General features: G+C 72.7%; 53 protein-coding genes and 1 pseudogene (1 of these 54 cut by a window edge). 32 read left to right on the forward strand and 22 right to left on the reverse strand.

The genetic code is table 11. The features are described from left to right. From AB0E62_RS19165 to AB0E62_RS19185, 5 genes are all read right to left on the reverse strand, one after another. A partial coding sequence (locus AB0E62_RS19165) for an ATP-binding cassette domain-containing protein (protein ID WP_362194621.1) occupies window positions 1–488 on the reverse strand: 488 nt, incomplete at its 3' end. 26 nt (window positions 489–514) lie between these two features. Next, window positions 515–1,540, reverse strand: coding sequence for an ABC transporter ATP-binding protein (locus AB0E62_RS19170; RefSeq protein WP_362194624.1), 1,026 nt, complete (start codon window positions 1,538–1,540; stop codon window positions 515–517). A gap of 10 nt (window positions 1,541–1,550) precedes the next feature. After that, window positions 1,551–2,531, reverse strand: coding sequence for an ABC transporter permease (locus tag AB0E62_RS19175; RefSeq protein WP_362194627.1), 981 nt, complete (start codon window positions 2,529–2,531; stop codon window positions 1,551–1,553). 84 nt (window positions 2,532–2,615) lie between these two features. After that, entirely contained in the window at window positions 2,616–4,400 is a 1,785-nt protein-coding gene (locus AB0E62_RS19180; RefSeq protein WP_362194630.1) for an ABC transporter substrate-binding protein, read from the reverse strand. Between the two features lie 77 nt (window positions 4,401–4,477). Continuing rightward, a complete protein-coding gene (locus tag AB0E62_RS19185) occupies window positions 4,478–5,506 on the reverse strand; it encodes an ABC transporter permease (protein WP_362194632.1) in 1,029 nt (342 codons plus the stop codon). A gap of 464 nt (window positions 5,507–5,970) precedes the next feature. Between AB0E62_RS19185 and AB0E62_RS19190 the strand changes: the two genes are divergently transcribed. Genes AB0E62_RS19190 through AB0E62_RS19210 form a run of 5 tightly spaced genes read left to right on the forward strand, consistent with a single transcriptional unit; the run spans window position 5,971 to window position 11,524 of the window. After that, complete coding sequence (locus tag AB0E62_RS19190) at window positions 5,971–7,599, forward strand: ABC transporter substrate-binding protein (protein WP_362194635.1); 1,629 nt, start codon at window positions 5,971–5,973, stop codon at window positions 7,597–7,599. Between the two features lie 4 nt (window positions 7,600–7,603). Continuing rightward, window positions 7,604–8,524 (forward strand): ABC transporter permease, encoded by a 921-nt coding sequence (locus tag AB0E62_RS19195; protein WP_362194638.1) that lies wholly within the window; start codon window positions 7,604–7,606, stop codon window positions 8,522–8,524. Beyond that, window positions 8,517–9,491: an ABC transporter permease gene (locus AB0E62_RS19200; protein ID WP_362194641.1), complete on the forward strand. Its 975-nt coding sequence runs from the start codon at window positions 8,517–8,519 to the stop codon at window positions 9,489–9,491. The genes AB0E62_RS19195 and AB0E62_RS19200 overlap by 8 nt, the downstream gene beginning before the upstream one ends. Window positions 9,492–9,498: 7 nt before the next feature. Then, window positions 9,499–10,473, forward strand: coding sequence for an ABC transporter ATP-binding protein (locus AB0E62_RS19205; protein ID WP_362194644.1), 975 nt, complete (start codon window positions 9,499–9,501; stop codon window positions 10,471–10,473). After that, window positions 10,466–11,524: a dipeptide ABC transporter ATP-binding protein gene (locus tag AB0E62_RS19210; protein WP_362194647.1), complete on the forward strand. Its 1,059-nt coding sequence runs from the start codon at window positions 10,466–10,468 to the stop codon at window positions 11,522–11,524. Before AB0E62_RS19205 ends, AB0E62_RS19210 begins: the two co-directional genes overlap by 8 nt. A gap of 108 nt (window positions 11,525–11,632) precedes the next feature. Here AB0E62_RS19210 and AB0E62_RS19215 read toward each other — a convergent pair whose 3' ends face one another. Then, complete coding sequence (locus AB0E62_RS19215) at window positions 11,633–13,762, reverse strand: prolyl oligopeptidase family serine peptidase (protein WP_362194650.1); 2,130 nt, start codon at window positions 13,760–13,762, stop codon at window positions 11,633–11,635. Between the two features lie 170 nt (window positions 13,763–13,932). Between AB0E62_RS19215 and AB0E62_RS19220 the strand changes: the two genes are divergently transcribed. The 8 genes from AB0E62_RS19220 to AB0E62_RS19255 all read left to right on the forward strand — a co-directional run bounded on the left by AB0E62_RS19220 (window position 13,933) and on the right by AB0E62_RS19255 (window position 21,612). Continuing rightward, a complete protein-coding gene (locus tag AB0E62_RS19220; RefSeq protein WP_362194653.1) occupies window positions 13,933–14,127 on the forward strand; it encodes a hypothetical protein in 195 nt (64 codons plus the stop codon). Window positions 14,128–14,174: 47 nt separating this feature from the next. Further along, window positions 14,175–15,029 (forward strand): N-acetyl-1-D-myo-inositol-2-amino-2-deoxy-alpha-D-glucopyranoside deacetylase, encoded by an 855-nt coding sequence (gene mshB, locus AB0E62_RS19225; RefSeq protein ID WP_362194656.1) that lies wholly within the window; start codon window positions 14,175–14,177, stop codon window positions 15,027–15,029. Continuing rightward, window positions 15,026–15,442 carry a DUF6113 family protein gene (locus tag AB0E62_RS19230; protein WP_362194659.1) on the forward strand — a complete coding sequence of 139 codons (417 nt, stop codon included), beginning with the start codon at window positions 15,026–15,028 and terminating at the stop codon, window positions 15,440–15,442. Before mshB ends, AB0E62_RS19230 begins: the two co-directional genes overlap by 4 nt. A gap of 158 nt (window positions 15,443–15,600) precedes the next feature. Continuing rightward, window positions 15,601–17,997 (forward strand): hypothetical protein, encoded by a 2,397-nt coding sequence (locus tag AB0E62_RS19235; RefSeq protein ID WP_362194662.1) that lies wholly within the window; start codon window positions 15,601–15,603, stop codon window positions 17,995–17,997. Between the two features lie 144 nt (window positions 17,998–18,141). Then, window positions 18,142–19,071 carry an ABC transporter ATP-binding protein gene (locus AB0E62_RS19240; protein ID WP_362194665.1) on the forward strand — a complete coding sequence of 310 codons (930 nt, stop codon included), beginning with the start codon at window positions 18,142–18,144 and terminating at the stop codon, window positions 19,069–19,071. Next, window positions 19,068–19,808: an ABC transporter permease gene (locus tag AB0E62_RS19245; RefSeq protein WP_362194668.1), complete on the forward strand. Its 741-nt coding sequence runs from the start codon at window positions 19,068–19,070 to the stop codon at window positions 19,806–19,808. The genes AB0E62_RS19240 and AB0E62_RS19245 overlap by 4 nt, the downstream gene beginning before the upstream one ends. 32 nt (window positions 19,809–19,840) lie before the next feature. Continuing rightward, on the forward strand, window positions 19,841–21,001 hold the full coding sequence (locus AB0E62_RS19250; protein WP_362195152.1) for a histidine kinase: 1,161 nt from the start codon (window positions 19,841–19,843) through the stop codon (window positions 20,999–21,001). Further along, window positions 20,998–21,612 carry a response regulator transcription factor gene (locus AB0E62_RS19255; protein ID WP_362194671.1) on the forward strand — a complete coding sequence of 205 codons (615 nt, stop codon included), beginning with the start codon at window positions 20,998–21,000 and terminating at the stop codon, window positions 21,610–21,612. Before AB0E62_RS19250 ends, AB0E62_RS19255 begins: the two co-directional genes overlap by 4 nt. A 9-nt stretch (window positions 21,613–21,621) precedes the next feature. Here the strand turns inward: AB0E62_RS19255 and AB0E62_RS19260 are convergent, their stop codons facing one another. Both AB0E62_RS19260 and AB0E62_RS19265 read right to left on the reverse strand, forming a co-directional pair. Further along, window positions 21,622–22,488 carry a transglutaminase-like domain-containing protein gene (locus tag AB0E62_RS19260; RefSeq protein WP_362194674.1) on the reverse strand — a complete coding sequence of 289 codons (867 nt, stop codon included), beginning with the start codon at window positions 22,486–22,488 and terminating at the stop codon, window positions 21,622–21,624. Between the two features lie 952 nt (window positions 22,489–23,440). Beyond that, a pseudogene (locus AB0E62_RS19265) lies at window positions 23,441–24,436 on the reverse strand (GNAT family N-acetyltransferase); the annotation flags it as partial. A gap of 139 nt (window positions 24,437–24,575) precedes the next feature. Between AB0E62_RS19265 and fdxA the strand changes: the two are divergent. Together fdxA and AB0E62_RS19275 are read left to right on the forward strand one after the other, a co-directional pair. Then, window positions 24,576–24,893 (forward strand): ferredoxin, encoded by a 318-nt coding sequence (fdxA, locus tag AB0E62_RS19270; RefSeq protein ID WP_030614838.1) that lies wholly within the window; start codon window positions 24,576–24,578, stop codon window positions 24,891–24,893. A gap of 123 nt (window positions 24,894–25,016) precedes the next feature. Next, window positions 25,017–26,114, forward strand: a complete 1,098-nt coding sequence (locus AB0E62_RS19275) for a bifunctional succinyldiaminopimelate transaminase/glutamate-prephenate aminotransferase (protein WP_362194677.1) — start codon at window positions 25,017–25,019, stop codon at window positions 26,112–26,114. A 66-nt stretch (window positions 26,115–26,180) separates the two neighbouring features. Here the strand turns inward: AB0E62_RS19275 and AB0E62_RS19280 are convergent, their stop codons facing one another. Continuing rightward, entirely contained in the window at window positions 26,181–26,645 is a 465-nt protein-coding gene (locus AB0E62_RS19280; protein WP_362194680.1) for an ATP-binding protein, read from the reverse strand. A 312-nt stretch (window positions 26,646–26,957) separates the two neighbouring features. After that, on the reverse strand, window positions 26,958–27,950 hold the full coding sequence (locus tag AB0E62_RS19285; RefSeq protein ID WP_362194683.1) for a heavy metal transporter: 993 nt from the start codon (window positions 27,948–27,950) through the stop codon (window positions 26,958–26,960). Between the two features lie 94 nt (window positions 27,951–28,044). On the opposite strand from AB0E62_RS19285, the gene dapE reads away from it, so the two are divergent. The 3 genes from dapE (at window position 28,045) to AB0E62_RS19300 (ending at window position 30,352) form a co-directional block, all read left to right on the forward strand. After that, a complete protein-coding gene (gene dapE, locus AB0E62_RS19290; protein ID WP_362194686.1) occupies window positions 28,045–29,124 on the forward strand; it encodes a succinyl-diaminopimelate desuccinylase in 1,080 nt (359 codons plus the stop codon). Between the two features lie 104 nt (window positions 29,125–29,228). Continuing rightward, window positions 29,229–29,987, forward strand: a complete 759-nt coding sequence (locus AB0E62_RS19295) for a TIGR00730 family Rossman fold protein (RefSeq protein ID WP_362194689.1) — start codon at window positions 29,229–29,231, stop codon at window positions 29,985–29,987. Between the two features lie 113 nt (window positions 29,988–30,100). Beyond that, window positions 30,101–30,352, forward strand: a complete 252-nt coding sequence (locus AB0E62_RS19300; RefSeq protein ID WP_362194692.1) for a type II toxin-antitoxin system RelE/ParE family toxin — start codon at window positions 30,101–30,103, stop codon at window positions 30,350–30,352. A gap of 10 nt (window positions 30,353–30,362) precedes the next feature. On the opposite strand, the gene folP is transcribed toward AB0E62_RS19300, so the two are convergent. After that, a complete protein-coding gene (folP, locus tag AB0E62_RS19305; protein WP_362194695.1) occupies window positions 30,363–31,223 on the reverse strand; it encodes a dihydropteroate synthase in 861 nt (286 codons plus the stop codon). A gap of 136 nt (window positions 31,224–31,359) precedes the next feature. Here folP and AB0E62_RS19310 point away from each other — a divergent pair, with 136 nt between their 5' ends. Continuing rightward, window positions 31,360–31,731 carry a DivIVA domain-containing protein gene (locus AB0E62_RS19310; RefSeq protein ID WP_362194698.1) on the forward strand — a complete coding sequence of 124 codons (372 nt, stop codon included), beginning with the start codon at window positions 31,360–31,362 and terminating at the stop codon, window positions 31,729–31,731. Further along, complete coding sequence (locus AB0E62_RS19315; RefSeq protein WP_362194701.1) at window positions 31,728–32,315, forward strand: DNA-3-methyladenine glycosylase I; 588 nt, start codon at window positions 31,728–31,730, stop codon at window positions 32,313–32,315. Before AB0E62_RS19310 ends, AB0E62_RS19315 begins: the two co-directional genes overlap by 4 nt. 13 nt (window positions 32,316–32,328) lie before the next feature. Here the strand turns inward: AB0E62_RS19315 and AB0E62_RS19320 are convergent, their stop codons facing one another. Beyond that, complete coding sequence (locus AB0E62_RS19320) at window positions 32,329–33,132, reverse strand: enoyl-CoA hydratase-related protein (protein WP_362194704.1); 804 nt, start codon at window positions 33,130–33,132, stop codon at window positions 32,329–32,331. A gap of 376 nt (window positions 33,133–33,508) precedes the next feature. Between AB0E62_RS19320 and AB0E62_RS19325 the strand changes: the two genes are divergently transcribed. Next, a complete protein-coding gene (locus AB0E62_RS19325) occupies window positions 33,509–33,676 on the forward strand; it encodes a DUF3117 domain-containing protein (protein WP_018544333.1) in 168 nt (55 codons plus the stop codon). A 99-nt stretch (window positions 33,677–33,775) separates the two neighbouring features. Here AB0E62_RS19325 and AB0E62_RS19330 read toward each other — a convergent pair whose 3' ends face one another. Continuing rightward, entirely contained in the window at window positions 33,776–34,474 is a 699-nt protein-coding gene (locus AB0E62_RS19330; RefSeq protein ID WP_362195155.1) for an O-methyltransferase, read from the reverse strand. Window positions 34,475–34,708: 234 nt separating this feature from the next. Here AB0E62_RS19330 and sigE point away from each other — a divergent pair, with 234 nt between their 5' ends. The 5 genes from sigE (at window position 34,709) to AB0E62_RS19355 (ending at window position 39,932) form a co-directional block, all read left to right on the forward strand. Then, a complete protein-coding gene (gene sigE, locus AB0E62_RS19335) occupies window positions 34,709–35,422 on the forward strand; it encodes an RNA polymerase sigma factor SigE (protein ID WP_362194707.1) in 714 nt (237 codons plus the stop codon). Beyond that, the gene (locus AB0E62_RS19340; protein ID WP_362194710.1) at window positions 35,419–36,396 is read left to right on the forward strand and encodes a zf-HC2 domain-containing protein; all 978 of its coding nucleotides are present in this window, start codon (window positions 35,419–35,421) and stop codon (window positions 36,394–36,396) included. The genes sigE and AB0E62_RS19340 overlap by 4 nt, the downstream gene beginning before the upstream one ends. A gap of 127 nt (window positions 36,397–36,523) precedes the next feature. Continuing rightward, on the forward strand, window positions 36,524–38,509 hold the full coding sequence (locus AB0E62_RS19345) for a trypsin-like peptidase domain-containing protein (RefSeq protein WP_362194713.1): 1,986 nt from the start codon (window positions 36,524–36,526) through the stop codon (window positions 38,507–38,509). A gap of 84 nt (window positions 38,510–38,593) precedes the next feature. Next, window positions 38,594–39,031, forward strand: coding sequence for a sec-independent translocase (locus AB0E62_RS19350; RefSeq protein WP_362194716.1), 438 nt, complete (start codon window positions 38,594–38,596; stop codon window positions 39,029–39,031). A gap of 238 nt (window positions 39,032–39,269) precedes the next feature. Then, window positions 39,270–39,932: a hypothetical protein gene (locus tag AB0E62_RS19355; RefSeq protein WP_362194719.1), complete on the forward strand. Its 663-nt coding sequence runs from the start codon at window positions 39,270–39,272 to the stop codon at window positions 39,930–39,932. 73 nt (window positions 39,933–40,005) lie between these two features. On the opposite strand, the gene AB0E62_RS19360 is transcribed toward AB0E62_RS19355, so the two are convergent. The 3 genes from AB0E62_RS19360 to AB0E62_RS19370 are packed head-to-tail and all read right to left on the reverse strand — an operon-like array spanning window position 40,006 to window position 43,073. Further along, window positions 40,006–41,139, reverse strand: coding sequence for an Mrp/NBP35 family ATP-binding protein (locus tag AB0E62_RS19360; RefSeq protein ID WP_030787938.1), 1,134 nt, complete (start codon window positions 41,137–41,139; stop codon window positions 40,006–40,008). Window positions 41,140–41,182: 43 nt separating this feature from the next. Further along, window positions 41,183–41,794, reverse strand: coding sequence for a DUF1003 domain-containing protein (locus tag AB0E62_RS19365; protein WP_362194722.1), 612 nt, complete (start codon window positions 41,792–41,794; stop codon window positions 41,183–41,185). Then, window positions 41,784–43,073, reverse strand: coding sequence for a CBS domain-containing protein (locus tag AB0E62_RS19370; protein ID WP_362194725.1), 1,290 nt, complete (start codon window positions 43,071–43,073; stop codon window positions 41,784–41,786). The genes AB0E62_RS19365 and AB0E62_RS19370 overlap by 11 nt, the downstream gene beginning before the upstream one ends. Window positions 43,074–43,263: 190 nt before the next feature. Between AB0E62_RS19370 and AB0E62_RS19375 the strand changes: the two genes are divergently transcribed. Beyond that, entirely contained in the window at window positions 43,264–44,007 is a 744-nt protein-coding gene (locus AB0E62_RS19375) for a hypothetical protein (RefSeq protein WP_362194728.1), read from the forward strand. A gap of 91 nt (window positions 44,008–44,098) precedes the next feature. On the opposite strand, the gene AB0E62_RS19380 is transcribed toward AB0E62_RS19375, so the two are convergent. Both AB0E62_RS19380 and AB0E62_RS19385 read right to left on the reverse strand, forming a co-directional pair. Then, entirely contained in the window at window positions 44,099–44,614 is a 516-nt protein-coding gene (locus tag AB0E62_RS19380; protein ID WP_362194731.1) for a hypothetical protein, read from the reverse strand. A 33-nt stretch (window positions 44,615–44,647) separates the two neighbouring features. Further along, on the reverse strand, window positions 44,648–45,772 hold the full coding sequence (locus AB0E62_RS19385) for a magnesium and cobalt transport protein CorA (RefSeq protein WP_362194734.1): 1,125 nt from the start codon (window positions 45,770–45,772) through the stop codon (window positions 44,648–44,650). A 459-nt stretch (window positions 45,773–46,231) separates the two neighbouring features. Between AB0E62_RS19385 and AB0E62_RS19390 the strand changes: the two genes are divergently transcribed. Further along, entirely contained in the window at window positions 46,232–46,816 is a 585-nt protein-coding gene (locus AB0E62_RS19390; RefSeq protein ID WP_362194737.1) for a suppressor of fused domain protein, read from the forward strand. 54 nt (window positions 46,817–46,870) lie between these two features. Here the strand turns inward: AB0E62_RS19390 and AB0E62_RS19395 are convergent, their stop codons facing one another. Beyond that, window positions 46,871–48,094 carry an MFS transporter gene (locus AB0E62_RS19395; protein WP_362194740.1) on the reverse strand — a complete coding sequence of 408 codons (1,224 nt, stop codon included), beginning with the start codon at window positions 48,092–48,094 and terminating at the stop codon, window positions 46,871–46,873. A 166-nt stretch (window positions 48,095–48,260) separates the two neighbouring features. Here AB0E62_RS19395 and AB0E62_RS19400 point away from each other — a divergent pair, with 166 nt between their 5' ends. The 3 genes from AB0E62_RS19400 (at window position 48,261) to AB0E62_RS19410 (ending at window position 50,628) form a co-directional block, all read left to right on the forward strand. Next, window positions 48,261–48,902 (forward strand): DUF6758 family protein, encoded by a 642-nt coding sequence (locus AB0E62_RS19400; protein ID WP_362194743.1) that lies wholly within the window; start codon window positions 48,261–48,263, stop codon window positions 48,900–48,902. A gap of 189 nt (window positions 48,903–49,091) precedes the next feature. After that, window positions 49,092–49,949, forward strand: a complete 858-nt coding sequence (locus AB0E62_RS19405) for a PHP domain-containing protein (RefSeq protein WP_362194746.1) — start codon at window positions 49,092–49,094, stop codon at window positions 49,947–49,949. A 73-nt stretch (window positions 49,950–50,022) separates the two neighbouring features. Continuing rightward, the gene (locus AB0E62_RS19410; RefSeq protein WP_318201534.1) at window positions 50,023–50,628 is read left to right on the forward strand and encodes a MarC family protein; all 606 of its coding nucleotides are present in this window, start codon (window positions 50,023–50,025) and stop codon (window positions 50,626–50,628) included. 55 nt (window positions 50,629–50,683) lie between these two features. On the opposite strand, the gene AB0E62_RS19415 is transcribed toward AB0E62_RS19410, so the two are convergent. Continuing rightward, on the reverse strand, window positions 50,684–50,836 hold the full coding sequence (locus AB0E62_RS19415; RefSeq protein ID WP_167345759.1) for a hypothetical protein: 153 nt from the start codon (window positions 50,834–50,836) through the stop codon (window positions 50,684–50,686). Window positions 50,837–51,043: 207 nt separating this feature from the next. Here AB0E62_RS19415 and AB0E62_RS19420 point away from each other — a divergent pair, with 207 nt between their 5' ends. Continuing rightward, window positions 51,044–51,952, forward strand: a complete 909-nt coding sequence (locus AB0E62_RS19420) for an NYN domain-containing protein (RefSeq protein WP_362194750.1) — start codon at window positions 51,044–51,046, stop codon at window positions 51,950–51,952. Here AB0E62_RS19420 and AB0E62_RS19425 read toward each other — a convergent pair. Further along, window positions 51,949–52,839 carry an alpha/beta hydrolase gene (locus AB0E62_RS19425; RefSeq protein WP_362194753.1) on the reverse strand — a complete coding sequence of 297 codons (891 nt, stop codon included), beginning with the start codon at window positions 52,837–52,839 and terminating at the stop codon, window positions 51,949–51,951. The genes AB0E62_RS19420 and AB0E62_RS19425 overlap by 4 nt on opposite strands. A gap of 165 nt (window positions 52,840–53,004) precedes the next feature. Continuing rightward, window positions 53,005–55,768, reverse strand: the 3' portion of a protein-coding gene (locus tag AB0E62_RS19430) for a DEAD/DEAH box helicase (protein ID WP_362194756.1). Its footprint extends 56 nt past the window's final position; 2,764 of the gene's 2,820 nt are visible here — the last part of the coding sequence; its start codon lies beyond the right edge, outside the window — the gene reads right to left on this strand; its stop codon occupies window positions 53,005–53,007.

Below are 55,768 nucleotides of genomic sequence, written 5' to 3' on the forward strand. Positions count from 1 at the left end.
TGGCCGCCGGAGAACTCGTGCGGGAACCGGTTGTAGTGCTCCGGGTTCAGGCCGACGATCTCCAGGAGTTCCCGGACCCGCTTCTCCCGGCCGCCTTCCGGGTTGATGCCGTTGATCTCCATCGGTCCGGAGATGATCTTCCCGACCGTCTGCCGCGGGTTCAGCGAGGCGTAGGGGTCCTGGAAGATCATCTGGATCTCGGAGCGGATCGGCGCCAGGTCCCTGCGGCCGGCGTGCGTGATGTCCTGGCCCCGGTAGGTGATCTTGCCGCCGGTCGGTTCCAGCAGGCGGGTGATCAGCCGGCCGGTGGTCGACTTGCCGCAGCCGGACTCGCCGACCAGGCCCAGGCTCTCGCCCTCGGCGACCTGGAAGTCCAGCCCGTCGACGGCCTGGACGGCGCCGACGGTCCGCTTGATGGGGAAGCCGCCCTTGATGGGGAAGTGCTTGGTGAGCCCGGAGACGTCCAGGAGGGGGGTGGTGCTGCTCATGGTGGTGAAGTCCCGTCTGAAGACCGTCAGTGGGTGCGGGCCGCGGCGTAGTCGGAGAACAACTCGTTCTTCTGCTCCGGCGTCAGATGGCAGGCGGCGGCCCGCCCGTCCACGAACTCCAGCGCGGGCCGCTCACTGGAGCACCGTCCGCCGGCCACCTTGTCGGCGAACGCGCACCGGGGGTGGAAGCGGCAGCCGGACGGCGGGTTGAGCAGGGAGGGCGGCGAGCCGGGGATCGGCGACAGCGGCACGTCGACCGGCCCGTCCAGGCTCGGCATGGAACCGAGCAGCCCCAGCGTGTAGGGGTGCCGCGGGGTCCGGAGCACCTCCTCCTTGGTGCCGCGCTCCACGCACCGGCCGCCGTACATCACCAGCACGTCGTCCGCGATGTCCGCGATGACGCCGAGGTCGTGGGTGATGAAGATGATGGCGGTGCCGAACTCCTGCTGGAGGTCCTTGAGCAGGTCCATGATCTGGGCCTGGACCGTCACGTCGAGGGCCGTGGTCGGCTCGTCGGCGATCAGCAGCTCGGGGTCGCACACCAGCGCCATGGCGATCATCGCGCGCTGGCGCATGCCGCCGGAGAACTGGTGCGGGTAGTCGTCCACCCGGACGTCGGGCTGCGGGATGCCGACCCGGCGGAGCATCTCGACCGAGCGCTCCCGGGCCTCCTTCTTGGAGCAGCCGGTGTGCTTGCGGTACGTCTCGCCGATCTGCGCGCCGATGGTGTGGTACGGCGACAGCGAGGCCAGCGCGTCCTGGAAGATCATCGACATCTTGTTGCCGCGGAGCCGCTCCAGCTCCTTCTCGGTGGCGGTGACCAGCTCCTTGCCGTCGAGCAGGATCTCGCCGTCGAGGGCGGTGTGGCGGGGGTCGTGCAGGCCCAGGATCGCCATGTTGGTGACGGACTTGCCGGAGCCGGACTCGCCGACGATGCCGAGGGTCTTGCCCTTCTCCAGGTCGAAGGAGAGCCCGTCGACGGCCTTGACGACGCCGTCCTCGGTGGAGAAGTGCACCTTGAGGTCGCGGACGGAGAGGAAGGGGGTGCTCATGGGTCTCTCCTTAAGCGAGGCGCACGCGCGGGTCGATCAGGGCGTACACGGCGTCCACGATGATGTTGAAGACGACGATCGCCGCGGCGGCGACCAGGATGACGCCGAGCAGCACCGGCAGGTCGTTCGTCTCGACCGCCTTCACCGAGAGGCTGCCGAGGCCCTGGAGGCTGAAGGTCTTCTCGGTGATGATGGCGCCGCCGAGCAGCACACCGAGGTCCAGACCGAAGATGGTGATGATCGGGCCCATGGCGCCGCGCCAGGCGAACCGGAAGAACACCGTGCGGCCGGACAGGCCTTTGGCGCGGGCGGTGCGCACGTAGTCCTGGGTGAGCGTCTCCACCATCTGGGAGCGCGTCATACGGGTGTAGTTCGCCGTGAAGATCAGCGACAGCACCAGCCAGGGGACCAGCAGGCCGGAGAACCACTTGCCCGGGTTGTCGGTGAACGGCGTGTAGCTGGCCCGGTCCAGCAGATGGAGCTGGTCCACCAGGAGGTAGGTGGCGAAGACACCGATGACGTAGATCTGCATCGAGGACGCGATCAGCGAGGCCGAGCTGGCGATCTTGTCCAGCGGCTTGCCCTGCTTGACGGCGGCCAGCATGCCGGTGCCGACGCCGAAGATCAGGAAGACCACGGCGGCACCCAGGGACAGGGAGATCGTGGTGGGGAAGCGGTCCAGGATGGTGTCCAGCACCGGCTCGCGGTTCTGGAACGAGAAGCCCAGGCAGGGCGCGTCACAGTGCCCGTACGAGGTGTACTCCCGCCCCACGAACAGGCCCTTGAGCCATTCCCAGTACTGCACGGGAAGCGGATCTGAGATCCCCAGGTTCTTCTTCACCAACTCCAGGGTCTCCGGGGTGCAGACCTTGCCGCAGGCGATGCGGGCGGGGTCGCGCGGAGCGGCGTAGAACAGGACGAACACCAGGGCGCTGATGATCAGCAGAATCACCGCGGCGCCGAGGATCCGGCGGACGAGGAAGCGGAACATGGCAGTTGGGATTTCCTGACGGATGCCGTAGGGGGGAGAGACGGCGGGGCGGCACCGGGGCCGCCCCGCCTAGGGGGCCGTACGTCAGGCCTTGACGAAGGTCTTGTACAGCAGGGTGGCGGAGAAGTTCGGGTCGAACTGGGCGCCGCCGACCTTGTTTCCGTAGACGTAGAAGCGACGCTGGTACGTCTCGGGAATCATCGGGGCCACCTCCTCCATGATCCGCTTGTCGAGCGCGGCCCAGGCCTTGCCGGCCTCTTCCTGGTCCGGGATGACGGCGTTCTTCTTGATGCCCTCGTTGATCCAGTCGACGTTCGTCTGCGAGACGTTGTTCTTGCCGTTGCCGATGGCCTCGCCGTCCAGCAGCGGCTGGATCATCGTGAAGGCGGTCGGCCAGTCGGGGGACCAGCCGCCCCACATCACGTCGTAGCTGTTGTCGATCTGCTGGACCTGGTCGTAGTACGCCGTGGACTCGAGCGGCTTGATGACCGGGGTGAAGCCGGCCGCCTTCAGGGCGTTCTCGATGACGACCTTGGTCTTGTCGTAGGTCGGGTCCTTCGGGAAGGCGTACACGATCTTCTGGCCGAGCGCGCCGGCCTCCTTCAGCAGCTTCTTCGCGGCCTCCGGGTCGCCCTGCGGCTTCTTCAGCTTGCCGTACACATCGGTCTTCTGGTAGCCGATGATGTCGGGGCTGAGGACCGAGGTGGCGAAGTCGCCGGCCGACGGGCCGCCGTAGATCTGCCGGATCTGGTTCAGCGGCCAGGCGTGGATGAGGGCCTGGCGCACCTTCAGGTTGGTGACGCGCTTGGTGTTGATCCAGTAGAAGTAGGTGCCGGTGAGCAGGCCGTTGAAGGTGCGCTTCTTCAGGTCCGGGTCGGTGAGGACCTTCTGGATGCGCTCGGCCGGGACGCCCTTGTAGATGGAGACACCGTAGGCGTCGTTGCCCTGGGAGGCGATGAGGCGGTCGACGCCGTCCAGCGTCTCGATGCCGAAGTGGAACTCGAAGCTGTCCGGGTAGGCGTTGCGGATCGCGTCGGTCTTCGGGTCCCAGTGCTTGTTGCGGACCAGCACCATCGACTTGTCGGTGCTGTGCGCCTTGATCATGTACGGACCGGAGGCGACGGGCTTCTTGTCGTACTTCTCCTTGGTGTCCAGCTTGACCGGCACCGGGGCGTAGGAGTGCATCGCCAGGGTGAAGTTGAAGTCCGGCTTGGACTCGGCGAGCTTGAAGGTGATCGTCCGCTTCGCCTTGTCGATGACGATCGAGTCGAGGTGCTTGCCGCCGTACGGACCCTCGTAGGCATCACGCCACTTGCCGGACTTGCCGGTCAGCGCCCGCTGGACGTAGTCGGCGCCCTCGGTGACGAACGGCGCCCAGGCGCGCTCGAAGCCGTGGCGGACGTCCTCGAGCGTCAGCTCGCTGCCGTCCTCCCACTTCAGACCCTCCTTCAGCGTGAAGGTCCAGGTCTTGTTGTCGGCGGAGGCGGTGCCGGTGTCGGTGGCCAGGTCGCCGACCAGCTTCTGCTTGCCGGAGGCGTCGATCTTGTAGCCGGTCAGGCAACGGTGCAGCACGTTCGCGACCGTGGAGTTGTACGCGTAGTAGATGCGCTGCGGGTCCAGGTGCGAGAAGTCGTCCGGGGCCAGGCCGTAGATCGTCCCGCCCTGCTTCGCGCCGGGGATCTCCGGGGCCGGGCCGGTGGAGTCGGCCTTGGTGCCGACGGTGACCTTGGCACCGGTGTACTCGGTGGCGCCGCCGCTCGGGGTGCTGCCGCCGCCGCCCGCGTCACCGCTGCTGCACGCGGACAGCACCGTCGAGCTCGCGGCCGCGACCGAGGTGGCGATCAGGAAGTTTCTGCGGGAAAAGGACATGGCTGGCCTGTTCTGCTGGAGGAACGAAGTGGTGCTGGACCCCGGCCGGGCCCCGTCGCCGTGGCCGGGGATGGAGCTCAGCGCTTGGTCTTGGGGTCCAGGGCGTCGCGGACCGAGTCACCGAGGAGGTTGAAGGCGACCACGAAGATCACCATCGTCAGGCCCGGGAAGAGCATGAACGTGATGTCGTCCTGGTACACCTTGGCGCCGTTCTGGATCATCACGCCCCAGTCGGGGGTGGGATCCGACAGACCGACGCCGAGGAAGGCGAGGCCCGCTTCCGCCGTGACGTACATGGGCAGCAGGAGCGTTGCCTGGATGAGGATCGGCGTCCACAGGTTCGGCAGCAGTTCCTTGAAGATGATGCGCGCCGGCGACGCGCCGGTGACCTTGGCCGCCTCCACGAACTCCCGCTCACGCAGGGCGAGCACCTCGCCGCGCAGCAGTCGGGCGATGGAGGCCCAGCCGAAGGCCGTCATCACGAGGATGAGGCTGGTGACGGTCAGCCAGACCGGGGTGTTCTCCTCCGGCGAGACGAAGATCGCCAGCACCACGGGCCAGAAGGCGATGAAGAAGAGGGTCTGCGGGAACGCCAGCAGGATGTCGATCACCCGGCCGACGAAGTAGTCCGTCTTGCCGCCGAGGTAACCGGCGGTGATGCCGATGACGACACCCAGCAGGGTCGTCAGCAGGGCGGCCACGGTCGCGATCAGCAGCGAGTTGCGGATGCCGTACAGCAGGAACGTGAAGACGTCCCGTCCGAGCTGCGGCTCGATGCCGAACCAGAAGTCGGAGCTGATGCCGCCGTTGGGCTTGACCGGGTAGTTGAACTCGTTCAGCAGGCCCGGGATGTTCATGCCGTAGGTGGTGTACGGGTCCTTGCCGTACAGCTTGGCTATGAGCGGGGCGAGGATGCCGACGACGAAGAAGAGGATCACCACGAAGGCGGATATGACGCCCGTCCGGTCCCGCTTGAAGCGGATCCAGGCCAGCCGTCCCGGAGAGCGGCTTTCGGTGCCCTTGGGGGTGCCGGGCTTCGCCGATGCGGCGCTGTCTTCGTCGGTCACCTCGAGAGAGGTGGCCGGGGAAGGGGTTGCGGGGGTCATGATGCTCCGTGCCTTGTGGGTCAAGGCTCCGCAGGGCGCTCCCCTACGGGCTACGCCGGACTTTTTCAACGCAATTCATTCAAGGTCAATAAATTCTCGGCCGCCTTGGTTTTCTCTTTACCTTCTTTACTCTTCCTTGATCGTTCCGTAGCTACGCGGGTAGCGCGCCGTAATCAATCCGTGCTTCACATCGGACCAATCTCGCAAAACAGGCAAGGCGTTCGATATGCGGACGGTGGAGTGTCGACATGCGTACATCACCCCGTCCCAATCCAACGTTTCGGCATCGTTACGCGTAGATCTATTGCGCTCGACGGTCAAGATCATCAGTGGGCGGGCGGGAGGTGCCTGCAATCGGATGACCCGTCCCCCTAAAGGCCGTCTTTTCGGGCAGTACGCGACAGCCGCGCGCGGTATGTGTCCCAGCGACCCGTACTCGGTCCCCGCTCACGAGGAGGCACGCCATGCGGCGCAGCACGCACGCCCGATGGGCCGCCGGCCTGGCGGCGCCGGCCCTGCTGCTCGCCGCCACGGGCTGCGGGGGCGCGGGCGCCGGCGGCAACGGCGGCGCGGTGCTCAGCTCCTCCTGGGCCGACCCGCAGAACCCGCTGGAGCCGGCCAACACCAACGAGGTGCAGGGCGGCAAGGTCCTCGACATGATCTTCCGGGGTCTGAAGCGGTACGACCCGAGGACGGGCGAGGCCCGCGACTGGCTGGCCCGGTCCATCGAGACCAGGGACTCGCGGAACTTCACCGTGCGCCTGAAGGACGGCTGGACCTTCTCCAACGGCGAGAAAGTGACCGCCCGCTCCTTCGTGGACGCCTGGAACTACGGGGCGAGCCTGCGCAACCACCAGAAGAACGCCTACTTCTTCGGTTACATCGACGGCTACGACGACGTCCACCCCGCACACGGCCGGCAGCGCGCCGACACCCTGCGCGGGCTGAGGGTGGTGGACGACCACACCTTCACCGTCCGGCTCAACCAGACGTTCTCCGGCTTCCCCGACACCCTCGGGTACGCGGCCTTCGCCCCGCTGCCCCGCGCCTTCTTCACCGACCACGCGGCCTGGGTGCGCAGACCGGTCGGCAACGGGCCGTACACCATCGAGTCCTATACAAAGGGCGCGCAGATGTACCTGAAGAAGCGGGACGGCTACCCCGGCCCGGACAAGGCGCGCAACGACGGCGTGACGCTGCTCGTCTACACCGACAGCAACACCGCCTACACCGACCTCCTGGCCGGCAACCTCGACCTCGCCGACGACATCCCCGCCGCCCAGCTGAAGAACGTGCACGGCGACCTGGGCGACCGCTACCTCAACACCCCCGCGGGCATCCTCCAGACCCTCGCCTTCCCCTACTACGACAAGGCGTGGAGCAGACCCGGCGCGGAGAAGGTCCGCACCGGGCTGTCCATGGCGATCGACCGCCGGCAGATCACCGGCACCCTCTTCCGCGGGACCCGCACCCCGGCCACCGACTGGACCTCCCCGGTGCTCGGCGCGGCCGGCGGCTACAGGAAGGGACTGTGCGGCAGCGCGTGCGCCTACGACCCCGGCCGGGCGCGCAAACTGATCGAGGAGGGCGGCGGGATCCCCGGCGGCCGGCTCACCGTCACCTACAACGCGGACTCCGGCTCGCACCGGCAGTGGGTCGACGCGGTGTGCAACTCCATCAACAACGCGCTCGGCGACGACCGGGCCTGCGTCGGCAACCCGGTCGGCACCTTCGCCGACTTCCGCAACCAGCTCGGCGGGCACCGGATGACCGGCCCGTTCCGGGCGGGCTGGCAGATGGACTACCCGCTCATCCAGAACTTCCTCCAGCCCCTCTATTACACGGGCGCCTCCTCCAACGACGGCGCCTGGTCCGACGAGCGGTTCGACCGGCTGGTCGACCGGGCCAACGCCGAGAGGGACCCCGCCCGGGCCGTCGCCCTGTTCCAGCGCGCCGAGGAGGTCGTCCGGGACCAGATGGCCGCCATCCCGCTGTGGTACCAGAACGGCAACGCCGGCTACTCCGAACGGCTGTCCCACGTGGCGCTCAACCCGTTCAGCGTCCCGGTCTACAACGAGATCAGGGTCGGCTGAGCCCATGGGACGCCATGTCCTGCGCCGGCTGCTCCAGATGATCCCGGTGTTCGTCGGGGCCACGCTGCTGATCTTCCTGATGGTGAACGTGATGGGCGATCCCGTCGCCGGACTGTGCGGGGAACGGGCCTGCGACCCGGCGACCGCCGCCCAGCTCCGACGGGAGTTCGGCCTCGACCAGCCGGTGTGGCGGCAGTACCTCGCCTACATGGGGAAGGTCTTCACCGGCGACTTCGGCACGGCGTTCAACGGACAGCCGGTCACCGAGCTGATGGCGACCGCCTTCCCGGTCACCGTCCGGCTCACCGTCGTGGCCGTCCTGTTCGAGGTCGTCGTCGGCGTCACGCTGGGCGTGGTCACCGGCCTCAGGCGCGGCCGGCCCGTGGACACCGGGGTGCTGCTGGCCACCCTGGTGGTGATCTCCGTGCCGACCTTCGTCACCGGCCTGCTGCTGCAACTGCTGTTCGGCATCAAGTGGCAGTGGATCAGGCCCTCGGTCCGCAGTGGCGGCTTCGACGAGCTGATCGTCCCCGGACTGGTCCTCGCCTCCGTCTCGCTCGCCTACGTCACCCGGCTGACCCGCACCTCCCTCGCGGAGAACCGGCGCTCCGACCACGTGCGCACCGCCGTCGCCAAGGGCCTGCCCCGCCGCCGGATCGTCACCCGGCACCTGCTGCGCAACTCGCTCATCCCCGTGGTCACCTTCATCGGCACCGACATCGGCGCGCTGATGGGCGGCGCCATCGTCACCGAGCGGATCTTCAACATCCACGGCGTCGGCTACCAGCTCTACCAGGGCATCCTGCGTCAGAACAGCCAGACCGTCGTCGGCTTCGTGACGGTGCTGGTCCTCGTCTTCCTGGTGGCCAACCTGCTCGTCGACCTGCTGTACGCCGTACTCGATCCGAGGATCCGCCATGCCTGAACAGCCCTACGAGCCCGAGGGCGCCATCGCCGGCACCGGGATGGGCGGCGCGATGGACCTCGGCGCGAGCGAGGCCGTCACCCTGGAGGGAACACCGGGCGGGCCGGGGGGAGGGGCCGGCCGGTCCCGCTCGCTGTGGTCCGACGCCTGGCGGGACCTGCGCCGCAACCCCGTCTTCCTGCTGTCGGCGCTCGTCATCTGCTTCCTGGTGCTGATCTCCCTGTGGCCCTCGCTGATCGCCCCCGGCTCCCCCCTCAGCTGCGACCTGGCCAGATCCCAGGACGGCCCGGCCCCGGGCGCCCCCTTCGGCTACGACGGCCAGGGCTGCAACGTCTACACGCGCACCGTCCACGGCGCCCGTACGTCCGTCACGGTCGGGCTGTGCGCCACGCTCGGGGTGGCGCTGCTCGGGTCGGTGCTCGGCGGGCTCGCCGGTTACTTCGGCGGGATCTGGGACGCGCTGCTCTCCCGGCTCACCGACATCTTCTTCGCCATCCCGGTCGTCCTCGGCGGCCTGGTGCTGCTCTCCGTGGTCACCTCCACCACGGTCTGGCCGGTCGTCGGGTTCATGGTGTTGCTGGGCTGGCCGCAGATCTCCCGGATCGCGCGCGGCTCGGTCATCACCGTCAAACAGAACGACTACGTCCAGGCCGCCCGCGCCCTCGGCGCCTCCCACACCCGCATCCTGCTCCGGCACATCGCCCCGAACGCGGTGGCGCCCGTCATCGTCGTCGCCACCATCGCGCTCGGCACCTACATCGCCCTGGAGGCCACCTTGTCGTACCTCGGCGTCGGCCTGAGACCGCCCAGCGTCTCCTGGGGCATCGACATCTCCGCCGCCTCCCCCTTCGTCCGCAACGCCCCGCACGCCCTGCTGTGGCCCTCGGGCGCCCTGGCCGTCACGGTGCTGGCCTTCATCATGCTCGGCGACGCGGTCCGCGACGCCCTCGACCCGAAGCTGAGGTGAGGACGCCGTGCTGCTCGACGTGCGGGACCTGCGGGTGGAGTTCCGGACCCGCGACGGCGTCTCCCGGGCCGTCAACGGGGTCGGCTACCGCGTGGACGCGGGGGAGACCCTGGCCGTGCTCGGCGAGTCCGGGTCCGGCAAGTCCGTCACCGCGCAGGCCGTGATGGGCATCCTCGACACCCCGCCCGGCCGGATCACCGGCGGCCGGATCCTGTTCCAGGGCCGGGACCTGCTCACGCTGAACGAGAAGGAGCGGCGCGGGATCCGGGGCGCCGAGATGGCGATGATCTTCCAGGACGCGCTGTCGGCCCTCAACCCGGTGCTCACCGTGGGCGACCAGCTCGGCGAGATGTTCGTCGTGCACCGGGGGATGTCCCGCGGGGACGCCCGGGCCCGGGCGGTGGAGCTGATGGAGCGGGTGCGCATCCCGGCGGCGGCCCAGCGGGTGCGGGACTATCCGCACCAGTTCTCCGGCGGCATGCGCCAGCGCATCATGATCGCGATGGCGCTGGCCCTGAGTCCGGCCCTCGTCATCGCCGACGAGCCCACCACCGCCCTGGACGTCACGGTCCAGGCCCAGGTCATGGACCTGCTCGCGGAGCTGCGCCGCGAGTACCGGATGGGGCTGATCCTGATCACCCACGACCTGGGCGTCGTCGCGGACGTCGCGGACCGGATCGCGGTGATGTACGCCGGGCGGGTCGTCGAGTCCGCGCCCGTGCACGACCTCTACCGGGCCCCCGCCCACCCCTACACCCGCGGGCTGCTGGACTCCGTTCCCCGCCTGGACCGCAAGGGCCGGGAGCTGTACGCCATCAAGGGCCTGCCGCCGAACCTCACCCGCGTCCCGCCCGGCTGCTCCTTCCACCCGCGCTGCCCGATGGCCCAGGACGTGTGCCGCACCGACGAACCCCCGCTGTACGAGGTGCCCGGCGGCCGGCGCAGCGCCTGCCACTTCTGGAGGGAGTGCCTGCGTGGCTGAGCCGATCCTGGAGGTGTCCGGACTGGTCAAGCACTACTCCCTGACCCGGGGCGTGCTGCTGCGCCGGCAGGCCGGCGCGGTGAAGGCGGTGGACGGCGTCGACTTCACGCTGGGCCGGGGCGAGACCCTCGGCCTGGTCGGCGAGTCTGGGTGCGGCAAGTCGACGGTGGCCCGGCTGCTGTGCCGGCTGGAGCGCCCGACGGCCGGCACCGTCCGGTTCCGGGGCGAGGACATCACCGGGCTGTCCGGCCGGGCGCTGAAGGCCGTGCGCCGTTCCGTGCAGATGATCTTCCAGGACCCCTACACCTCGCTCAACCCCCGGATGACGGTCGGGGACATCGTCGGGGAGCCGTTCGAGATCCATCCCGAGGCGGCCCCGAAGGGCGACCGGCGCCGCCGGGTGCGGGAGCTGCTGGACGTGGTCGGCCTGGACCCGGAGTACGCGGGCCGCTACCCCCACCAGTTCTCCGGCGGGCAGCGCCAGCGCATCGGCATCGCCCGGGCGCTGGCGCTGCGCCCCGAGGTCGTCGTCGCCGACGAGCCGGTGTCCGCGCTGGACGTGTCGGTCCAGGCCCAGGTGGTCAACCTGCTGGCCCGGCTCCAGCGGGAGTTCGGCCTCTCCTACGTCTTCATCGCGCACGACCTGTCGGTGGTGCGGCACATCTCGGACCGGGTCGGGGTGATGTACCTGGGCCGGATCGTGGAGAGCGGCCCGGACGAGGCGATCTACGACCATCCGACCCACCCCTACACCCAGGCCCTGCTCTCCGCGGTGCCGGTGCCCGACCCCGCGGCCCGCGACCGGCGCGAGCGGATCATCCTCACCGGGGACGTGCCCTCGCCGACGGCCATCCCCTCCGGCTGCCGCTTCCGCACCCGCTGCTGGAAGGCGCGCGAGCGGTGTGCGCGGGAGGTCCCGGCGCTCGCGGTGCCGGACGCCTTCCGGGACGGCGCCGGGCCCGCGGCGCATCCGTCGGCCTGTCACTTCGCCGAGGAGAGGCCGGTCGTCCCCGTCGCACCGCCCCCGGGCAACGGGAACGGGCCGGGGTGACATGGCGCCCCGGCCCGTTTACGGCACCCGCACGGCCGTACGCGATTCAGGCTGCCGTGTCCGTATATCGGTACCGCTTCCGCGAAGTTGCCGACGTGTTAAGGGTGTTCACAGGAGCTTCGCCGGGGGCAGGGAGCGCCGCAGGAAGTCCAGCTGGAGGCGGAGCAGGTTCTCCGCGACCGTCTCCTGCGGTGTCATGTGGGTGACCCCGGACAGCGGCAGCACCTCGTGCGGCCGGCCGGCGGCCAGCAGGGCGGAGGACAGCCGCAGCGAGTGGGCGACCACCACGTTGTCGTCCGCGAGTCCGTGGATCACCATCATCGGGCGGTGCGGCCCGGCCGGGTCGACCAGACCCGCGTCGTCGATCACCGAGTTGCGGCGGTAGACCTCCGGCTGCTCGCCGGGGTCGCCGAGGTAGCGCTCCTGGTAGTGGGTGTCGTACAGCCTCAGGTCGGTGACGGGCGCGCCGACCACCGCCGCGTGGAAGACGTCCGGGCGGCGCAGCACCGCCAGCGCCGCCAGGTAGCCGCCGAAGGACCAGCCCCGGATGGCCACCCGGTCCAGGTCCAGCGGGTACCGCTCGGCGAGCGCGTGCAGCGCGTCGACCTGGTCCTGGAGCACCACGGCCGCCACGTCGTCCCGGATCGACTTCTCCCAGGCGGGTGAGCGGCCCGGGGTGCCCCGGCCGTCGGCGACGAGCACCGCGAAACCCTGGTCGGCGAACCACTGGGAGGTGAGGTGGGCGTTGTGCGCGGCCACCACCCGCTGGCCGTGCGGGCCGCCGTAGGGGTCCAGGAGGACCGGCAGGGGAGTGTCACCGGGGTAGTCCTGCGGCATAAGCACGGCGCACGGGATGCGGCGCGCGCCCCCTTCGGTGAGCGTCACCCGCACCGGGAGCCCCGGATCCGCGGCGTACGACCGGATCGTGACCGCCGGCTTCCCGTCGCGCAGCACCCGGGCCCGGGTGCCGGGCCGGTCCAGGGTCGCGGACACCAGGACGGTGACGCCCCCGCCGCGCACCGCGGAGTGCACACCGGGCTCCGTCGACACACGTTCCACACCCAACTCGTTCACTCTGTACACGTGAACTTCGCCAATTTCCGGCGCCTGGGCCTCCGTACCGGAAGAGGCGGAAACCAGTACGTCCCGCGAACCGACGTCCAGAACCGCACGGATGTGCAACTGCGCGCTGGTCAGCGGGCGTTCCCCGACCGTCAGCATCCGGGCGCCGCCCTCGTCCGCGATGCGGACAAGCTGCCCGGAGGGGCTCCAGCAGGGCACACCAGCGAAAAGTTCCAGCCAATCCGGATCGTCGTCGGCGTGCACCATCCGGGTGGCCCCGGAATCCGGGTCCACGGCCAGGAAAAGCTGGCTGCGCTGGTCCCGCGCCTGCACCAGCAACAGCGGCGCACCCGCCTCTGACCAGTGCACACGCGCCAGATACGGATAGCGCGCCCGGTCCCAGACCACCTCCGTACGGCTGCCGTCGAGCCGGTAGGCGAACAGCCGTACGTCCGCGTTCGGAGTGCCCGCGGCGGGGTACCGGATGTTGAGTGGCTCACGTTCCGGATGGGCCGGATCCGCGATCCACCACCGCCGCACCGGCGTGTCGTCCACGCGCGCCACGAGCAGCCGGTCCGAGGAGGGAGCCCACCAGAAGCCCCGCGTGCGTGCCATCTCCTCGGCCGCGACGAACTCCGCGAGACCGTAGGAGACCTCCGCCGACTCCGGTTCGGCCAGCGCCCGGTCGCCGTCGCCCTCGGCGCCCACCACCCGCAGCGCGCCCCGGGCGACGTAGGCGACATGCCGTCCGTCGGGGGACGGGCGGGGGTCGATCACCGGCCCCGCGACGGGCAGTTCACGAGCCGTCCCGGCCCGCAGCTCCGCCGTGAAAAGCCGCCCTGACAAGGCGAAGGACGCCAGCTCCACGGAAGTGTCGGTGGCATAACCGACGATGCCGGCACCACCCTCCCGGCTGCGCTCGCGGCGGGCCCGCTCCTCGGCGGACAGCTCCTCCCGGGCGCCCCGCAGCAGCGCCCCGGGATCGGCCGCGAGGCGCTCGGTGCCGTCCGGAAGGTCCAGCACCCACAGGGAGTTCGCCCGGTCGGTGCCCGAGCCGGAACGCAGGAACACGACACGCGAGCCGTCGGGCGCCACGGTGAACGAACGCGGCGCGCCGAGCGTGAACCGCTGGGTCCGGGCGTGCCGACGGGGGAAGGAGTCAGCCTCGGTCGTCATACCCCGACCATATTGGCCATGCGCCCCCTTGTGCGGCTGTGCGCCGAGCGATGCGCGCACACGGATAGTTATGATCACTACCGCTGAGTGGGTATGAACCTGCCGGCGACTGCATGGATCTGCTCAACTGATCTGGAACCCGTCCCTGGGATCTTTGGAGGTGAGCCGCCGTGGCACTCTCGATTTCGGCGGTGGTGCTGCTGGCGATCATCGTCTTCCTGCTGATCAGGAAGTCCGGACTGAAGGGCGGCCATGCCGTCGTCTGCATCCTGCTCGGCTTCTATCTCGCCTCCTCGACCATCGCGCCCACGATCAGAGACCTGACGACCAACGTCGCCGGCATGATCGGCAGCATCAAGTTCTGACGGCCGCCGTCGCCGGGGGCGGTGCGGTGACCTCGTAGGGTGGTGCCATGACGGAACTGCCCGCGCGGCGTCTGCTGCTGGTGCACGCGCACCCGGACGACGAGTCGATCAACAACGGCGCGACCATGGCCAGGTACGCGGCCGAGGGTGCGCACGTGACGCTGGTCACCTGCACCCTGGGCGAGCGCGGCGAGGTCATCCCGCCCGAGCTGCGGCATCTGACGGGCCCCGCGCTGGGCGCGCACCGGCGCGGCGAGCTGAGCGCGGCCCTCGCCGCGCTCGGCGTCACCGACGGCCGGCTGCTCGGCGGCGCCGGCCGCTACGGCGACTCCGGGATGACCGGCACCGCCGACAACGACGACCCCGGCTGCTTCTGGCAGGCCGACGTGGACGAGGCCGCCGGCCGCCTCGCCGACGTGATCCTCGAGATCCGCCCGCAGGTCCTCGTCACCTACGACGACCACGGCGGTTACGGCCACCCGGACCACGTCCAGGCCCACCGCGTCGCCATGCGCGCCGTCGACCTCGCGGCCGGACGCGGCCACCGGATCGCCAAGGTGTACTGGAACCGCGTCCCGCGCTCCGTCGCCGAGGCCGCCTTCGCCCGCCTCCGGGACGACCTGGACTCCCTGCCGTTCGACAAGAGCGCGGCGGTGGACGACGTACCGGGCGTGGTCGACGACGAGCGGATCACCACCGCCGTCGACGGCACCGCGCACGCCGCCGCCAAGGCCGCCGCGATGCGCGCCCACGCCACCCAGATCGAGGTCGCCGGACCGTACTTCGCGCTCTCCAACGCCCTCGCCCAGCCGCTGTTCACCACCGAGTACTACGAACTGGTGCGCGGCACGGCCGGACCCGGCGAGACCGACCTCTTCGCGGGCGTCGAGGAGGCGTCATGAGCGGCGGCGGACCGGGTTCGCCGCTCGCCCAGCCGCTGCGCCCGCCGTCCCCCGGCCGGGCCGCCGCCCTGACCGGCCTGTTCCTGCTCGGCGCGCTCACGGCCCTGGCCGGCGCCCTCGTCCAGGCCGCCTGGTTCCCCGGCGGGCTGCTGCTCGCCCTCGCCGGCGCCGCCGGGCTCTTCCTCGGCGGTTCCTACGCCACCCGCGGCCGCGGCGGGGCGGTCGCGCCGGCCGCGGGCTGGCTCGTCGCCGTCATCCTGCTCACCACCACCCGCCCGGAGGGCGACTTCCTGTTCGGCGCGGGCGGCGGTTCCTATCTCTTCCTGCTCGGCGGCATGGTCCTGGCTGTGATCTGTGCCACCGTTGGCGCCGGACGGCAACCCCGCGGCGGCCCCGCCCGACTTGGCAAGTGACGTACCACTTCGCCGTGCGGCGCACGTGCGAGTCCCGTGTGGGTTTCCCCAGCGGTCATGGGATGCGCGCCAGAAGTGGACAGTATGGTGGTGCGCGCCGCCGAGCCGCCCGAGCAGTCAGGTCGTAAGGGCGGCGGAGCCAACCGGGAGAACCTGCCTTGAGTCGTGAAACTGACACTCCGTCCTCCGGGCCCAACGGGCGCGGCGGAGCCGCATACCCCTCCGGCACACCGCCGTACGGGACCCCCCTGGCTTCCGACGACGGTATGGGCGCGGGCCGTTCGGGCTCGCGGCCGGACGAGAAGAAGACCGAGACCACGCTGACGACCCGGATCCGGATCAACATCCCCGGATCCCGGCCCATCCCGCCGGTCGTCGTGCGCAAGACCGTCGGGGACGGCGAGGGCACCGCGGAGGAGACGCCCGCCGCCGAGGAACGGCCCGCGGCGGACCGCGCGCCCGCCACCGGCCCCGCCGAGGCGCCGGCCGAGTCCGCCGGGCAGGCGGAGGACAAGACCAGCGACTGGTTCGCGCCCCGCAAGTCCGGTGCCCCGAAGGGCGGTCCGGGCGGTGGCGGCACCAACGGAGCCGGGATCCCGGGCGGTTCCGCCCCCGCGGCTCCCGCCCCCGGCGCGGCGGGCCACCGTAAGAGTGGTCCGGGTGCGCCCGGTCCGGGCGGTGCCACCGGCGCACGCCCCGGCGGCCGTCCCGGCGGTGTGGTCGGTGCCATGAGCGCGCCGGGCGGTTCCCGCACGGGCGGCTCCCGTTCCGGCGGCCGCAAGGGCGCGGGGACGAACGGCAAGGGCCTGCCCGGTGCCACCGGCGGCCCCGTCGCCCCGGGCCACGGCGGCGGCACCGGCTCCTTCGACGTGACCGAGGCGCTCACCGCGGGCCCGCTGGGCGGCGGCTCCCGCCCCGGCGCGCCGGGCTCCGGCACCCCCGGCCCCGGTGAGTCCCGCCGCGACGACCTGCCGTACTTCTCGGAGAACGCCCCGGCCCACGGCGGCCCGGACGGCTACGGCGCCGGTCCGGCCGGCGCGGGCGGTCCCGACGGCTACGGCGGCGCGACGGGCGGTGCGCCCCGCCAGGGCGGCGCCGACGGCTTCCCCGGCCACGGCGGCCCCGGCGGCGCCAGCGGCTTCGACGGGCCCGGCGGACACGGCGGACCCGGCGGCCCGCAGGGCCCGGCCGGTCCCACCGGCGGTCCGGTCACCGGCGACGGCACCCTCGTGCCCCCGCCCGGCCCGGGCGCCCCCGGCGGCCCCTTCGACGGCACCGCGGGCGCCGGTCACGGCCGGAACACCCCGCGCAGCGCCCTGACCGACCTCGACGGCCCCGGCGCGCCCCGTCCGGGCGCCCACCGGGCCGGCGGCGGGCTCAGCGACGACACCGCGATCCTCACCCCGCAGAAGCCGGCCCCCGAGCCGGGCACGCCCGGCTACCACTCACCGGCCGCCGGCAACGTCTCCGGACACACCGTCACCACCGGCATGCCGGCCGCCCCCGGCGCGGGCGCCCCGTTCGGCGCCCCCGGCGGGCCCGCGGCGCCCGCCGCGCCCAAGCCCGCGCCGGCCCCCGCCCCCAAGGCGGCGGCCAAGCCGAAGAAGAAGGGCCGCAGCAAGCTGGTGCTGCTCGGCGCCGCCGTGATCGTCGTCGCGGGCGGTGCCTACGGCGCCGGACTGCTGATGAACCACACCGACGTGCCCAAGGGCACCACCGTGCTCGGGGTCGACATCGGCGGCGGCACCCGCGACGACGCCGTCAAGAAGCTGGACGACGCCTTCGGCAAGCAGGTCCACAAGCCGCTGAAGCTCGCCGTCGGCGGCAAGACCGTCAGCCTCACCCCGGAGAACGCGGGCCTCCAGTTCGACTACCAGGCCACCGTCAGCCAGGCCGCGCGGAGCGACTACAACCCGGTCCACGTCGTCGGCTCCCTCTTCGGGCAGAAGCGTGTGGTCGCCCCGGTCATGCCGGTCGACGAGGAGAAGCTGCACGCCGCGCTCCAGCAGGCCGGCGGCGGTTCGGGCGCGGGCGCGGCCACCGACGGCACCATCGAGTTCAAGTCCGGCAAGGCCGTGCCCGTCTACGGCAAGGCGGGCAAGGCCGTCGACGCCGAACACTCCGCCCAGGCGGTCGAACAGGCCTTCCGGGCGCTGGTGGAGACGGGCAACGCCACCCCGGTCGCGGTGCCCACCACCACCCGGCAGCCGACGGTCTCCAACGCCGAGGTCGACCGGATGATGAAGGAGTTCGCCGAGCCCGCGATGTCCGGCCGGGTGACGGTCCAGGCGGACGCGGCCCACTCGGTGCCCTTCAGCCCGCAGAACTCGCTGTGGAAGTTCCTCCGGGTCACGGCCGTGAACGGCAAGCTGGTCGACAAGCCCGACCTGACCGCCCTCAAGGAGCTGTACGGGCAGGCCTTCGACGGGGTGCTCATCACCCGCGGCAACGGCAAGAAGACCGCCGTCACCCCCGAGGACGTCTACGCCGCGCTGCGTCCCGCGCTGATGAGCAGGACGAACCGGGTCGGGATCATCGACACGAACCCGAGCTAGTCACCGCGCCGGAAGCGAGGGGCGTCCCCACCGAGGGGGCGCCCCTCGCCGTACCCGTCACCCGCCGGGCATGACATCTGTCACCCGGCGGTCAGGACCCACGGCACTGCCGGACGCCCACCCCCCGCCGCCAGCATGGACCCCATGACGACGACAGCGGTACCGGCCACCACCGCCCCGGTGGCCGGGTTCGACCAGGTGACCAAGACGTACGGGAGCGTGCGGGCCGTGGACGGCCTCTCGCTGCGCCTGTACCCGGGCGAGACCGTCGCCCTCCTCGGCCCGAACGGGGCCGGCAAGTCCACCACCCTCGACCTGCTCCTCGGGCTGAAGCAGCCCGACAGCGGCTCGGTCGGCCTGTTCGGCACCACCCCGCGCGAGGCCATCGTGGCCGGCCGGGTCGGGGCCATGCTGCAGAGCGGCGGACTGACGGACGGGGTCACCGTCGCCGAACTGGTCAAGCTGGCCTGCTCGCTGCACCCGCGGCCGTACCCGGTCGCCGACGTGCTGGCGCGCGCGGGCCTCACCCAGATCGCCGACCGCAAGGCCGACAAGCTGTCTGGCGGGCAGGCCCAGCGGGTCCGGTTCGCCCTCGCCACCGCCGGCGACAGCGACCTGATCATCCTGGACGAGCCGACCACCGGCATGGACGTCTCCGCCCGCCAGGCCTTCTGGGCCACCATGCGCGAGCAGGCCGCCCAGGGCCGCACGGTGCTGTTCGCCACCCACTACCTCGAAGAGGCCGACGCCATCGCCGACCGCGTCCTGGTGCTGCACCGCGGCCGCCTCCTCGCCGACGGCACCGCCGCCGAGATCAAGGCCAGGGCGGGCGCCCGCCGCATCTCCTTCGACCTGGACGGAGGCATCGACGAGAGCGCCCTCGGAACCCTGCCGTCCGTCACCCGGATCGACGTCTCGGGCCGGACCGTACGCATCCGGTCCGCCGACGCCGACGCCACCGTCCACGCCCTGTACGGCCTCGGCCTCTACCCCCGCAACCTCGAAGTCGCCGGCCTCGGCCTGGAGCAGGCCTTCGTCGCCATCACCGCCGCCGAGGAGGCGAAGCAGCAGTGAACAGCCTGATCAAGATGGAACTCGTGCGCGCCCTGCGCAACCGCAAGTTCCTGTTCTTCACCGTGATCTACCCCTCGGCCCTGTTCCTGCTGATCGCGGGCAACGCCGACAGCCACACCGAGGTCGACGGCACGGGGCTGACCCTGCCGACGTACATGATGGTCTCCATGGCCTCCTTCGGCGCCCTGACCGCCACGCTCATGGGCAACAGCGAGCGCATCGCCAAGGAGCGCGAGAGCGGGTGGGTACGGCAGCTGCGGCTGACCCCGCTGCCCGGGCGCGGCTACGTCCTCGCCAAGACCGCCGGCGCGGCCGTGGTCAGCCTGCCGTCCATCGTCATCGTGTTCGCGGTCGCCGCCGCGGTGAAGGACGTACGCCTCGACGCCTGGCAGTGGCTCGCCCTGAGCGGTGCCGTCTGGGCCGGCAGCCTGGTCTTCGCCGCGCTCGGCGTCGCCCTCGGCTACCTGGCCACCGGCGACGCGGTCCGCCCCATCACCATGATCATCTACTTCGCGCTGTCCATGCTGGGCGGCCTGTGGATGCCCACCACCACCTTCCCGCAGTGGCTCCAGGACATCGCCCGCTGGCTGCCCACCCACGCGTACGCTGCCCTGGGGCGGGCCATCGAACAGAGCCAGGCCCCGCACGCCCAGGACATCGCCGTGCTCGTCGTCTCCTTCGTCCTGTTCGCGGGCGGCGCGGCCTGGCTGTACCGGAAGGACACGCTGAAGGCGTGAGCGGCACGACGACGGAAGACCGGCACACCGCGATGCCGCGACGCACCCCCGTGGGCCAGCCGCCCGCCAACCTGCGCGAACTGCTGATCAAGGGGCTGTGGATCACGGTCTGGCTGGTCTTCCTCAGCTCACCGGTGGAGGATCTGGTCGGCGGCGGCCGCTCCACCGCCGCCACCGTGGCGGGCTCGTGCGGCCTCGCCGTCTTCGTCGGGGTCTATCTGGCCCTGGTCTTCCGCACCATGGGCCGGCCCTTCTCCCGCCGTGTCGTGTTCGGCCTCGGCGGCGTGCTCAGCGTCCTCGCCCCCGTCCTGGCCTGGACCCTCGGCAGTGCCTGGCTGGGCCTGTTCGTCTACCTGGCGGTCGCCTTCGGCGCCACCTTGCCACTGCGCGCCGCCTACTGGGCCATCCCGGCCTCCGCCGTGGTGATGTACCTGATCGGCCTGCGCACCGACGAGAAGGAGGCGCGCGGCCTGGTCGTCCTCGTCCTGCTCATCGGGTTCGCGATGGCCGGCGTCGGCCAGCTCGTGCGCACCACCATCGAACTGCGCAAGGCCCGGGCCACCGTCGCCCAGCTCGCCGCCAACGAGGAGCGCCTGCGCCTCGCCCGCGACCTGCACGACCTGCTCGGCCACTCGCTGTCCCTGATCACGCTGAAGAGCGAGCTGGCCGGCCGGATGCTGCCCGGCCACCCGGAACAGGCGGCCCGGCAGGTCGCCGACATCGAACAGGTCAGCCGGCAGGCGCTGGCCGACGTGCGGGAGGCCGTCACCGGCTACCGGCGGCCCCGGCTGGCCGCCGAACTCGCCGGCGCCCAGGTCGCCCTGACCGCCGCCGAGGTGATCGCCGAGGTGCCCGCCGAGCCCGACCTCGCCGGTGTCCCCGAGGAGACCGAGTCCGCCCTCGCCTGGGCGCTGCGCGAGGCCGTCACCAACGTGGTCCGGCACAGCGGCGCCAGCCGCTGCGCGGTACGCCTGCTGCGCCACGAGACCCTGGACGGCCCGGTGCTCGAACTCACCGTCGAGGACAACGGCTCCGGCGGCTCCGGCAAGGGCCCCGGCAACGGTCTGACCGGCCTGACCGAGCGGCTCCAGAAGGTGGGCGGCACCCTGCGCGCGGGCCGGATCAAGCGTGGATTCCGGCTGGTCGCCCGCGTGCCGACGGCCCCCCTGACCGACGTAGGATCCGGGGCATGACGAGCACGATCAAGGTCCTGCTGGCCGAGGACCAGTCGATGGTCCGCGAGGCGCTGGCCGCGCTGCTCGGCCTGGAGGACGACATCGAGGTCGTCGCCCAGGCCGCGCGCGGCGACGAGGTGCTCGCCGCCGTCGGCGAGCACGGCGTGGACGTGGCGCTGCTCGACATCGAGATGCCCGGCTGCACCGGCATCGAGGCCGCGGCCCGGGTCCGCAGCGCGTACCCGGCGGTCAAGCTGGTCGTGCTCACCACCTTCGGCCGGCCCGGCTATCTGCGCAGCGCCATGGAGGCCGGCGCCGACGCCTTCCTCGTCAAGGACGCCCCCGCCGCCCAGCTCGCCGAGGCGATCCGCAAGGTGCTGGCCGGCGAACGGGTCATCGACCCCACCCTGGCCGCCGCCGCGCTCGCCGACGGCGCCAACCCGCTCACCGAGCGCGAACGCGAGGTGCTGCGCGCGGCGGCCGACGGCTCCACCAACGCCGAACTCGCCCAGGCCCTGCACCTGTCCCAGGGCACGGTCCGCAACTACCTGTCCACGGCCATCCAGAAACTCGCGGCCCGCAACCGGGCGGAGGCGGTGCTGATCGCCCGGGAGAAGGGGTGGCTGTGAAGGGCGTGCTCAGTTGAGCTTGGCGCGCGCGGTGCCCGCCTCCTGACGGATCTTGCGCGCCGCCTCCTCGTCCACCACCTCGATCAGATCGGCGTACGTCTCCAGCTCCTCGGCGCCCGCGACGAACTGCCCGCGCTGGACCAGCAGTTGCCCGCGCTCGTAGCGCAGCCGCGCCGGATGCGAGGGGATGAGCAGCGCCAGCTCCACGGCCAGCAGCCCCACATCCGACCGCTCCGGCCGCGCCGCCGCCCACGCCCGCATGTTGTTCAGCACCCGCTGCACGACCTCCAGCGGCGGGGCCGGCTCCAGCACCGAGGGGTCCGGCGGCGCACCCGTGGCGCTCACCACCAGCAGCTCGGCGTCCGTCCCGGTCAGCACCCGGCCGCCGTCGAACGGATCGGCCAGCACCCGGTCCGCGGCCGGGCCGAACCCGACCACGAAGTGCCCGGGCAGCGCCACCCCGTACACCGGCGCCCCGGCCCGGCGCGCGACCTCCAGCCACACCACCGACAGCAGGATCGGCAGCCCGCGCCGGCGCCCGAGCACCTCGTGCAGCAGGGACGACTCCAGCCGTTGGTAGTCGCCGGGCGTGCCGTGGAAGCCGCAGCGGTCACCGAGCAGCCGGCGCGTCGCCTCCGCCCACGCGCGCGGCCCGCCCGGCCGGTACGGCAGCTCGCCCGCCAGCCGGTCCAGCTCCGCCTGCGCGGCGTCGATACCGGCGTCGTCCAGCGAGCCGTCCGCCCCGGCGCCGATCAGCAGGCACAGCGCCGACAGATCCGGCCGCTCGGCCCGGACCTCCTCGGCGAACCGCCGCCGCAACTCGGCGGACCGCTCCGGCGGCGGCGGGTACGGCGGCGGCAGATACGGATGACGCACGGCAGCCTCAGGCCTTTCCGGGGCGGTCGGGGGCGGGGGGTGTGGGCGATTGCTCCGGTGTGCGGTCCGGGGCGGCGGGCGCGGCGACCGGTTTCTCCGCCGCGCGGGCGGGGGCGGTGGGTGCGGCGGGTTTCGCCGGGGTGCGGTCGGGAATGGCGGGCGCGGCCGGTTCCTTCGAGGCGCGGTCGGGAATGGCGGGCGCGGTCGGTTCGTCCGAGGTGCGGTCGGGGGTGGCGGCGGGTTTCGCCGGGGTGCGGTCGGGAATGGCGGGCGCGGCCGGTTCCTTCGAGGCGCGGTGGGGCGTGGGCGATTGCTCCGGTGTGCGGTCCGGGGCGGCGGGCGCGGTGACCGGTTTCTCCGTCGCGGGTTCGGGGGCGGTGGGTGCGGCGGGTTTCGCCGGGGTGCGGTCGGGAATGGCGGGTGCGGCCGGTTCCTTCGAGGCGCGGTGGGGCGTGGGCGATTGCTCCGGTGTGCGGTCCGGGGCGGCGGGCGCGGTGACCGGTTTCTCCGCCGCGCGGGCGGGGGCGGTGGGTGCGGCGGGTTTCGCCGGGGTGCGGTCGGGGGCCGTGGGCGCGGTCAGTTCCTCCGCAGCCCGGCTGGGCGCGGCGGCCGGTTCCTCCGGGGCGCGGTCGGGCATGGGCGGCTGCTCCGCCGCGTGGGCGGGGGCGGTGGGTGCGGCGGGTTTCGCCGGGGTGCGGTCGGGGGCCGTGGGCGCGGTCAGTTCCTCCGCAGCCCGGCCGGGCGCGGCGGCCGGTTCCTCCGGGGCGCGGTCGGGCATGGGCGGCTGCTCCGCCGCGTGGGCGGGGGCGGTGGGCGTGGCCGGTTCCCGGGGCGCGTGGGCGGGGGCGGTGGGCGGAGCGGCCGGCTCCTCCGTCGCGCGGTCGGGGGAGGGGGCGGGCGTGGCGGACGGTTTCGCCGTCGTGTGTTCCGGGCCCGCGGGCGGAGCCGGTCGCTCCGGGGCCCGGTAGTGGTGGTAGGCGTGGTGCGGGAGGAAGCCGAGCGTGCGGTACAGCGCCCGGCCGGCCTCGTTGTCCGCCTCCACCTGGAGCCAGGCCGCCGAGGCGCCCTCGTCCAGGGCGCGCCGGGCCAGCGCGGCCAGCACCTCGGTGGCCAGCCCCTGCCGGCGCCGGGCGGGGTCCACCTCGACGGCGGCGAACCCGGCCCAGCGCCCGTCCACGACGCACCGCCCGATCGCGGCCGGCGGCTCGCCCTCCCCGTCCCCGGGCACGGCCGCGAACCACACCGACGGCCCGCTGTGCAGCACCCGCAGGGCCGCCTCGCCCGCCCCCGTGCGCCGGTACCGGGCGAGCCACGCCTCGTCCGCCGTCCGGGACAGCACCACGCCCTCGCCTCCGGCCCGGTCCGCGACCGGCGCCAGGGCCCCGGTCCACAGCTCGGCGGTCACCTCGCGCACCCAGCCGCGCCGCTCCAGCTCCGCGCACAGCAGCTCCTGCGTGCCCTCGGCGCCGGTCGCGGTCTGTATGAAGGCGGGCAGGCCACGCGCGCCGTACCAGCGCCGTACGGCGTCCAGCGCGGCGTCCAGCCCGAGACCGGGATCGCCCAGCGGCAGCACGCTGTTGGCGCGCCGGGTGAACCCGGCGGCGGCCCGCAGTTCCCAGCCGCCCAGCGGCTCGCTCTCCACCGGCTGCCAGGCGCGCGCGGCGACGCGCGCCAGCTCCGGGTAGGAGGCGGCGGGGCCACGGCGGCGGGCCGGTGCGGCGGGAATCACCTTGCCCGCGACCAGCGCGGTTTCCGGGATTCCGACACTTTCGCCGTCCCGGCGTGTGATCATGAGCACGCCACCGTCCCAGGATGTGAGAACACCCACCGTGTCAGTGAACTTCTCCGGTCCGGCGCCGGGTTCGCCCAACCGCCGTACAGAGACCCGTTTCCCCACGTCAGCTGGGGTGATGCGGACTGCCAGGCGTCCTGCCGCCGAGATTTCCACTGGTCAGTTCACCCCTCCTGTTCGGATCATGCTCCGGAACGGAGATACTAGGGGCGGGCATCGACGACGCCGCGCTCCCGCGCGCCAGGCGGCGGGCCTGAGGAGGCTCGCCAGCGCCCTATCGAGGAGGAACGACAGCGTGACCTACGTCATCGCGCAGCCTTGTGTCGACGTCAAGGACAAGGCGTGCATCGAGGAGTGCCCGGTCGACTGCATCTACGAGGGCCAGCGGTCCTTGTACATCCACCCGGACGAATGCGTCGACTGTGGTGCCTGTGAGCCGGTCTGCCCGGTCGAGGCGATCTTCTACGAGGACGACGTCCCGGAGGAGTGGAAGGACTACTACAAGGCGAATGTCGAGTTCTTCGACGAGCTGGGCTCGCCCGGCGGCGCCAGCAAGCTGGGGCTGATCGAGCGCGACCACCCGTTCGTCGCCGAACTGCCGAAGCAGGGCTGACCGCCCGCCTGAGCGCCAAGCGGCCGCAACCGCGCCGCCTCGGTCCCGTACGGCCCGATCACCCGATCAGCGCCGCACGGGACCGAGGCGTTTGCCGCACCGTACGAAAGTGAGCCACTGATCGTGTCCGCAGTCTCCGACCGCCTTCCGGTCTTCCCGTGGGACAAGCTGGAGCCGTACAAGAAGACGGCCGCCGCCCACCCGGACGGCATCGTCGACCTCTCCGTCGGCACCCCGGTCGACCCGGTGCCCGAGCTGATCCAGAAGGCCCTGGTCGACGCGGCCGACTCGCCGGGCTACCCGACCGTCTGGGGCACCCCCGCCCTGCGCGACGCGATCACGGGCTGGCTGGAGCGCCGGCTGGGCGCCCGCGGGATCACGCACCGGCACGTCCTGCCGGTCGTCGGCTCCAAGGAACTGGTGGCCTGGCTGCCCACCCAGCTCGGCCTCGGCCCCGGCGACAAGGTCGCCCACCCGCGCCTGGCCTACCCCACCTACGAGGTCGGTGCCCGCCTCGCCCGCGCCGGGTACGAGGTCTACGACGACCCGCGCGACCTGGACCCGGAGAACCTGCGGCTGCTCTGGCTGAACTCCCCGTCCAACCCGACGGGCCGGGTCCTGACCAAGCGGGAGCTGACGGACATCGTCGCCTGGGCCCGCGCCCACGACGTCCTGGTCTTCTCCGACGAGTGCTACCTGGAGCTGGGCTGGGAGGCCGACCCGGTCTCGGTCCTGCACCCGGACGTCAACGGCGGCTCCTTCGACGGCATCGTCGCCGTGCACTCCCTGTCCAAGCGGTCCAACCTGGCGGGCTACCGCGCGGCCTTCGCAGCCGGTGACCCGGAGGTCCTCGGCCCGCTGCTCCAGATCCGCAAGCACGGCGGCATGATGACCTCCGCGCCGACGCAGGCCGCGGTCGTGGCCGCGCTCGGCGACGACGCCCATGTGCGGGAACAGCGTGAGCGCTACGCGGCCCGCCGCGAGGCCCTGCGCTCGGCCCTCCTCGCCCACGGCTTCCGCATCGAGCACAGCGAGGCGAGCCTCTACCTCTGGGCCACCCGCGACGAGTCCTGCTGGACCACGGTCGCCGATCTGGCCGACCGGGGCATCCTGGTGGCCCCGGGCGACTTCTACGGCGAGGCCGGCGCCCGCCACGTACGGGTGGCGTTCACGGCGACGGACGAGCGGGTCCGGGCCGCGGTCTCCCGCCTGACCGCGTAGCCGGCGGCACCACGGCGAACGGGGCCCAGGGAGATCCCTGGGCCCCGTGCACCGGCAAGGCCGGCGTCAGCCGAGCGGCAGACCCTTGGTGGGCAGGGAGGACGTGGGCAGGGACGACGTCGGCAGCCCGCCCTTGGTGAGCGTGTCCGTCGGCAGACCCCCCTTCATGGCGCCGCCGGCGGCGTCCCCGAGGACACCCCCCACGGCGCCGGCCGTGTCGCCCGCGGCCTTCTGCGCCACCGGCGCCGTCTTCTTCACGGCACCGCCGCCGGTCTTGCCCGCGGCCGGCACCGCCTGCTCGACCGCCTTGCCGCCCGTGTGGCCCGCGGCCGAGGTGACCTGCCGCGCGGCACTGTCGACGGTGTCACCGGCGTGCGCCCCGTCCAGCGCGGTCAGACCGCTCAGGTTGGGGCCGACGTCGGGCAGGTTCGTGGCCGCACCGGCGGAGCCGGCCGCACCGACCCCGGCGGCCGCTCCCGCTGCGACGAGCAGCGCGGCACGGGCGATCCGGCGGGTCAGAGGGAGGGACATGATGCTCCATTCGACGGGAGGGAACGGTGTCTGCGTCCGAGCCCGTCTGCGGCTCGGACGCCGTGACTACCGCTCGAAGCCCGCGAAGGTTGCGGAGGCCCCGGGTAAAGAATGGATAACGCATCGCATTATCGGGTGTGGATAAAAACGGGCAAAGAACGTCCGTTCGTGCGCCGTGCGGAAACCTTCCCGCCCTTGATTCCCAAGGATTTTCCCGTCCGGCGGGCCGCTCGCGTCGGCCGGCCCGTCACTCCGGCGGAGCACAACCCGCGGGAGTGACCGGCCGTACGGCTGTGCGCCCTGCCGTGCGGTCTACTGCGCGGCCACGATCCGGACGGTCCCCGCGGACCGCTCCGCCCCGCCGGCCCCCTCGGAGGCGACCGTGCGCCACTCGTCGGAGTCGCTCCCCACGGTCCACTCCCGCCCCGCGTACGCCACCCGCTCGATGCGCAGCGCCGAGGAGTTGGCGACCGCCCAGTGCGCCAGCTGCCAGCCCCGCTCCCGCTCGTCGCGCCCGGCGGAGTCCGTCTTCGTGCCCTCGGGCACCGGAACCGTCACCGTCCGCCCGCGCGCCGTCGCGGTCACGCTCGGCGACGGGGACGGCGTCGGCACGGGCGTCCCGCCCACCACCGCACCGGCCTCCTGGAGCGCGTCCCGCCCGAAGTCCCGTACCAGCGCGGCCCGTACCGCGTCCGGGCCGGTCTCCGGCGCCGTGTGCTGCGGACGCCCGTCACACGTCAGCGTGGCCGCCGCGCGCCCGGTCAGGGCCGCCGCCAGCAGCGTGGCGTCCGACTCGTGCCTGGCGTACGCCTCCGGGTAACCGCTGCGCTGCACCCGCTGCGCGGCCACCGTCAGCGGCAGCTCGGTGTAGTGCGGCACCTTGGCCAGGTGCGCGTAGAAGATGCCCGCCGCGTACGCCGGGTCCATGATCTGCCGCTCGCTGCCCCAGCCCTGCGAGGGCCGCTGCTGGAACAGGCCCAGCGAATCCCGGTCGCCGTGCCGGATGTTGCGCAGCCCCGACTCCTGGATGGCGGTCGCCAGCGCGATGGTCACGGCCCGCTCCGGCAACCCGCGCCCGGTGCCCACGGCCGCGATCGTGGCCGCGTTCTCCGCCTGTTCGGGCGTGAACTCGTAGGCGGCCCCGGCTCCGGAGGCCGCGACCACTTTGCAGCCGCGTTCTCCGCCGCCTCCGGTGACGTACTGCACCACGAGGTACGCGGCGACACCGCACAGGACCAACAGGGCTGCCGTGAAACGGAAACGGCGGCCACGGCGCTCGGGAGAGGTGGGGGACGGCTCTGGCACGCGTACAAGGTACTGGAGCCCGGCGGGTGCCCCGCGCGGGGCGGTCGCCGTCGCCCGGCGGTGTTCCGGCAGGTGGCGCGCTAGGGTCGGGGCCATGCCCGACACCTCCCTTGACCTCACGCTGGACGCCGCCACGCTCACCGCGCGGCTCGTGGACTTCCCGTCGGTCAGCGGCACCGAGAAGCCGCTCGCGGACGCCATCGAGACCGCCCTGCGCGCCCTGCCGCACCTGACCGTGGACCGCTACGGCAACAACGTGGTCGCCCGGACGGACCTGGGCCGCGCCGAGCGCGTCGTCCTGGCCGGCCACATCGACACCGTCCCCATCGCGGACAACGTGCCCTCGCGGCTCGACGACGACGGCGTGCTGTGGGGCTGCGGCACCTGTGACATGAAGTCGGGCGTGGCGGTGCAGTTGCGCATCGCGGCCACGGTCCCCGCCCCCAACCGCGACCTGACCTTCGTGTTCTACGACAACGAGGAGGTCGAGGCCGAGCGCAACGGCCTCAGGCACGTCGCCGAGGCCCGGCCGGAGTGGCTGCGGGGCGACTTCGCGGTCCTGCTGGAGCCCTCCGACGGCGAGGTGGAGGGGGGCTGCCAGGGCACGCTGCGGATGCTGCTGAGGACCACGGGCGAGCGGGCCCACTCGGCGCGCGGCTGGATGGGCTCCAACGCCATCCACGCGGCGGCGCCCGTCCTGGCCCGCCTCGCGTCCTACGAGCCGCGCCGGCCGGTCATCGACGGGCTGGAGTACCGCGAAGGCCTGAACGCGGTGCGCATCGGCGGGGGAGTGGCGGGCAACGTCATCCCCGACGAGTGCGTGGTGACGGTCAACTTCCGCTACGCGCCCGACCGCACCGAGGAGGAGGCGATCGCGCACGTCCACGAGGTGTTCGCGGACTGCGGGGTGTCGGAGTTCGTCGTCGACGACCACAGCGGGGGCGCGCTGCCGGGTCTGTCCCACCCGGCCGCCGCGGCCTTCATCGAGGCGGTGGGCGGCACCCCGCGGCCCAAGTACGGCTGGACGGACGTGTCCCGGTTCTCCGCGCTCGGCATCCCCGCGGTCAACTACGGCCCCGGAAACCCGCACTTGGCGCACAAGCGGGACGAGCGGGTGGAGACCGCGAAGATCCTGGCGGGCGAGGAGCGGCTGCGGAACTGGCTCACCGCGTAAGGGCGCGCGGGTCCCGGTGTCCGCCGGACACGCCGGGGTCCCCCTTCCGTAACCCGGATGGATCTAGGCTGAGCAGGAACTACCTGTAAGCGGAGGGAGCGCACATGCCTACCGGCAACCCCGAGGGGAAGAAGCAGCCGCCGGACGAGCAGCGGCTCGGACCGGTCCTCCGGCGGCGGGACCAGGTCACCGCCAGCACGACCGACCAGCGGCTGCTGGACGAGCGCGCGCCCAGCGACTGGGTCCACACCGACCCCTGGCGGGTGCTGCGCATCCAGTCGGAGTTCATCGAGGGTTTCGGCACGCTGGCCGAACTCCCGCCCGCGATCAGCGTGTTCGGCTCGGCGCGGACACCGGTGGACACGCCCGAGTACGACGCGGGGGTACGGCTCGGCCGGGGGCTGGTGGAGGCCGGGTTCGCGGTCATCACCGGCGGCGGCCCGGGCGCGATGGAGGCGGCCAACAAGGGCGCGTGCGAGGCGGGCGGCATCTCGGTGGGCCTCGGCATCGAGCTGCCCTTCGAGCAGGGACTCAACCCTTACGTCGACATCGGCCTGAACTTCCGCTACTTCTTCGTCCGCAAGATGATGTTCGTGAAGTACGCGCAGGGGTTCGTGGTCCTGCCCGGCGGGCTCGGCACCCTGGACGAACTCTTCGAGGCCCTCACCCTGGTCCAGACCCAGAAGGTCACCCGCTTCCCCATCGTCCTCTTCGGCAGCGAGTACTGGGGCGGCCTGGTGTCCTGGCTCAGGAACACCCTGGTGGCCCAGGGCAAGGCCGCGGAGAAGGACCTGGCCCTGTTCCACGTCACGGACGAGGTGGAGGAAGCGGTGTCCCTGGTGTCCAAGGAGGCGGGCCGGTAGGGGCGCGGTGGACGAGCACATCACCCTCACGGACCGCGGCATCCCCACGGCCGTCCTCATCTCCACGCCGAGGCACGGCGGACACTCCTCGAAGAGGCGGGGAGGAACACGGAGTGACGTGGGAAGTCCCGTGGGAGCCGGCGGCGCTCGATGGGGCCACGGGCTTCCTCGATGACGATCCCGAGGGCGTGGACACCCTGCTCCAGGCCACCGGCCGGCTCACCGAGGACCCGGGACCCGGGGGTTCACGCGCGTGGGGCGCCCACCGCCGCCGCCTTCACCGCGGGCCGTGGCGCGTTCTGTACCGCGTCGACGAGGAGTCCCGCACGCTCCACGCCGAGCACGTCGGCCGCGCCCGCGCGTGACCGGCGCCTCTCAGGCGAGGCCCCGCCGGGCCACCGCGGGGGCGCGGTGGCCCGCGATGGCGGCCACCATGTCGAGCACCTGCCGGGTCTCCGCCACCTCGTGCACCCGGTACACCTGCGCCCCGAGCCACGCGGAGACGGCCGTCGTGGCCAGCGTGCCGATCAGCCGTTCCTTCACCGGCCGGTCCAGACTCTCGCCCACGAAGTCCTTGTTGGACAGCGACACCAGCACCGGCCACCCCGTGGCCACCATCTCGTCCAGCCGCCGCGTCGCCTCCAGGCTGTGCCGGGTGTTCTTCCCGAAGTCGTGCCCGGGATCGATCAGCACCGACTCCCGCGGCACCCCCAGCGACACCGCCCGCTCGGCCAGCCCGAGGGTCACGCCGAGGATGTCGGCCATGACGTCGTCGTACGTCACCCGGTGCGGCCGGGTCCGCGGCTCGGCCCCGCCCGCGTGCGTGCACACCAGCCCCACCCCGTACCGCGCCGCGACCTCCGCGAGGGCGGGGTCCACGCCGCCCCACGCGTCGTTCAGCAGGTCAGCGCCGGCCTCGCACACGGCCTCGCCGACCTCGGCCCGCCAGGTGTCCACGCTGATGATCACATCGGGGAACCGGCGCCGTACCTCCGCGACGAAGCCCACCGTGCGGCGCGCCTCCTCCTCGGCCGTGACCTCCTCGCCGGGCCCCGCCTTCACCCCGCCGATGTCCACGATCGCGGCACCCTCGGCCACCGCCTGCTCCACCCGCGCCAGGGCCGGTTCGTCGCGGAACGTGGCTCCTCGGTCGTAGAAGGAATCCGGCGTCCGGTTCACGATCGCCATGATCACCGGCTCGTGCGGCCCGAATTCCCGCCTGCCCAGCCTGAGCATCCGCCCTGCCCTTTCCTAGTACGTCCCGCTGTACGCCGCCTGCGACCCTAACTGTCAGACTCGCATGGCACGATCGGAGCCTGACAGATACTGCTGCCGGCCCAGCGGCCGGTACGAGCGTGGGGACCCTGAGGCGATGGTGATGTTCTTGTTCCTGGTCGTCGCGCTGGCCGTCGTGGTCGCCGCGGTGACCCTGGCGGTGGTGGGCGGCGGGGAGAGCGCCCCGCTGCCCGAGGCGGCGCCGGAGCGGTTCCAGGACCCGCTGCCCCCGGACCGCCCGGTGGACCGCGCGGACGTGGAGAGCCTGCGCTTCCCGGTCGCGCCGCGCGGCTACCGCATGGCCGACGTGGACGACGCGCTCGGCCGGCTCGCCGCCGAACTGGCCGAGCGGGACGCGCGGATCGCCGGCCTGGAGTCCGCGCTGGCCGGCGCCCGGGCCGCCGCGCACCGGCAGCGGGACGCACACGGACAGACGGACCCGAACGCGGGCCAGGAGGAGCAGCGATGACCAGCCGAGCCGCCGTCGCCGGGCCGGACGGCGCCCTGCGCTGCCCCTGGGCCCTGTCCACCGACGACTACGTGGCGTACCACGACGAGGAGTGGGGCCGCCCGGTCCACGGCGACGACGCCCTCTTCGAACGGCTCAGCCTGGAGGCCTTCCAGTCGGGCCTGTCCTGGATCACGATCCTGCGCCGCCGCCCGGGGTTCCGCGCCGCCTTCGCCGAATTCCGCATCGAGAAGGTCGCCGCGTTCACCGACGCCGACCGCGAACGGCTGCTGGCCGACCCGGGCATCATCCGCAACCGCGCCAAGATCGACGCCACGCTCGCCAACGCGCGCCTGCTCGCCGGCTGGTCCGAGGGCGAGCTGGACGAGCTGATCTGGTCCCACGCCCCGGACCGGACGGCCCGCCCCGCCCCGGCCACCCTGGACGACGTCCCGGCGGTGACCCCGGAGTCCACGGCCCTGTCCAAGGCCCTGAAGAAGCGGGGCCTGAGATTCGTCGGCCCGACGACGGCCTACGCCCTGATGCAGGCGTGCGGCCTGGTCGACGACCACCTGGCGGCCTGCGTGGCCCGCGGCGCGGCGTAGCCGGACCGGCGGCCTAGCGTCCCAGGTACGCCGGCTTCTCCTTGTTGACGAACGCCTGGACGGCGATGGCGTGGTCCTCGGAGCGCCCGGCCCGGGTCTGCAGCTCGTCCTCCTTCTCCAGCGTCTCCTCCAGGGAGTGCGTCAGCCCGTAGGCCACCGCTTCCTTGATCGCCGCGTACGCCAGCGTCGGCCCCCCGGCCAGCGCCCGCGCCACCTTCACGGCCTCGGCCCGCAGCTCGCCCGCCGGTACGACCCGGTTGGCGATGCCCAGCTCCAGGGCGTCCTGGGCGCTGATGCTGCGCGGGAAGAGCAGCAGGTCGGCGGCGCGGCCCGGGCCGACCACCCGGGGCAGCGTCCAGGAGATGCCGGAGTCGGCGGTCAGGGCGACGCCCGCGAAGGAGGTGTTGAACGCGGCGGTGTCGGCCACCAGCCGGTAGTCCGCGGCGAGCGCGAAGCCGAAGCCCGCCCCGGCCGCGACGCCGTTCACCGCCGCGACCACCGGCTTCGGCGCCCCGGCCAGGGCCCGCACGATCGGGTTGTAGTGCTCCTTGACCGTGCTCATCGTCTGCCCGGCGCCGGTCTCCCGGTCACTGGCCAGCAGCCCGATGTGCTCCTTGAGGTCCTGGCCCACGCAGAACGCCCGCTCCCCGGCCGCGGTCAGCAGGATCGCCCGTACGGCCGTGTCCCCGGCCGCCGCTTCCGCCGCTTCCCGCAGGGCCGCCTTCGTCGCGATGTTCAGCGCGTTCATCGCCTCGGGGCGGTTCAGCGTGATCGTCGCGAGTCCGTCGCTCACCTCGTAGAGCACGGTGTCGGCCATGGCGTGTCCCCTCCGGAGTAGCCGCTGGTGACGTACCGCTCGGTACGTCCCTGTCTGAGGACAGCATGGCGGAGATCACCGGCCGGCGGCCGGAGCGGACGTGTGACCTGCGTCAAAGAAATTCCGGACGCGGCCGGCCGGAGAAACCTTGCGGGGTGGCGCAGTATCGCAGGCACATCGCCGAATTGGGTGGTTTTGCTCGCGCGCGTTGCCCAAGCGATGCCGGCCGATGTTGGTCATCGGGTGCTGCCATGCGGGATAATGGCCTGGAAGCAATGTGTTCGATGCCGGTGTCGCGTGTCCGTTTCGGATGGCGGGTGCCCCCTGCCCGGGGGTACCGGCAGACGATGAGCTGGTTTCAGGAAGGGGAACGAGCATGGCGGCCATGAAGCCGCGGACGGGTGATGGCCCGCTCGAGGTGACCAAGGAGGGGCGGGGCATCGTCATGCGCGTTCCGCTCGAAGGCGGCGGTCGACTCGTCGTCGAGCTGACCCCTGACGAGGCCGAGGCGCTTGGCGACGCCCTCAAGAAGGTCGTCGTCTGACGTCCCGATTCTGTCCTCGCGCCTGCCCCGGCATCGTACGCGGTGCCGGGGCAGCCGCGTTCCCGGGGGCCGCCGCCCCCGTCGTCCCGGCCCGCGCCGTCACCGCTTGACGGCGCACAGCAGCCCGTCGCCCACGGGCAGCAGCGACGACACCAGTTCCTGGCTCTCCCGCACGGTGCGCAGCAGCTCCCGCAGCCGCAGCACCTCGGTGGGCTGGGGCCCCGAGTCGACCGTACGGCCGCCCGCGAAGACCCCCTCGAAGACCACCAGACCGCCCGGCCGCAGCAGGCGCAACGATTCGGCGAGGTAGTCCGGGTACTCCAGCCGGTCACCGTCGCAGAACACGAGGTCGTAGCCGGCGTCGGCGAGGCGCGGCAGGACGTCCAGGGCGCGGCCGGGGATGAACCGGGCCCGGTTGCTGGCGAAGCCGCAGCCGCGGAAGGCCTGCCGGGCGAACTGCTGGTGGTCCGGCTCCGGGTCCACCGTCGTGAGCACCCCGTCCGGCCGCATCCCGTGCAGCAGGTGGATGCCGGACACCCCGCAGCCGGTGCCGATCTCGGCGACCGCCTTCGCGTCCACGGAGGCGGCGAGCAGTCGCAGTGCGGCGCCCGTGCTGGGCGACACCGAGCGCAGCCCTGCCTCGCGGGCCCGTTCGCGGGCCCAGCGCAGCGCTTCGTCCTCGGCGACAAAGGCGTCGGCGAACGCCCAGCTCGTCTGCCGGTTGGCGGTAATGACCCTCTCCTGTCCCCGTGGTTGCCTGGGCGTGACTGTATCCGTTGGCGGCGGGAACCCGCAGATGAGCCCGTGCGTTTACAGGGATGAGACGGTGGCCGGCGACGCGACGGGGGGCGAGCGGTGGGGCAGGATGCCGAGCAACTGCTGACGCAGCCGGATGAGCCGGATCAGCAAGTATCAAATTCTCGTAAAACCGCTTATCCGGAGCTAACGGGCGAGGTGGCTATGGTAGGGGCTCCACTGGACACCACCAGAGCCGACAGGGGAGGTGCGGCTGCGCCCGGGGACCGGGGCGGAGTGCTGCGGCGCTTCCTCGGGTCGGCGGGCAGGCCGAAATCCGTGACCGACACCGCTGCTGACAGCCACGCCGCCGGGTCCGCCGCAGGCGAGACCCCGACCGCGACCTTCACCACCGACGCGGACGGGCAGGCGTGGACTCCGCCCACGTGGGACGAGATCGTCAGCACGCACAGCGGCCGCGTCTACCGACTGGCCTACCGCCTGACGGGCAACCAGCACGACGCCGAGGACCTCACCCAGGAGGTCTTCGTCCGCGTCTTCCGCTCCCTGTCGACGTACTCGCCGGGCACCTTCGAGGGCTGGCTGCACCGCATCACCACCAACCTCTTCCTGGACATGGTCCGGCGCAAGCAGCGCATCCGCTTCGACGCCCTCGGCGAGGACGCGGCCGAGCGCCTGGCCAGCCGCGAACCCACCCCGCAACAGCTGTTCAACGACGCGCACTTCGACGCCGACGTCCAGCAGGCCCTGGACACCCTGGCGCCCGAGTTCCGCGCCGCCGTCGTCCTGTGCGACATCGAGGGGCTGTCGTACGAGGAGATCGCCGCCACCCTCGGCGTGAAGCTCGGCACGGTCCGCTCCCGTATCCACCGCGGCCGGTCCCAGCTCCGCAAGGCCCTCGCGCACCGCTCCCCGGAGGCCCGCGCGGCCGAGCGGCGCTCCTTCCTGGCCCGGGTCCCCGCTCTGGGGGGAGGGGGCGCGACCGCGTGAGTGGATCTCGGTCGAAACCTGCCGAGGAGGCACGCCTCGCAGAGCAGCACCTGGGAGACCGGCTCTCCGCCCTGGTGGACGGAGAACTCGGTCATGAGACGCGTGAGCGGGTCCTCGCGCACCTGGCCACCTGTGCCCGGTGCAAGGCCGAGGCGGACGCCCAGCGCGCGCTGAAGAACGTCTTCGCGGAGGCCGCGCCGCCCCCGCCCTCGGCGAGCCTCCTGGCCCGCCTCCAGGGCCTTCCCGGGGCAGGAGCCCCGGACAGCGGCGGCCCGCCGTCACCCGGGGCCGGACCCGGCGCGCCCGGCGGCGCGGGGCCCTTCGGGGCGCGGCGCGGCGACCGCCTCCCGTTCGGGTACGTCCCGGCCCGCCCGCACGGCCTGCTCCCGGCGGGCGCGGACGGCGCCGAAGGACCACGGGACGGGGGTTTCCGCATCCATCCCGTCGGCCGTCCGGACGACGCCCGCTCCGCCTCGCGCAGCCGGAGGTTCGCGTTCGCCGCCGCCGGCGCGGTGTCGCTGGCCGCGCTGGCCCTCGGCGGCGTGACCACCGGCTTCCCCGGCGACCCCGCCACGGACGCCCGCGGCGGCTCCGGTGTCGTCCCGGTGCGCTCGGCGGGCACGGGCGGGGGCGCGGCCACGCCGGACAGCCAGCGCCGGCGCGCGGTGGGACCGATGCTCGCCCAGGGCGGCGCCGTGCTCGGCTCGGCCCCGGTGGCGCCGACCGCGCTGTCCGCGCCACTGCTGCCCGGGGTTCCCGCCCCGGCCTCCGGCCAGGACCGGACCGACGCGTTCCGCAGGCTGACCACGCCGGTGTTCGCCGGCGCGGCCGCCGTCTCCCCGCTGATACGCCCGCTCGGCGACACCGTGGCCCTCCCGCTCGCCGGCTGGCCCGCACCGCCCCGAGCCACCGGCTCGGGCCCGCTGTCCGTCCCCGTCCCCGACACCACCCCGACCCCGCCCTCGTCGCCCTGACCGTCACCGCGTCACGGCCCGCGCACCTGGTTGAATCCTGGGAGGCCGTGCCCGTGCCGACCCGGGGCGGCAGCCGATGTCCCGTGACCGCGCCGGCGCGCGGTCACGGCTCAGCCGTGGGGAGAGCATGAACGAGGGGAACGGTGTGCCGCCGGCGGACGAACCGGGGGGAACGACGGGGGTGACACCACCGGCCCCGGCCCCCGACGGCGACTTCGAACTGGCGAAGCCGGCTCCGGTCCCGCCGCCCGGCACCGCCGAAGAGGCCGCGCGGAGCGACACGGGGCCTACGCGGCAGGCGGAGGCGGTGAGCGCACTGGATGCGGCGGCGGTGCCGACCGAGCGAGCCGATCCCGACGCGGCGGCGGCGTCCCCCGAGCCGGGCGCGGTGTCCGCCGCGTCTGCCCCGTCCGCCGTGTCCGCTGCGTCCGCCGGGGGATCAGGCGGCCCGGTCGGAGAGACCGCCGTGGCGGACGCCGGTGAACCGGCCGGGGCGGAGGGCGTCGTGGCCGGAGGCGGCGGGGCCGAGCCGTTCGGGGCCGAGCGGATACGGCCCCTGCACGATCCCGACCCCTACAGCACCCCGCCGTACGGCGAGCCCGGACCCTGGGCGCCCGCGCCGCCGGTACAGCATCCGGCGCTCACCCCGGCACCCGGCACGGCCCTCCCCGCACCCCCGGCCCCGCCGACGCCCGCCATGACGACTGCGGCCCCCGCAGGACCCGTACTCCCCGTCCCCCAGGACACACCCGCGCCCGTGACGGCCTCGCCCGCGCCGCAGGTGGGCGGTCCGGATACGGCGCCCCCGTTCCCCGTACCGCGAAACGCGCCCGCGCCGCAGCCGCCGGGAGCCGCCACAGCGCCCCCGCTCCCCGCACCCCCCGCCCCCGAGGGCGCCGATCCCTGGGGGCGTTACGACCCGTGGGCCGTGGAGGCGGGGCGGCCGCGGGAGGCCCTGCAGCAGACGGGGGCCAAGGTGCTGTCGCGGGCGCAGCGCAGGCGGCGGGCCTGGCGGTGGGCCGTCGGGTGGACCCTCGCCGTCGCCGTCGTCTCCGGCGGCATCGGCGGAGCCGTCGGCGCCTACGTCGAACGCGAGGCCCTCGGCGGCGGCGTACGGCTGCCGCAGGCCGGAGGCGTGCCGGCCGGCCGCGCGGCGGACAGCGTGGCCGGGATCGCCGCCCGCGCCCTGCCGAGCGTGGTCACCCTGCACGTCCGGGGCGACGACGAGGCCGGTACCGGCACCGGCTTCGTCCTCGACGCCCAGGGGCACATCCTCACCAACAACCACGTGGTCGAGCCCGCCGGACGGGACGGTGAGATATCCGTGACGTTCAGCAGCGGCGACACCGTGAAGGCCGAGGTCGTCGGCCGGGACGGCGGCTACGACCTCGCCGTCGTCCGGGTGCGCGGTGTCCACGGACTCACCCCGCTGCCCCTCGGCGACTCCGACGACGTCCGGGTCGGCGACCCGGTCGTGGCCATCGGCGCCCCCTTCGACCTCGCGGGCACGGTCACCTCCGGCATCATCAGCGCCAAGGAACGGCCCATCACGGCCGGCGGGGACGAGAGCGACGGCAGCGACGTCAGTTACGTCGACGCGCTCCAGACCGACGCCCCGATCAACCCGGGCAACTCCGGCGGCCCGCTGCTCGACTCGCGGGCCCGGGTCATCGGCATCAACTCCGCCATCCGCTCGGCCGGCGGCGGCACCGACAACGACGACGACGGCCAGGGCGGCTCCATCGGCCTAGGCTTCGCCATCCCCGTCAACCAGGCCAAGCGGGTCGCCGGGGAACTGATCGAGCACGGCCGCGCCACCCACCCCGTGATCGGCGTCGCGCTCGACATGGGCTACACCGGCGACGGCGCCCGCATCAGCACCGAGGGCGCGAACGGCGGCCCCGTCGTCACCCGGGGCGGCCCCGGCGAACGGGCCGGCCTGAAGGCGGGTGACGTCATCACCGAGGCCGACGGCGAGCGCGTGCACACCGGCCGGGAACTGATCGTCAGGATCCGCGCGCACCGGCCCGGCGACCGGCTGCGCCTGACGGTCGAACGCGGTGGAACGGAGCGGGAGGTGTCACTCGTGCTGGGCGCGTCCGAGCAGAACTGACAGAAGTCTCACCTCGGGACGGTACCGGTCGGACGGGATGGCCGGGTACCGTTGAGCGACCGAGGACATCGCAAGGAGCGTCAGGTGTTCAATGACATAGGGCCACTGGAGCTGGTGACCATCATCGTGCTCGCCGTGCTCGTCTTCGGTCCGGACAAGCTCCCCAAGGTCATCCAGGACGTCATGCGCACGGTCCGGAAGATCCGCGAGTTCTCGGAGAGCGCCAAGCAGGACATCCGCAGCGAACTGGGTCCGGAGTTCAAGGACTTCGAGTTCGAGGATCTCAACCCCAAGACCTTCCTCCGCAAGCAGCTGGACAACGAGGACCTGGGCCTGAAGGAGATCCGCAACGGCTTCGACCTGAAGAAGGAGATGGCCGAGGTCACGGACGCCGTGCACGGCCGCGACAGCGAGGCGCCCGCCTCGCCGTCCTCCCCGCCCTCCGGCGGGCGCGTCGACATGACCAAGAAGCCCGAGGGGCCCGGCGACGACCGCCCGCCCTTCGACGCGGACGCCACCTGAGCCGCGCCGTCCCGTCCCGACACGCAGGCGGACGCACGCCGCACACGTGACGTGTTTCATAGCGCGCGCCCGTCGCACACGGCGTGAAGAGGCCGTTCGCGTGACCCACGCCTCCAACGCCTGCCCTGCCGTTCCCAGCGGTGTGGATATGCTGCCGAGTTGTTGCGCGGACCGGACGCGTACGCCCGAAGGGGGGCGGGCCCGCCGGTCCGACGAGAGCGAGGAGGCGTCCGGGCAGATGGAGACGACGAGTCGGGTGGGCGCGCAGGCGCCGGCCGCGGAGGGCGGAGAGCAGCTCCCCTTCGCCCGGCGTACGGTCGACGGTTACCTGCGGGCGCCCTTCCCCTGGTACGGGCTCGACGAGGCGTTCACCGGTCCGCGCTGGCTGATGCAGGTCGGCACGGCGGCCGACGGTGCCGTGGAGCACGGTTCGATAGGGCACGGCGACGAGCCCTCGCTGCGGGGCGAGACCGGCTCCGGTGAGCCGCGGGAGAAGTTCGCGGTCGTGGTGACCGTCGCCGCGCAGCCGTCCCGGCGCAGCGCCGACGGCACGGGGCTGCTGGAGGCCACGTCGGTGTCCTCGGCGGCGTGGCTGGCCGGGGTGGGGCTGCTGTCGTTCACCTGGCCCGGGCAGATGGACCACAGCCTGCGGGACGACTGGCTGGAGCAGCAGACGGAGACGGCGTGGGCCCTGGCCGACGACCTGGAGGGGCCGGAGTGGTCCCGGCTCTCCCTGCCGGTGGACGGGGTCGCCGCGTCGTTCCACTACCGGGAGTCCGAGTTCGGGTGGGTGCTCGCCGGTACGACCGGGTCCGGGGTCCATCTGGGCGCGTACGGGCGGGGGATGAGCGCGTACGGGCTCGGGTTCGCCGTGGTGAAGGACGTTTCCGCCTACGTGTGACGAAGGGGCGCCGGTTCGCTTCGGCGCCCCTTCGCCGTGGGCCCTGTGCGGCCCGGGCGTGCTTGAGGACCCCTCAGAACTTGTTCTTCGGCGTCAGGCCCAGCGACAGGCCCGACAGACCGCGCTGCCTGCCGCCCAGCTTGCCGGCGATGGCACGCAGGGCCGAGCCCGCCGGGGAACCGGGGTCGGTCAGGACCACCGGCTTGCCCTCGTCGCCGCCCTCGCGGAGACGGACGTCGATCGGGATGCTGCCGAGGACCGGGACCGTCGTCCCCGTGGTGCGGGTCAGGCCGTCGGCGACCAGCTGGCCGCCGCCCGTGCCGAAGACGTCGACCATCTCGCCGCAGTGCGGGCAGGGCAGGCCGGACATGTTCTCGACCACGCCGACGATCTTCTGGTGGGTCTGGACGGCGATGGAGCCGGCCCGCTCGGCGACCTCGGCCGCGGCCTGCTGCGGGGTCGTCACGACCAGGATCTCGGCGTTCGGGACCAGCTGGGCCACGGAGATCGCGATGTCACCGGTGCCGGGCGGGAGGTCCAGGAGCAGGACGTCCAGGTCGCCCCAGTAGACGTCCGCCAGGAACTGCTGGAGGGCGCGGTGCAGCATCGGGCCGCGCCACACCACCGGCGCGTTGCCCGGCGTGAACATGCCGATGGAGATGACCTTCACGCCGTTCGCGGACGGCGGCATGATCATGTTCTCGACCTGGGTGGGCCGGCCGTCGGCGCCCAGCATGCGCGGCACGCTGTGGCCGTAGATGTCGGCGTCCACGACACCGACCTTCAGGCCGTCGGCCGCCATCGCCGCCGCCAGGTTCACCGTCACCGAGGACTTGCCGACGCCGCCCTTGCCGGAGGCGACCGCGTAGACCCGGGTGAGGTTGCCCGGCTTGGCGAACGGCACCTCGCGCTCCGCCTGGCCGCCGCGCAGCGCCGCCGCCAGCTCCTTGCGCTGCTCGTCGCTCATCACGTCCAGGGTGACGTCGACCCGGGTGACGCCCTCGACCCGCGAGACCGCCTCGGTGACGCGTTGCGTGATGGTGTCGCGCATCGGGCAGCCGGACACCGTCAGATACACGGTGACCGCGACCGCTCCGTCCGCGCCGATCTCCACGGACTTGACCATCCCGAGTTCGGTGATCGGGCGGTTGATCTCGGGGTCGTTCACCGTCGCCAGTGCCTCGCGCACCGCGTCTTCCGTAGCCATAAGGACGATGGTACGGCGCGCCGAGGGGCCGCAGGGATGCCCTTCAGCGGTCGTCTGTGTCACGTCCCGGCGGGCGTTCCGTCCGTTCCGCCGGGAATACGACCTGACCCGGGTGCCCGTCGTGCCGGCGGCGCTCCTCCAGGTCCTTCAGCAGGTCCTGTAGCTCCGAGCGGATCCAGTCGCGGGTGGCCACCTCGCCCAGTCCCGTGCGCAGCGCGGCCACCTCCCGGGTCAGGTACTCGGTGTCGGCGATGGACCGCTCGTTCTGCTTGCGGTCCTGCTCCAGGTTGACCCGGTCGCGGTCGTCCTGCCTGTTCTGCGCGAGCAGGATCAGCGGGGCCGCGTAGGACGCCTGGAGGGACAGCATCAGGGTGAGGAAGATGAACGGGTACTCGTCGAACCGCAGGTGGCGGGGCGCGGCGACGTTCCACAGCACCCACACGATGATGACGACCGTCATCCAGACGATGAAGCGGCCCGTGCCCAGGAACCGGGCGATCTTCTCCGACAGCCGGCCGAAGGCCTCCGGGTCCCACTCGGGCAGGAACCGGCGCCGGGGCGGGCGCGGCTGGTCCAGCCGGGCCCGGGGCCGGCCGGCGGCCGTGGCGCCCGCCGGATGGCGCTCGCGGGCCGCGGTCTCGCGCTCAGGAACCATGTGTGGGCGCCTCCTCTCCCTCGTCCAGGTGGAACTCGGTCTCCCGCCAGTCGTCGGGCAGCATGTGGTCCAGCACGTCGTCCACGGTCACCGCGCCGAGCAGCGACCCCGACTCGTCCACCACGGGCGCCGCCACCATGTCGTAGGCGGCGAAGAACCCGGCGACGACCGGCAGCGCCGCGTCCGGGTCCAGGGGCTGCAGATCGTGGTCGACCAGCGAGCTGACCAGGGTGTACGGGGGGTCGCGCAGCAGCCGCTGGAAGTGCACGGTGCCCAGGTACTTGCCGGTCGGGGTCTCGTCGGGCGGGCGGCAGACGTAGACCTGCGCGGCGAGGGCGGGGGAGAGGTCCGGGTTGCGGACCCGGGCGAGCGCGTCGGCGACGGTGGCGTCCGGGCGCAGCACGATCGGCTCGGTGGTCATCAGACCGCCGGCCGTGTGCTCCTCGTACGCCATCAGCCGGCGCATGTCGGCCGCGTCGGCGGGCTGCATCAGGCTCAGCAGCCGCTCCTTGTCCTCCTCGGGCAGCTCACCCAGCAGGTCGGCCGCGTCGTCCGGGTCCATCGCCTCCAGCACGTCCGCCGCCCGCTCCTCCTTCAGCTTGCCGAGGATCTCGATCTGGTCGTCCTCCGGCAGTTCTTCGAGGACGTCGGCGAGCCGGTCGTCGTCCAGGGCGGCGGCCACCTCGGCGCGCCGCTTGGGGGACAGGTGGTGCAGGACGTTGGCGAGGTCGGCGGGGCGCAGCTGCTCGAAGGTGGCGAGCAGGCTCTCGGCGCCCTGCCCGTGCTCCTCCAGGGAGAACCCGGTGACGGCCGACCACTCGGCGGTGAGCGTCTCGCCCTTGGCCCGCCGGAAGGCGCCGCCCTTGCGGCCCTTGCGCAGGAAGACCCGGTCGACCTCCCAGTCCCGGCGGGCGGGCAGCTGCTGCACGGACACGTCGAGGACGGTGACCTCCTCGCCGGTCTCCACCAGCGTCACCCGCCGGTCCAGCAGCTCGCCGAAGACCAGCCGCTCGGTGGGCCGCTGCTCGAAGCGCCGGACGTTGACCACGCCGGTGGTGATGACCTGGCCCGACTCGATGCCGGTCACCCGGGTCATGGGCAGGAAGATGCGGCGCCGGGTGGACAGCTCCACGACCAGCCCGAGGACCCGCGGGGGCCGCCGTCCGACGCGCAGCATGACGACCAGGTCGCGGACGCGGCCCACCTGGTCGCCGGCCGGATCGAACACGGGGACCCCGGCCAGGTGCGAGACGAAGATCCGGGGGGCGCCGGCTGCCATGACGGTGCTTCCTTTGCGTCGGGATCGGGGGAATTGCTCGGACATGCCCGCACGGGTGCGCTTCAGGCTAGCCCGTCCGGAACGGATACGCCCTGGTGGCCGGTCCGTACGGACCGGCTCCGCCGGGCGGCCGGAGCCCCGGTACCCTGCCGTACGCCGCTCAGGAACCGTCAGAAAGGCAGCCCCCTCCGTGACTGCGATTCCCCGGGGCCGTACCCGCCGCACCACGCTGGTGACCACGGCCTGCGCACTGGCCGTGACGGGAGCGCTGACGCTGTCGGGGTGCGGCGGCGACGATCCCGACGCCGGGACGAACGGGGTCGGCAAGCTGCCCGCCGACCGGATCCAGGCGAAGACGCGGGCGGCGGCGGACGCGGCGAGCGCGGTACGGCTGTCCGGGACCGTCGTCAGCAGCGGCCGTACGTACCGGCTGGACATGCGGCTCACGGCGGACGGCGGTACCGGGTCGGTGACCGCGCAGGGGACGACGTTCAAGCTGCTGCGGGTCGGCGACGAGCTGTACCTCAAGGCCGGAGCGGACTTCTGGCACCACGCCGACGGCGGCGACGGCGCCTCCGGCAAGCTCGACGGCAAGTACGTGAAGGTGCCGCAGGGGGACCCCGCGTACAAGAAGTTCAGCGGCTTCACGGACAAGGACGTCCTCCTCGACGGTCTGCTGACGCTGCACGGCGCGCTGGCGACGGACGGCCGGCACGCCGACGGATCGGGTACCCGCACGATCCGCATCACCGGCGACCACGGTTCCGGCGGCACGCTGGACGTGTCCCTCCAGGGCACCCCCTATCCGCTGCGCCTGGTCCGCGCCGGCGACGCGGGCACGCTCCGCTTCTCGGACTGGGGCCGGAGCTTCTCCGTCGAGGAACCGGCGAAGTCGGAGACGGTGGACTACGGCAGACAGCTGCCGGCGTCGTAGGAGGCGCGGCGGCCCGGGCGGCCGGCTCCGGCCGGGGGCGTGCCGGAGGGCCGCCGGCACCGGGTGCGGGCCGCGACGGCGCCCGCCTCCGTCACTTTCTCTTCCGGCGCTTCATCAGCAGCTTCGGCAGGCCGGCCGGTACCGGGCCGCGGGTGGTCACCGGGGTCGCGACCGGGCGCGCCGCCAGGTCGCCGTCCGGCAGCGGCAGCACCGGACCCGTCGGCACCAGGCGCAGCACCCGGCACTCGCGGGCCCAGCGGGCCGGCATCTCCTCGCCGTCGGGGGCGTTCAGCCGCTTGCCCTTCAGTTCGGCGACCGCCGCCTGCCACTCCTCGGACCCGGACGCCGCCTCGGACACGGTCACCGGGAACGTCACCAGCCGGCCGCCCTTGTCCTTGCTGCGCACGCTCACCTCGGCAGAGCCCCCGTCGGCCAGCCCCGCCAGCGGCTGCTCGCCCGGCCCGTCGCCGACCACGCACACCGCGCCCTCGTGCCACACGTGCCACAGCGCCCGCGCGGCCGGGGCACCGGCGGCCCTGACCCAGATGAGACCGGACTTCTTCACGGCCTCCTCGATGAGGGCCCGGTCGAGCAGCTCGCTTGTCATGCGCCCCAGCCTAACCAGGCGGGACCGGCCCGCTCACAGCCAGCCGTTGCGCTTCAGCGTGCGGTGGATGCCCAGACAGATCGCGGCGGTGATGCCCATGATCACCGGATAGCCGTACCGCCAGTGCAGTTCGGGCATGTGCTCGAAGTTCATGCCATACACCCCGCACACCATCGTCGGTACGGCGATGATGGCCGCCCACGCGGTGATCTTGCGCATGTCCTCGTTCTGCGCGACGGACGCCTGGGCGAGATTGGCCTGGAGGATGGAGTTGAGCAGTTCGTCGAAGCCCATGACCTGCTCCTGCACCCGGGCCAGGTGGTCGGCGACGTCCCGGAAGTACTTCTGGATGTCCGGGTCGATCAGCCGCATCGGCCGCTCGCTCAGCAGCTGCATGGGCCGCAGCAGCGGCGCCACCGCCCGCTTGAACTCCAGTACCTCGCGCTTGAGCTGGTAGATGCGCGCGGAGTCCACACCGCGCGAGACCCCGCCCCTGCGGCCGGGCGAGAAGACCTCGGTCTCCACCTCGTCGATGTCGTCCTGCACCGCGTGGGCGACCGCGATGTAGCCGTCCACCACATGGTCGGCGATGGCGTGCAGCACGGCCGAGGGACCCTTGGCCAGCAGCTCCGGGTCGTCCTGGAGGCGGTGGCGCAGCGCGCGCAGCGAACCCTGGCCGCCGTGCCGGACGGTGATGAAGAAGTCCCGTCCGGTGAAGCACATGACCTCGCCGGTCTCCACGACCTCGCTGTTGGCGGTGAGCCGGTCGTGCTCGACGTAGTGAATGGTCTTGAAGACCGTGAACAGCGAGTCGTCGTAGCGCTCAAGCTTGGGCCGCTGGTGCGCCTGCACGGCGTCCTCCACGGCCAGCGGGTGCAGCCCGAACTCGCCGGCGATACCGGCGAATTCCGCCTCGGTCGGCTCGTGCAGGCCGATCCAGACGAATCCGCCGTCGCGGCGCACCAGCCGCATCGCCTCCTGCGGGCTCAGCGGCCCCGCGCTCTGCAGCCGGGCGCCGTCGCGGTAGACGGCGCAGTCGACGACGGCCGAGGGCGTCGCGGGGTCGCGCGTGGTGTCGTACGACGTGCCGGGGTCCTTGCGCAGGGAGACGCGGGACGAGGGGCGGACCACGGCACGCAGGTCGCGGATCATCGACATGGGCAGGCTCCTTCGCGGGCGGGCGGCGAAAGCGCGCGGCAACGGGTGGAACTACCCGGAATGGGGACGTCCTGGCTGTGCGTGCGGGGCACGTCCACAAAGCGGGGAGCACCGCACCGTCGCGGTGGCGGCTTCACTGCCGATGCAGAACTGATGCAGATCAGACAGATCAGGCAAAGCGAAACGAGATGCTCTTCCGAACGACGACGCGCAAAGGAAGACGGCGGTCAGCCGGTAACTGGATTCAGCGGCCGGAAGAGCGAGTGGTACTGCACGGTCGACTTCGATCCATGGCAGCCCCACCTCCTCCGGCCGGTCCCTCGTAAGGGAGTCTCAACGGTGTCGGGACTTGACAACGACGCTTGCGCGTGTCGCCCCGAACCACCGGCTCAGAGTATCAGCCGCCCGTACTGTCAAGGCGCCGCTTTGCCCGCCGCTGACGAGTTCTATGCTCCCCGCATGGCTGATGTTCTTCCTCTGGTCGAGGCCCGGTTGACCACCGCGCTGGGCGAGCCGGACGCGCGTGCCGCCGTCACCTTCCTCGGCGCGGACCGCATCGAGGTGCTCCGCTTCCACGAGGGGGACGTCGTCCGGTACGCCACCCTCGGGATGTCCCGGCAGCCCATGACGGACCCCACGGCGATGCTCGCCGACCCGGTCGAGGGCCCGCGCGCCGAACTGGTGCTCTCCGTGCGCGCGGGCCTCGCCGACACCGGCAAAGTGCTCCGCCCGCTCGCCGTCCTGGCCGCGAGCCCGCAGGTGGAGGGCCTGGTGGTGGCCCCCGGCGCCTCCCTGGACGTGGGCGAGCCGCTGTGGCCCGGCGCCCCCTTCACCTCGGTGCTGGTCGGCGAGTCCGGCGGCCTGGTCGAGGACCTGGAGCTGGACGCCCCGATGGACCCCGTACGGTTCCTGCCGCTGCTGCCGATGACCCCGAACGAGGCCGCCTGGAAGCGGGTGCACGGTGCCCAGGCCCTCCAGGAGCGCTGGCTGGCGAACGGGACGGACCTGAGGGATCCCGCCCGCGGGTCCGTCCGGCTGGACTGACCCGGTCCCGCCCGCCGGGAGTGACCGATCTCACCAACGCAAGGCCGGATCCGGTCAGTTGGCGAAGGCGCCGACGCCGTCCTCGGTCGCGTGCCGCGGCTCCAGCTCCTCCGCCTCGTGCGCGAGTGCCTTGCGTCGTACGACGACCACGAGCGCACCCAGCACCGCCGTGACGGCCGCGACCACGAACGGGACGTGGATGTCGGTCCACTCCTCGATCTTCGGCGCGAAGTAGGGCGCGGCGGCGGCGGCGAACCAGCGCACGAAGTTGTAGCCCGCGCTCGCCACCGGGCGCGGGGCGTCCGACACGCCGAGGGCCAGCTCGGTGTAGACGGTGTTGTTCACGCCGATGAAGGCGCCGGACAGGATCGTGCAGACGACGGCCGCGGTGTGGCTGCCGTAGCCGAGCACGAGCACGTCCGCCGCGAGCAGTACGAGGGAGCCCCCGAGCACCTTCAGCGAGCCGAACCGCTCCTGCACGCGCGGGGCCACGATCACCGAGAAGACGGCGAGCAGCACGCCCCAGGCGAAGAACACCGCGCCCGACCGGTACGGCGTCATGTCCAGCACGAACGGCGTGAAGGCCAGCACGGTGAAGAACGTGTAGTTGTAGAAGAACGCGGAGACCGCCGCCGAGGCCAGCCCGCCGTGGCCGAGCGCCTTGAGCGGGTCCAGCACCGAGGTCTTGCGGGCCGGCCGGGGCTGCTCCTTCAGGAACGCCGTGATGCACAGGAAGCCGACCGCCATCAGCGTGGCCGTGCCGAAGAACGGGTAGCGCCAGCTGACGTTGCCGAGGACCGCGCCGAGCAGCGGGCCGCAGGCCATGCCGAGGCCCAGGGCGGACTCGTAGAGCAGGATCGCCGCCGCGCTGCCGCCGGCCGCCGCGCCCACGATGACCGCGAGGGCGGTGGAGACGAACAGCGCGTTGCCGAGGCCCCAGCCGGCCCGGTAGCCCACGAGCTGCCCGACCGAGCCGGAGGTGCCGGCCAGGCCGGCGAAGACGACCACGAACGCGAGGCCGAGCAGCAGCGTCTTCTTGCCGCCGATCCGGCTGGAGACGAACCCGGTCAGCAGCATCGCGACGGCTGTGATCAGGAAGTACGAGGTGAAGAGCAGGGACACCTGGCTGGGCGTGGCGTGCAGGCCCTGGGCGATCGACGGCAGGATCGGATCGACGAGGCCGATGCCCATGAAGGCGACCACGGAGGCGCCGGCCGTGGCCCAGACCGCCTTGGGCTGCCGCAGGATGCTGCCGGCTCCCGCGTCTAGGGGGTCCATGTGCTTCTCCCGTCCGCTAGATAGTTGGGTTATACACATAGTAAGTTAGTGCACCTAATTAATGCAAGATGCATCTATCTTGCCGGCCGGGCACATGGCCGGCACTTCCGTCCGGACGGGTGATCATCCTTGACGTGGGCGGTCGGGGGTAGGACCGTGGAGCCCTATGAGGGGCGAACCCAGTTGCCCGAGGTGCGGTGGCCGGGTCAGGGCTCCCGGACTCTTCGCCGATGCGTGGCAGTGCGATGTGCACGGCACGGTGTATCCGCTGCAGCCCGTGATCCCGCCCAGCGTCGAGGCGCTCAACGTCGTCGTGCATCGCACACAGGTGCCGGTCTGGATGCCGTGGCCGCTGCCGGTCGGCTGGCTGTTCACCGGTGTGGCGTACGCCGGGGACGACCGCAGCGGCGGCCGTGCGGTCGCGGTGGCCTGCTCGGGTCCCGGCCCGCTCGGCGGTCCCGGTGAGCTGATCCTGATCGCCGAGGAACTGGGCGTCGGCCTCGGTGCGCGGTACGCCGGCATCGACGGCCCGGACCCCGGCTCGTACATGAACGTCGAGAAGCCGCCGCAGACCAAGGTGCTCGCCGCCGGCCGCCCCACCCCGCTCTGGCATGTCTACCGCACCCCCGACGACCGCGCCGTCTTCGCCGGTGAGGCGCTCGGCATGTGGCTGTGGGCGGTGATCTGGCCCGAGCAGTCCGGGCTGCTCATGTACGACGAGCTGGTGCTGACGGATCTGCGGGACGCTGGGGCGGAGATAGATCTGGTGCCGTGCGGAGCGTTGTCGCCGCGCTTGCTCCGGCCCTGACGCCTGCTGGGTTCCGGGCTCGGCGCGTGGGCGGGTGAGGGTGTGCCGGGGCTTGCCGCGCAGTTCCCCGCGCCCCTCAGGCCGGCTTCCGTAGGGGGCGCTTCCTGGGTTCGGGTGTGACAGTCGCAGCGGAAATCACCGCTATCCTTGAGTGTCCGTGTTTCTTCCGCTGGTCCGTCTGGAGTCGTCGTGCGTATCGATCTGCACTGTCACTCCACGGCCTCCGACGGGACGGACACGCCGGCCGAGCTGGTGCGGAACGCCGCCGCGGCCGGGCTGGACGTCGTCGCGCTGACCGATCACGACACCACGCGCGGGTACGGCGAGGCCCTCGCCGCGCTGCCCGAGGGGCTGACCCTGGTCACCGGTGCCGAGCTGTCCTGCCGGATCGACGGCATCTCGATGCACCTGCTGGCCTACCTCTTCGACCCCGAGGAGCCCGCCCTGCTCGCCGAGCGGGAACTGGTCCGCGACGACCGGGTCCCGCGGGCCAAGGGCATGGTCGCCAAGCTGAACGCGCTGGGCGTGCCGGTCACCTGGGAGCGGGTCGAGCGGATCGCCGCGGGCGGCTCCGTGGGGCGCCCGCACATCGCCACCGCGCTGGTGGAGCTGGGGGTCGTGCCGACGGTGAGCGACGCGTTCACCGAGGAGTGGCTGGCCGACGGCGGGCGGGCCTTCGTGGAGAAGCACGAGACCGACCCCTTCGAGGCGATCCGGCTGGTCAAGGGCGCGGGCGGCGTCTGTGTGTTCGCCCACCCGGCCGCCGCCAAGCGGGGCCGGACCGTGCCCGACGCCCGGATCGCGGAGCTGGCCGAGGCCGGACTGGACGGCATCGAGGTCGACCACATGGACCACGACCTCGACGCCCGGGCCCGGCTGCGCGGCCTGGCGAGGGAGCTGGGGCTGCTGGTCACGGGCTCCTCGGACTACCACGGCAGCCGCAAGACCGTGACGCTGGGCGCGTACGCGACCGACCCCGAGGTGTACGGGGAGATCACCCGGCGGGCGACGGGCGCGTTCCCGGTGCCGGGCACCGGCGGAGCCTGAGGCCCTCCGGGGCCGGCCCGCCGTACCCCCTCACGCCCGTACTTCCTCCTCCCGCAAGGCCTGTACTTCCCTCATGTTCGACATCGCCGTCTTCGGCTCTCTGTTCCTGACCCTTTTTGTCATCATGGATCCCCCGGGGATCACCCCGATCTTCCTCGCCCTGACCGCCGGACGGCCGGCCAAGGTGCAGAAGCGGATGGCCTTCCAGGCCGTCTGCGTGGCGGGCGGGGTCATCGCCGTCTTCGGCGTCCTGGGCCACCAGATCCTGGACTACCTGCACGTCTCCGTGCCGGCGCTGATGATCGCGGGCGGACTGCTGCTCCTGCTGATCGCGCTGGACCTGCTCACCGGCAAGACCGACGAGCCGAAGCAGACGAAGGACGTCAACGTGGCCCTCGTGCCGCTCGGCATGCCGCTGCTGGCGGGGCCCGGCGCGATCGTGTCCGTGATCCTGGCCGTGCAGAAGGCCGACAGCGTGACCACGCAGATCTCGGTGTGGTCCGCGATCCTCGCGATCCATGTCGTGCTGTGGCTGGTGATGCGCTACTCGCTGCTGATCATCCGGGTCATCAAGGACGGCGGCGTCGTACTGGTGACGCGGCTCGCGGGCATGATGCTCTCCGCGATCGCCGTCCAGCAGATCATCAACGGTGTCACTCAGGTGATCCGGGGGAGCTGACCCTCGTCGGCTCGGCTCCCCCGGAAAGCTTGAGTGGCGAACGCCCGCGTGCGGGCTATGAGGCCTGGGTCTCGGCCGGGCGGATCCACAGGCGCTGCCCGATGGCGGCGGCCTGCTGAACGATCCGGTTGACGGAGGCGGCGTCCACGACGGTGCTGTCCACGGCGGTGCCGTCGACCTCGTCGAGTCGCATGATTTCGAAGCGCACGGGCTTCTCCCTTCGTCTGGTCATCCTCCTGCGGAGAACTACTGGTGTGACAGCCGGTGCTCCCGGTGTCGTACCTAGTCAACGCTCCCTTTGTTACGAACATTCCCTACGCTAAAGAAATTTTTCGAACGACTAATAACTGACCGGTAAGCGGCGCGCAAGGGACCGACCGGGACCGGTTGTGTTCGTAGTGTGACCACCAGGACAATGAAGGCAATGAACGACGACCTGGCCGCCGCCCTCGGGGCCCGCATCGACCGCACCAACGAGCTGCTGGAGCGCATGCTCGCCGAGGTGGCGAAGACGCCCTCGACGCACGCGATCTTCGTGGACGCCGGCTATCTGTACGCCGCGGCCGGCCGGCTGGTCGCCGGAACCGAGGACCGCCGCGCCTTCGACCTGGACGCCGAGGGCCTGATCGACGCGCTGATCGACCGCGCCCGCACGATCTTCGCGGACAGCAGGCTGCTGCGCGTCTACTGGTACGACGGCGCCCGGCGCCGCATCCACACCGCCGAGCAGCAGGCCATCGCCGAACTGCCCGACGTCAAGGTCCGCCTCGGCAACCTCAACGCCAGCAACCAGCAGAAGGGCGTCGACTCGCTGATCCGCTCGGACCTGGAGTCACTGGCCAGGCACCGCGCGATCAGCGACGCGGCCCTCCTCGGCGGCGACGAGGACCTGGTCTCGGCGGTCGAGGCGGCCCAGGGCTACGGCGCCCGCGTGCACCTCTGGGGCATCGAGGCACCCGAGGGCCGCAACCAGGCCGAACCGCTGCTCTGGGAGGTCGACAGCCAGCGCACCTTCGACCTGGACTTCTTCAAGCCGTACGTCTCCCGGCGCACGGCCGCCGCGTACGACGCCACCGGTACCGCCCGGCCCACCCGCGAGGACGTCCGTTTCGTCGGCGCCCAGATCGCGGCCAAGTGGCTCGCCTCCCGGGGCCGGGAAGCGCTCGTGGAGCTGTTCCCCGGCCACCCCTACCTCCCCGGCTCCGTCGACCAGGACCTGTTGGTCGAGGCCGAGGCACTGCTCCAGTACTCCCTGCGCGGCCAGGCGGAGCTGCGCCGCGCGCTCCGGGACGGCTTCTGGGAGCACCTTCGGGCCCAGTACTAGGCCCTCCGTCGGGCGTCCGCGCTGTCGTCCCAGAAGCCGGCCAGTGCCCGGGCCGTCTCCAGCGGCCGGTCGGTGTTCGGGGAGTGCTCGGCGCCCTCGATGACCGTGCGCCGGGCCCGCAGCCGCAGGGCCATGTCGTCGAGGAGCGGCAGCGGCCAGGTGTCGTCCCGCGCGCCCGACAGCACATGGAACGGCAGCGGTACGGCCGCCAGCTCGGCGACCCGGTCCGGTTCCGTGCACAGCTGGCGACCGGTGGCCAGCAACTGGGCGGGCTTGGTGCCCAGCCAGCGGCGCCGCAGGTCCGCCCGGTCGTCCAGCCCGGCGTCGAGCGCCGGCGCCTCCGTCTCCTCCGGCGGCTCCATCGCCTGGAGCGCCTCCCACACCTCGGCCATGCTCAGCACCGCCAGCGCGTCCCGGAGCAGCTTCACGCGCTCCCGCTGGGGCGCCGAGATCTGCGCCGGGCCGGAGGCCATCAGAGTGAGCGACAGAAAGGGTGAGCGGTCGAGCAGCACGGCCGCGCGCGCGATCTGGCCGCCCAGGGAGTGCCCCAGCAGATGCACCGGGCCGCCGATCGCCTCCGCCTGCGCGAGCACGTCCCGCGCCAGCTCCTCCTGCGCGTAGGCCGACTCGTCCGTCACCGGGCCGTCCGACTCGAACTGGCCCCGCCCGTCCACGGCGACGGTCCGGTATCCGCGTTCGGCGAGCGGCACGTGCAGCGGGTTGAAGTCCTCCTTGCTCCCGGTGAACCCCGGCAGCAGCAGTGCCACCCCCCTCGGCTCGACACCGGCGGCCACCGGCGCGTCGACCACGGCGAACTCACCGCGCACCGTCCGGAGCGGGTACGCACGGGCACCGGGCGGCGGAACGAAGGTGGCGGGCCTGCTCATGGGGAGAGGCTATCGGGAGGGGGTGGGGAGGGGGGTGATGGGTGGCGGGGGCACGGGGCGCGGGTTCCGGCCGGGGCGGAGACGCCGATGGCCGGGCCCACTGTCGTGGACCCGGCCATCGGACCGGTGCTGATGCCCTGCCGTCGCCGCGCGTGCGGCGCCGGATCAGGCCTCGGGCGCCTCTGCGGCAGCCGTGGCCTTGCGGGTCCGGCGCGGCTTGGGCGCCGTCGTGCCGGCGCTCTCACCGACCGCCTCGGCGGCGGACTGAGCCGCCTTGCGGGTCCGGCGCCGCGGCTTGGCCTCCGGCTCCTCGGTGGACTGCGCCGGAATCTCCGGGGCAGCCGCCTCGGCGGCCGTAACCTTACGGGCCCGCCGTGCCTTCGGAGCGGCGACCGCCTCGCCGTCAACGGCTTCCGCGGCGGCAGCCGTCTTGCGGGTGCGGCGCGGTTTGGCCTCGGCTTCGGCCTCGGGGGCTTCGGCGGCGGCCGTGGCCTTGCGGGTCCGGCGCGGCTTGGTCTCCGCCTCGGCCTCCGGGGCCTCCGGGGCGGTCGCGGCGGTCTTGCGGGTGCGGCGCGGCTTGGCCTCGGCTTCGGCCTCGGTGGTTTCCGGTGCCGTTGCGGCGGTCTTGCGGGTGCGGCGCGGCTTGGTCTCCGCCTCGGCCTCGGGGGCTTCGGCGGTGGCAGCCGTCTTGCGGGTGCGCCGGGGCTTGGTCTCGGCCTCCGCCTCGGTGGTTTCCGGTGCCGCAGCCGTGGTCTTGCGGGTGCGGCGCGGCTTGGCCTCGGCTTCGGCCTCGGTGGTTTCCGGTGCCGCAGCCGTGGTCTTGCGGGTGCGGCGCGGCTTGGTCTCCGCCTCGGCCTCGGGGGCTTCGGCGGTGGCAGCCGTCTTGCGGGTGCGCCGGGGCTTGGTCTCGGCCTCCGCCTCGGTGGTTTCCGGTGCCGCGGCCGTGGTCTTCCGCGTCCGGCGCGGCTTGGCCTCGGCCTCGGTCTCCAGGGACTCCACGGCGGCCGTGGCCTTGCGGGTCCGGCGCGGCTTGGTCTCCGCGCCCTCGGCGACGTCTGCCGTGGGCTCCACGGCAGACGCGGTCTTCCGCGTCCGGCGCGGCTTGGTCTCCGCGCCCTCGGCGACGTCTGCCGTGGGCTCCACGGCAGACGCGGTCTTCCGCGTCCGGCGCGGCTTGGTCTCCGGCGCGGCCTCGGCCGTTTCCACGGCCGCCGCCTCGGGGGCGGGCTCGGCCGTCTTCCGCGTGCGGCGGCGCGGCTTGGTCTCCGTCGCCGGCGCGGCCTCGGGCTCCGCCACCGGGGCGGTCGCGGCCACGGGCTCGGCGACGAGGGCCGGAGCCTCCGTCGTCACCGGAGCCTCGGCCTGCGCCGGCTCGGTCGCCGCCGACTTGCGCGTGCGGCGGCGGCGCGGCTTCTCCGGGGCCTCCTCGACGGGGGCGGGAACCTCCGCGACGGCCACCGGCTCGGCGGCGGGCGTCTCCTCGGTCGCCGTGGCCGCCGTGGCCGCCGCGGCGGCCGTCACCGGCTGTGCGGCAGCTCCGCCGCGCGTACGGCGACGGCGGCGCGGGGTACGCGCGGCGGACTCGGCCTCCTCCGTCCCGACGGCCTCGGCGACCGGCGTGGAGGCGGCGGCCGGTGCGGTCGCGGCGGCGTCCAGCGGCGCGCCACCGCGCGTACGGCGGCGCCTGCGCGGCGTACGGGCCGGACGCTCCGGCTCGGCCGCCGGCGCGCGGTCGGCCGACGGGGCACGGTCGCCCCGGCCACCGCGGCCCCGGCCGCGTGCGCCCCGACCGCCGGTCTCGCCCAGGTCCTCCAGCTCCTCCGCGTCCAGACCCGCACGGGTCCGCTCGGAGCGCGGCAGGATGCCCTTGGTCCCCGCGGGGATGCCCAGGTCGGTGAAGAGGTGCGGCGAGCTGGAGTACGTCTCCACCGGCTCGTGGAAGTCCAGCTCCAGCGCCTTGTTGATCAGCTGCCAGCGCGGGATGTCGTCCCAGTCGACGAACGTGATCGCCGTGCCCTTGGCGCCCGCCCGGCCCGTACGGCCGACGCGGTGCAGGTAGGTCTTCTCGTCCTCGGGGGACTGGTAGTTGATGACGTGGGTGACACCCTCGACGTCGATGCCGCGCGCGGCGACGTCGGTGCAGACGAGGACGTCGACCTTGCCGTTGCGGAAGGCGCGCAGCGCCTGCTCGCGGGCGCCCTGGCCGAGGTCGCCGTGGACCGCGCCGGAGGCGAACCCGCGCCGCTGGAGCTGCTCGGCGATGTCGGCGGCCGTGCGCTTGGTACGGCAGAAGATCATCGCCAGTCCGCGGCCCTCGGCCTGGAGGATGCGGGCGACCATCTCCGGCTTGTCCATGTTGTGCGCGCGGTACACGAACTGCTTGATGTTCGCGACCGTGGCGCCCTCGTCGTCCGGCGCGGTGGCGCGGATGTGCGTGGGCCGGGACATGTAGCGGCGCGCGAGGCCGATGACCGCGCCCGGCATGGTCGCCGAGAACAGCATGGTCTGGCGCTTGGCCGGCAGCATGTCGATGATCTTCTCGACGTCGGGCAGGAAGCCCAGGTCGAGCATCTCGTCGGCCTCGTCGAGGACCAGGCACCTGACGTGCTTGAGGTCCAGCTTCTTCTGGCCCGCGAGGTCGAGGAGCCGGCCCGGGGTACCGACGACCACGTCGACGCCCTTCTTCAGGGCCTCGACCTGCGGTTCGTACGCCCGGCCGCCGTAGATCGCGAGCACGCGGACGTTACGGGCCTTGCCCGCCGTCAGCAGGTCGTTGGTGACCTGGGTGCACAGCTCGCGCGTGGGGACGACGACGAGGGCCTGCGGGGCGTCGGTGAGGTCTTCGGGGGTGGCGCGTCCGGCCTCGACGTCGGCGGGGACGGTGACGCGCTCGAGGAGCGGGAGGCCGAAGCCCAGCGTCTTGCCGGTG

It is taken from the genome of Streptomyces sp. NPDC038707 (assembly GCF_040636485.1).
In the GTDB taxonomy this organism is placed as follows: Bacteria; Actinomycetota; Actinomycetes; order Streptomycetales; family Streptomycetaceae; genus Streptomyces.

What these genes read in the sequence shown, in the direction of transcription:
- dapE (WP_362194686.1), top strand. Translation starts at nt 28,045, where the DNA reads ATGCCCGACACCTCCCTTGACCTCACGCTGGACGCCGCCACGCTCACC.
- AB0E62_RS19315 (WP_362194701.1), top strand. Translation starts at nt 31,728, where the DNA reads ATGACCAGCCGAGCCGCCGTCGCCGGGCCGGACGGCGCCCTGCGCTGC.
- AB0E62_RS19200 (WP_362194641.1), top strand. Translation starts at nt 8,517, where the DNA reads ATGCCTGAACAGCCCTACGAGCCCGAGGGCGCCATCGCCGGCACCGGG.
- AB0E62_RS19250 (WP_362195152.1), top strand. Translation starts at nt 19,841, where the DNA reads ATGCCGCGACGCACCCCCGTGGGCCAGCCGCCCGCCAACCTGCGCGAA.
- AB0E62_RS19360 (WP_030787938.1), bottom strand. Translation starts at nt 41,139, where the DNA reads ATGGCTACGGAAGACGCGGTGCGCGAGGCACTGGCGACGGTGAACGAC.
- AB0E62_RS19255 (WP_362194671.1), top strand. Translation starts at nt 20,998, where the DNA reads ATGACGAGCACGATCAAGGTCCTGCTGGCCGAGGACCAGTCGATGGTC.
- mshB (WP_362194656.1), top strand. Translation starts at nt 14,175, where the DNA reads ATGACGGAACTGCCCGCGCGGCGTCTGCTGCTGGTGCACGCGCACCCG.
- AB0E62_RS19175 (WP_362194627.1), bottom strand. Translation starts at nt 2,531, where the DNA reads ATGTTCCGCTTCCTCGTCCGCCGGATCCTCGGCGCCGCGGTGATTCTG.
- AB0E62_RS19180 (WP_362194630.1), bottom strand. Translation starts at nt 4,400, where the DNA reads ATGTCCTTTTCCCGCAGAAACTTCCTGATCGCCACCTCGGTCGCGGCC.
- AB0E62_RS19425 (WP_362194753.1), bottom strand. Translation starts at nt 52,839, where the DNA reads ATGAGCAGGCCCGCCACCTTCGTTCCGCCGCCCGGTGCCCGTGCGTAC.
- AB0E62_RS19215 (WP_362194650.1), bottom strand. Translation starts at nt 13,762, where the DNA reads ATGACGACCGAGGCTGACTCCTTCCCCCGTCGGCACGCCCGGACCCAG.
- AB0E62_RS19390 (WP_362194737.1), top strand. Translation starts at nt 46,232, where the DNA reads ATGGCTGATGTTCTTCCTCTGGTCGAGGCCCGGTTGACCACCGCGCTG.
- AB0E62_RS19395 (WP_362194740.1), bottom strand. Translation starts at nt 48,094, where the DNA reads ATGGACCCCCTAGACGCGGGAGCCGGCAGCATCCTGCGGCAGCCCAAG.
- AB0E62_RS19320 (WP_362194704.1), bottom strand. Translation starts at nt 33,132, where the DNA reads ATGGCCGACACCGTGCTCTACGAGGTGAGCGACGGACTCGCGACGATC.
- AB0E62_RS19295 (WP_362194689.1), top strand. Translation starts at nt 29,229, where the DNA reads ATGCCTACCGGCAACCCCGAGGGGAAGAAGCAGCCGCCGGACGAGCAG.
- AB0E62_RS19280 (WP_362194680.1), bottom strand. Translation starts at nt 26,645, where the DNA reads ATGTCCCTCCCTCTGACCCGCCGGATCGCCCGTGCCGCGCTGCTCGTC.
- AB0E62_RS19400 (WP_362194743.1), top strand. Translation starts at nt 48,261, where the DNA reads ATGAGGGGCGAACCCAGTTGCCCGAGGTGCGGTGGCCGGGTCAGGGCT.
- AB0E62_RS19310 (WP_362194698.1), top strand. Translation starts at nt 31,360, where the DNA reads ATGGTGATGTTCTTGTTCCTGGTCGTCGCGCTGGCCGTCGTGGTCGCC.
- AB0E62_RS19240 (WP_362194665.1), top strand. Translation starts at nt 18,142, where the DNA reads ATGACGACGACAGCGGTACCGGCCACCACCGCCCCGGTGGCCGGGTTC.
- AB0E62_RS19345 (WP_362194713.1), top strand. Translation starts at nt 36,524, where the DNA reads ATGAACGAGGGGAACGGTGTGCCGCCGGCGGACGAACCGGGGGGAACG.
- AB0E62_RS19365 (WP_362194722.1), bottom strand. Translation starts at nt 41,794, where the DNA reads ATGGTTCCTGAGCGCGAGACCGCGGCCCGCGAGCGCCATCCGGCGGGC.
- AB0E62_RS19170 (WP_362194624.1), bottom strand. Translation starts at nt 1,540, where the DNA reads ATGAGCACCCCCTTCCTCTCCGTCCGCGACCTCAAGGTGCACTTCTCC.
- AB0E62_RS19380 (WP_362194731.1), bottom strand. Translation starts at nt 44,614, where the DNA reads ATGACAAGCGAGCTGCTCGACCGGGCCCTCATCGAGGAGGCCGTGAAG.
- AB0E62_RS19420 (WP_362194750.1), top strand. Translation starts at nt 51,044, where the DNA reads ATGAAGGCAATGAACGACGACCTGGCCGCCGCCCTCGGGGCCCGCATC.
- AB0E62_RS19230 (WP_362194659.1), top strand. Translation starts at nt 15,026, where the DNA reads ATGAGCGGCGGCGGACCGGGTTCGCCGCTCGCCCAGCCGCTGCGCCCG.
- AB0E62_RS19370 (WP_362194725.1), bottom strand. Translation starts at nt 43,073, where the DNA reads ATGGCAGCCGGCGCCCCCCGGATCTTCGTCTCGCACCTGGCCGGGGTC.
- AB0E62_RS19385 (WP_362194734.1), bottom strand. Translation starts at nt 45,772, where the DNA reads ATGTCGATGATCCGCGACCTGCGTGCCGTGGTCCGCCCCTCGTCCCGC.
- AB0E62_RS19355 (WP_362194719.1), top strand. Translation starts at nt 39,270, where the DNA reads ATGGAGACGACGAGTCGGGTGGGCGCGCAGGCGCCGGCCGCGGAGGGC.
- AB0E62_RS19325 (WP_018544333.1), top strand. Translation starts at nt 33,509, where the DNA reads ATGGCGGCCATGAAGCCGCGGACGGGTGATGGCCCGCTCGAGGTGACC.
- AB0E62_RS19195 (WP_362194638.1), top strand. Translation starts at nt 7,604, where the DNA reads ATGGGACGCCATGTCCTGCGCCGGCTGCTCCAGATGATCCCGGTGTTC.
- AB0E62_RS19190 (WP_362194635.1), top strand. Translation starts at nt 5,971, where the DNA reads ATGCGGCGCAGCACGCACGCCCGATGGGCCGCCGGCCTGGCGGCGCCG.
- AB0E62_RS19185 (WP_362194632.1), bottom strand. Translation starts at nt 5,506, where the DNA reads ATGACCCCCGCAACCCCTTCCCCGGCCACCTCTCTCGAGGTGACCGAC.
- AB0E62_RS19410 (WP_318201534.1), top strand. Translation starts at nt 50,023, where the DNA reads ATGTTCGACATCGCCGTCTTCGGCTCTCTGTTCCTGACCCTTTTTGTC.
- folP (WP_362194695.1), bottom strand. Translation starts at nt 31,223, where the DNA reads ATGCTCAGGCTGGGCAGGCGGGAATTCGGGCCGCACGAGCCGGTGATC.